The organism is Pseudoalteromonas sp. BSi20480, assembly GCF_000241365.1.
In the GTDB taxonomy this organism is placed as follows: domain Bacteria; phylum Pseudomonadota; class Gammaproteobacteria; order Enterobacterales; family Alteromonadaceae; genus Pseudoalteromonas; species Pseudoalteromonas marina.
Genome location: NZ_BADX01000054.1, coordinates 1 through 57,671, shown reverse-complemented (window position 1 = coordinate 57,671; position 57,671 = coordinate 1). Strand labels below are relative to the sequence as shown.

Sequence of the window (57,671 nt, the reverse complement as noted above, 5' to 3'; positions counted from 1 at the left end):
AATAAGACAACTAAAGCAAGAAGTAAACTCCATGCCATATTTTTAGTCTTTTTGCATATTGTTATTATTGGCTGAATGCTAAAACCTAAAAGCAAAATACCTAATAAGATTACAATTAATAAACTTTCCATAGGCCCTCAAACTAAAGACTTCTTATTGCTTGAGTATGGCAAATATACGTAAAAGGGAAATAAAATTAGGATTAAGAGCTTTAAAATAACTTTTAAGCTCTCATTTTAAGAGCTGAATAGTCAAATGATTACAAATTGGTTTAATGAGTAAAATACATATCTTAAATGTAAACGCATATTCTTAGCTAAATTCACCGCTAATTGCGTACTTTAATACCCAGTTTTTTACCACCCCAGTATTGTTAGCCATTTTTAGAAATTGGCTACGCGCCCATTTTAGTGGGGCTATTTGGTTTGAAAAACCAAAATAGCAGGCATCCATCATACTCATCATTAATAAGTTAGCTTTTCGGCGAGTGCGTTCGTACTCTTGCAGCTTTAACGCGCATCCGACGTCGGTTGCATCATTTAATAGAGTGGCTAAGGCGACCACGTCCTGGAAACCCAAGTTAACGCCCTGCCCAGCCAATGGGTTAATAGTGTGCGCAGCATCGCCTACTAACACCAAACGACCATAAGAATAATTATTAGCATGTTGACGAGTAATTGGAAACACAGCATGACTTTGCACTTCAAAATCGCCTACAAGGCCAGGGAACTTAGCCAAAATATGACTTTTTAATTGTGCTCCATCTAATCCTTTAAATGTGTTTAATGTGTTGGCATCGTCGTACCAAATTAAATTAGCGTAAGGTGCTTGCATAGGTAAAAAAGCCAATGGGCCTGATGGGGTAAATTGCTGCCATGTCTTTATTTGTTGAGGCGCGTCCAACTTAATAAGTACGCCCATACATTGCTGCTGGTACTGCCAACCGGTTACACCAATATTTGCTTTAGTTCGTAATTGCGATTGTCCGCCATCGGCTGCAACCACTAAGCCGGCGGTATAGCGTTGCTCGCCATATACCAAGGTAATCGAATCGGCATTTTGTTCAATTTTACTAACAATCTGTTTTTGCTCGATGACTTCAATATCGTATTGCTCAAACTGCATCCATAAACTGGCTTGTATTAAACTGTTTTCGATTAAGTGGCCCAAATGCGTGGTATTAATGTCGGCGCAATCAAATAACAATTTATCGTCGCCGCGCTCAAAAGCTTCTAACTGTTGGTATGGTGCAATCCGGCCATTTCTTAAAATGGGCATAGCCCCTAAACCATCGAGTAACTTTTCAGAAAAACGATTAATAGCCGATACTCTTATATCAACGTTGTCATTACTCAAAACATGAGGCGGATCAATTAGGTGTTTTTCGATAATGCGCACTGACTTTCCCTGTTGTGCTAACTTTATTGCCATTGCCGCACCAACCATGCCGCCGCCAACCACTATCACATTATTTTGAGTCATGTTTATCATCATTTTGTTAATACGTTAATCTATTTTAATTGTACCGTAACTCGCCGCTATAGTGCGAGAGTATATAACTATCAAGCTATTAAACTCGTCTGAGTTTGATTTGAGATCACAAACATGAAAACTATACTTGGATCTGGGCGGGTATCCAGCTAAAATACGCGTCCTTTAAGTGAGCAAGCTTGCTCCTTAATTCTGTTTCAAGCACATATTTGTGCCATTATCGAATTGAACACGAGGCTAAATTTCAATGAGCAAAAAGCTGCATATCAAAACCTGGGGTTGTCAGATGAACGAATACGACTCTCAGAAAATGGCTGAACTTTTAGATGCCACCAATGGCTACCAGCTAACTGAAGATGCAACAGATGCCGACGTAATCTTACTTAACACCTGTTCAATTCGTGAAAAAGCACAAGAAAAAGTATTTCACCAATTAGGCCGTTGGAAGTTGTTAAAAGACGACAAGCCAGAGCTAATTATTGGTGTAGGCGGTTGTGTTGCCTCTCAAGAAGGTGATTCTATTCGCCAGCGAGCTCCATTTGTAGATGTTATTTTTGGCCCACAAACACTGCACCGTTTACCTGAAATGATTAAACAAGTGCAAGGTAATAAAGGTTCGTCTGTTGTTGATATTTCGTTCCCAGAAATTGAAAAGTTTGACCGCCTACCTGAGCCAAAAGCTGAGGGCCCTTCTGCGTTTGTATCAATAATGGAAGGGTGTTCTAAGTATTGTACCTTTTGTGTTGTACCTTATACTCGTGGCGAAGAAGTTAGCCGCCCAGTTGATGACGTGCTCCTTGAAGTGGCACAACTTGCAGAGCAAGGCGTGCGTGAAGTAAATCTATTAGGGCAAAATGTAAACGCATACCGTGGTGATACTCACGATGGCGACATTTGCTACTTCTCAGATTTAATTCGATTAATTGCTGCAATTGATGGTATTGACCGTATTCGTTATACAACATCGCACCCAGTAGAATTTACACCAGATATTATTGATGCATATGCTGACGTACCAGAGCTTGTAGATCACTTACACTTACCGGTACAAAGTGGCTCTGACCGTATACTAAACCTAATGAAACGCGGCCATACAGCACTTGAATACAAATCAACAATTAGAAAGCTGCGTAAAATTCGCCCTAACTTAAGCATGTCGTCAGATTTCATCATCGGTTTCCCAGGTGAGAGTAAAGCTGATTTTGAAGCCACTATGAACCTTATCAACGATATTGGGTTTGATATGAGCTTTAGCTTTATTTACAGCGCACGCCCTGGTACACCTGCGGCAGATTTACCAGACGACGTAACTGAGCAAGAGAAAAAAGAACGCTTATACCTGTTACAGAACCGTATTACACAAATGGCACAGCACATTAGCCGCCAAATGTTCGATACAGAACAGCGTATTTTGGTTGAAGGTCCATCGAAAAAGAATCCAATGGAATTACGCGGTCGAACCGAAAATAACCGTGTTGTTAACTTTGTTGGACCACATTCGGTGATCGGCCAGTTCGTTGACGTACGTATCACTGAAGCACTGCCTAACTCTTTACGTGGTGACTTAATTCGTACAGAATCAGAAATGAACTTACGACGCGATATCGCTCCATCAGCTATTTTAACCAAAGCAGCAAGCAGTGAGCCAAAACCAGAGACTGTTAACGAGATTGGCGTAGCTACTTTCGTCCCTTAGTCAATATACCTAGCGCCAGTAAATACTGGCGCCGTTCTATAGGAAGCAATTTTGAGTAATCAGTTAAAAACATTAGAGATTTATTTAGAACCTGCCGATAACAAACGCCTATCTTCTTTATGTGGCCCGTTTGACGAAAACATCAAACAAATTGAACGCCGCCTAGCTGTTGAAATTATTCACCGTGACAACTTTTTTAAAGTAACGGGAAAACTACTCAATAGTGCCTCTGCGGTCGAAATCTTAAAAAATCTATATGTTGATACTCAACCTGTACGCGGTGTTATTGGTGAAATAGAACCTGATAATGTTCACTTGGCAATTACAGAATCTAAAGCCCTAGAGCAAGATGCTTCAAGCAGTGCATACGGCAAAGAAATGGTTATAAAAACGCGCCGTGGTGTTATTAAGCCGCGAAACGACAACCAAGGCCTTTACGTTGCCAACATATTAAATCACGACATTACTTTTGGTATAGGCCCTGCTGGTACAGGTAAAACCTACCTAGCAGTAGCTGCCGCAGTTGATGCCCTTGAGCGACAAGAAATCCGTCGTATTTTGTTAACGCGCCCCGCTGTAGAAGCTGGTGAAAAGCTTGGTTTTTTACCTGGTGACTTAAGCCAAAAAATTGACCCATACCTGCGCCCGCTTTACGATGCGCTATTCGAGATGCTCGGTTTTGAAAAAGTCGAAAAGCTAATAGAAAAAAATATCATTGAAGTTGCACCCCTTGCTTATATGCGTGGTCGTACATTAAACGATGCGTTTATTATTTTAGATGAAAGTCAAAATACCACAGCAGAACAAATGAAAATGTTTTTAACCCGTATAGGGTTTAATTCAAAGGCGGTGATCACTGGTGATATAACCCAAGTTGATTTACCGCGCGGTACACGCTCTGGTCTACGCCATGCTATAGAAGTGCTCGATAGCGTAGATGAAATTAGTTTTAACTACTTCAAAGCACACGATGTAGTGCGCCACCCTGTTGTTGCGCGCATTGTTGAAGCATACGAGCGTAACGATGAGAGCGAGCGCTTGAAGCGAATTGAAAAGCAAAAAGCAAAAGACGAGCTAGCTGCTCAACTTAACTCTACTACTAAAGAGTAATACTTTGACAACCGAACTTGATTTACAAATAGCCTGTGAGTTTGACAACCTCCCTAGTGAGGCCCAATTTGCATTATGGGCTGATAAAGCGTTAAGCCAATATCGTGATGAGTCTGAACTCACCATATTAATTAGCGACGAAGCGCAATCACAACAGCTTAATAACGACTACCGGGGTAAAAACAAACCTACTAACGTATTGTCGTTTGAATTTGAAGCGCCACCAGGAATAGAGCTTCCCCTTGTTGGTGACTTAGTTATTTGCCCAGCCATTGTATTGGCTGAAGCAGTGGAGCAAGAGAAGTCATTTCATGACCACTTTGCCCACATGGTCATTCATGGGTGCTTGCATTTACTTGGATTTGACCATATAAAGAGTGAAGACGCTTTGCAAATGGAAAGCATAGAAAAGCAATTACTTGCAGAGCTAAATATAGCAGACCCATACCGGGACGAAATTTAAATTAACGGAGCAATTAGACGCAATGAGCGACGGTAACTCGCAATCTAGCCAGGGTTCTTCTGGCAAAACGTGGCTGGGTAGAATAACCCAAATGCTGCAAGGGGAACCCCAGAATAGAGAAGAGCTGGTCGAAGTGATTGCCGATGCGCAAGAACGAGACGTAATCGATCCAGAAACAAAAGAAATGATTGAAGGTGTGCTTAGTGTATCTGAGCTTAAAGTGCGAGACATAATGATCCCGCGCTCACAAATGGTCACTCTTGAGATCGACAGCCCGCTTGAAGAGCTAATACCCATGATGGTTGACTCAACTCACTCACGCTTCCCTGTGGTGATTGAAGACAAAGATCACGTGGAAGGTTTTTTACTTGCTAAAGATTTGCTGCCGCTTATCTTAAATAAAGACGAGCATTTACCTTCAATACGCGATTACTTACGCCCTGCCATGGTCGTACCTGAGAGCAAACGTGTTGACACTCTGCTTAATGAATTTCGTCAGCAACGCTATCATATGGCTGTCGTTATTGATGAATACGGCGGCGTATCGGGACTCGTTACAATTGAAGATATTCTTGAAACCATTGTTGGGGAAATAGAAGACGAGCACGACGAAGAAGAAGAACAACAAGACATTCGTCAACTTGCAAAACACGTTCATGTTGTTCAGGCCTTAACGCCAGTAGATGACTTTAACGAGCACTTCAGCACAGGATATAGCACAGAAGAAGCCGACACTATTGGTGGCACCGTTTTACATGCATTTGGCCATATGCCTAGCCGTGGTGAAACAATAGACATAGATGGTTACCAATTTAAAGTAACCAATGCCGACAATCGTCGTATCTTGCAACTGCAAGTCACCGTTCCTAAGGCTGATGACACCGACAGTGAAGAAACTGCTAACTAGACTGACCCTATTAGCAAAAGATATAAAATCATGGCTCGCATTTATTGCGGGCCTTATTTTAACTTTTAGCTACTCCCCTTTTGAAATTTGGCCAATTGCATTTATTAGTATTGCAGCTGTCATTTTTTGTATTAATCCAAACAATACCGGAAAAGCCCATGCGAAGAGTGCCGCTAAATATGGTTTTATATTTGGTTTAGGCTGGTTTGGTGCAGGTATTAGTTGGGTACACGTGTCTATAGCTACCTTTGGCGGTATGCCGCTTGTAGCCTCTTTTTCGTTAATGGCACTATTGTGCGGCTACTTAGCGCTTTATCCCGCCTTAGCGCTCTACTTAACAACTCGTTTTGCCACCAGCCCAAATAGCTTTGGTTTGCTGCTTATTAGCTTTTTTGCTCTTAGTGAATATTTACGGGGTGTGGTCCTTACCGGATTTCCGTGGTTAAGTTTTGGGTATACCCAAACCGATGGACCATTAAATATACTGGCCCCATACATTGGTGAATTTGGACTGACCTTAGTATGTATTGCCATTGGCTTTGCACTGTACCGATTAACACAAAAAGACATAAAGACCCCGCTGGTTACGCTCACTGTATTTACTGTTTTATGCATTGGTTCGCGTGCAACAAACACCGTAGAGTACTCAGGTAAGTCAATGTCGACTTTACTAGTACAAGGCAATATAAAGCAGCACCTCCGCTTTGAGCCTAGCGAGTTTTGGACCACCATGAGCAAATACCAAGACATGACTCGCCCACATTGGGATGCTGACTTAATTGTATGGCCAGAAGCAGCGGTTCCTGAAATAGAAGCCCTTGCCGACAGCTACTTAGCTGGGCTAGATAGCGCAGCCTCATTTAATGAAACCGCCCTTATAACGGGCATTGTCGACTACCAAATCGATACTAAAACCATATTTAATACACTTATAGTGCTGGGTAACAAAGAGCGCGGCGACGAGCACGGCCATTATGAATACCTCGGTAAAAATCGCTATCAAAAACACCAGTTACTACCGATTGGAGAATTTGTACCGTTTCAAGATATTCTGCGCCCAATCGCGCCTTTGTTTGATTTACCTATGTCGTCGTTTACGCGTGGCGACAGAATACAAAATAACTTGCGCGCCAATGGCTTTAATCTGCTCCCTGCTATTTGCTTCGAAATAGTATTTGCCGATTTAGTACGTGGCAATTATAAAACTAACTCAGATATATTATTTACTGTCAGTAACGACGCGTGGTTTGGTCAATCAATTGGGCCATTGCAACACATGCAAATTGCCCGCATGCGTGCCCTTGAGTTACAACGCCCGCTGGTACGTGTTACCAACAACGGTGTAAGCGCCGTATACGACCCGCTAAGCAATACACAACAAACCATGCCACAGTTTGAAGCCGCTGTATTAAAGGCCGATGTAAAATTGATACAAGGTAATAGTGTGTATAGCCAATATGGCAATGTGTTTGTATGGGGAATTGTGACGTTATTGGGGATTGGTGGGACTCTAATGCGATTTAAAAACTAAAAGTACTCAATATTTATGGGTCAAATTAGAGAATAAGCTTGTGTGAACAATTCATATTTAATTTTATTTACATTGAGTTACATATTATAAATTTATGTGTTTTAGTCTTATTTCATATTAGTTACTATCAATATACTAATAATAATTAAAATATTTATGAAAAAAGTAATAAGCATAGCAACCTTAGTCATATTATTGTTTGGCTGCGCTAATTCAGCTAAAAGTGACCTATCAAGACTAAAAAGTAATCCCGCCTGCTGTGCCAACTTAAGCGATATTGCATTTACAACACAGCAAATAAACAAGCTGACCTCTTATGATTTAAAGAACCAGCCTATTAGAGTTTTTAATGAAGCCAAAAGCCCATTCATTGCAATTGAAAAACCAAATAATAGTCGCTTCGCTCAAGTTTTTAGTTACGCCAATGGCGCATTTATTCAAACAGCAACGCTTGTTTACCCTGAGTTAATACTGTTAGATAAATCAAAGCAGATTATAAAACACCTTAAACCTTATGAGGCGTGGGAAAATGGTTTACCAACAACATTAGATTTAGCTGGTAACCTATATTACAAAACTCAATTTACTCTACCAGAGGAAGCCAAATACTTAATTTTTTATACTGATAGCAGTTTGAATAATAAAAAAACAACAATCAATTGGCGCTCACAAGTTGGTGGAAGTGAATATAGGCAACTTACCCTTACATCGTTCGCTAAAATTGGTATCAAATTACTTTAATTTTCAGGAGTTTTTATGAGATATATTTTTACCATTATTATCCTTGTCATATTAAGTGGATGTAAATCCTCACCAAACTACATGAATACGGGACAACTAAAAGCAAATTATCAGGTACTTGGATTTGGCGGTTTTTATGTTGAAGAAGATCTCACTTATTTTGAAAAACAATTAAAAAATCATTATAAAGCGCCAATAAAAAAAGCACTTGAAGCGCGTGGTTTTAAAGTAGTAGACGCCAGCGAAGTTTATACGGTATTTAATCAATTATTAGATAACGCTGAGAACTTATACGACCCGCTTACAGGACAAGCAAATGAAAACCTACGTAATGAACTCTGGAAAGAAGCGCTTGCCACTACAAAAACAAACCTCGGTGTAAATGCTTTTGTGTTTGCAGGTGTTGATACTGTACGCGCACATTTTACAAACAGTATTTTATTAGGCCACGTAGCCAAGTGGTATGGCCAAGAAGAGTCTTACCTTGAAGGTGGTGCCGATGGGGGTGATATATTCGTATCGTTATTTCAAAACGAACAAGGTTATGTGCCAGGAAGCAGAGTGTATATCAGAATTAGAGATGAGAAAGACACACTCTTAACTATGGGCTCTGGAGGTATTGAGTTAGTGGCACAATTTAACAGTGATGAAGAAATTATTGTGAAAGATGCCGATAAATTATTTAAAGACCCTGCAAAATTGGATAGTGCTTTACAGTTCGCATTAAAAACAATCGACACTTGGAAGACGAAAAAATGATTAAACACATGGTTGTCATCATCGTTTTACTCAATTTAGTCGGTTGCAAACTATTTCAATACAATAGCGACCCTAAAGTGATAGCGAATGGAATTACAATCGCTAAACCGGCAACACATAGTAACCTAGCCTATATATGGTTACCAACAGCCAATACCGGTAACAAAGCACTCTATAGAGAAGCATTTGATAATAACGTAATTAACTTTTCAAAAAAATATAACTTAACTAACCTAAACCCTAAAGTTCAACCCATGTTTGATAACTTTATTATTGAACAAGGCGGTGCTTTTAACACAAAATCAGGCAAACTCGAATCAGAACGAGTGCAAGCAGCTATACAATTTACGTTTAACAGCATTAAGCAAACGTATCCAAATATTGGCAATTTGCTGGTTATCCACCCAAAAGAAAATTCAATTAAAATAGTAGATGGCACTGCAACTTGGAATGGTGTTGAGCAGCACGTATTGACAAGGTCAAGAGACTCAGTCGAATTCAGGCCTGCAATTAGTATCGCCTTACAATATTATAATGACGTTGAAAAAAATAATTTTCATGAGGTTGGCCTAGATCTACATGCCCCTGACTTAACTGATAACGATAAATATGAGCAAATACTTAAGCATATTTTAACTCCTATTGTCTTGTTAAATACAAAAGTAAAATAGTCTTCGATCGTCCAATAATTAACTAAAACTTTAGCTAGTTATTGGACTTTAATTTATAGTTTTTATCGATTCTCAATTACAACTGATTGTTGAAGTAATTTTCTCAATCCATAATACCAGCTAAGTGCAGCAACGGTACCGTGTGTTTCGTTTTCAAAGTAACGCTGTTTTACTGTTAATTTTTTACTTGGGTGATTCCTTAATTTATCTGCAAACGCCAATCCCCACTGATAATTTGTTTTACCTATATCACCAAATGCTGTTGCGTTATTCGCAAAGGTAAAATACACATCTCCTGACATCTGTTTGTTTTCAAGTTGGTTATTTTTAAAATAACGGTTTAAATAATTATTATCCCAAATGTAGGTAGCATTAATTATTAAGTAATCTGTAAATAATGTGTGATTAGTCAACAGTACGTAACTTGCAAACAAGCCACCAAAAGACTCACCAATTAATACCCGTTTAGTTGATGTGCGGTAATTTTGATTAATCAGTGGAATAAGTTCTTTTTCAAAAAATGCACTGTAGTTTGCGGCATTGCCGATATTTTCAAACCTTTCTAATAATTTTCCGTTAAACGTCCAGTCAACATTGGTTGGGGTAAAGTCGCGCTCTCTTATTGCGTTTTGGCTGTTAGGAATAGCTACAATAATTGCTTGCTGTATTTGCTGCTCTAAACGCTCTGTACTTAACGCTTCCACCAGCCCTGCAACTGCTTTTAAATGTGTGCTATCACCATCAAGTAAGTAAACTACAGGGTATGTTTTATCAGTATTTTGGCTATAACTAGGTGGTAAGTAAACGCTATAAAATCGCCTCTCTTTTAAAATTCGAGACTCAATATGGTTATTCTTTGCTAACACAACCGACTCGGAAGCACTTGCACTGATTGCAAAAAATAAAGTGGTAATCGTCAACATTAAAAACTTCACTAGCGTACCTATTACCTATAACTATTAATTATTTAGCTTTTACGGTTTCTTCTACTGTTTCTAAATTCACAATTTGCTTTACGCTACCTTGAATAACCACAGTCGCTGATATTTTATCTTGAATGGCTTGCCTGTTTGGGTCCCAATACACTTGTAAAAAGCCTAGCAACCCAGTGGCAAAACCCGCGCCATAACCACCGTAGCGACCAAAGCAATCAAGCAAACCAAGTGGTTCGCCATTTAAGGCAACAACACGTATATTGCACACCTTCTTACCGGGAGTTTGGCCACGCCAAAGTAATGAAAATAGCGTAAAATAAACAGCAGCCCACCCAAAACCTAAGCCTAAGTCTTGAATAATACCTTTACCCCACTGCAAAATACTGTTTGTAGTTGTTTGCGCAGGTTTTTCTTCTATTAACTGTGCAGGCTTTATTTCGTTATTTTCACTGAGCACTAATAATTGTAAAAGTGCTCTAGCAAGTTGTGGGCTTTGAAGGTCGTCCATTTCTGCTAACTTGGGTACTTGTCCTATCAAATTATCAAGCGCATTTTGTTGGCAAGACTGCTCACAGCTCTCGTCTACTACTTCAATTAAATAGGCATTTACACGGTGTTTTTCTAACTCAGTAAGCTGTATTTCGTCTTCTATTTTAACACCTTGAATAACTGAGCCGATTTCACTGTTATCGTCTTCTAAGTAGTCTATGCCAATTGAAAGCACAGCAAGAGCGCTTACAAATAAAATACTCGCTGCCATTATTTTTAATATTCTTCGCCATACATTCGACATTTTAGGAAGGTATTGCTGCGCAGTGCCTTTATAAAAAGCCATAGCAGCAACAAACGCAATTAAGGTGGCGCTAAGCTTTGCAGCTACAAATATTAGGGCGACATCTATTACTATTGCTAAAGCTCGTTTAAGAGGTGTTGCTAGAGGTATGCCTAACAGAGCGTTATCAACCTTAAATGCATAAGGGGTAATGACTTCTCTAGTTTCGGTTTTAGATAATTCTAATTGTTCTATTTCTTTTGCTTTCATTTTAATTCTTGTTATTAAAATAGGTAACGCGTTTAACTTACGCGCTTTTTATTTTTTGCTCAAGCTAATTCAAACAAGCGCTATTTACTGTTTGTTGCCTTCATGGTGAAGGTAAAAGGGTGAGCGGGACGCAGAAGCTTTACTCAACTTTTATTTAGCCCACTAAGTTACAAACTTTGCGCAGCGACTAAATAACCCTAGATTTCACATATTTTATCCTTAAAAGCCAGCAAGCCCTGCGCGTTATTAATAAATTAGTTTAGGTTAAGTGAACAATTTATATATGTGATCGTATTAGATAATCAAAGCCTTTAGGAGCAACCCCAATGACCACTAAACAATTAGCCTCTCTTTTTATATTTAATACTTTGCTGCTAAGCGCAGAGGTTAACGCCAATCAGCGTTGGTACGTTGTAAACGATTCGGTCATGGGGGGCGTGTCTAATAGCCAAGTAAGCCATACAAAAGAGGCATTGGTATTTGAAGGTAATGTATCGCTTAAAAATAACGGAGGGTTTGCTTCTATCCGCACTGAGCTCAACACACAGGGCCAAAACGCAAATACTATTAATTTACGTGTTAAAGGTGACGGTCAAACGTATCAACTAAGGCTGCGTACATCCAACTACCTTGATGGACCTGCGTATACACACTCATTTAAAACAATAGAAAATGAATGGACTAACATTAATTTTAACCCAAGCGATTTTACGCTTACTTTTCGTGGTCGTACGCTAACCCAGCAACCAGTGATTGATTTTAGTGATATTAGACAACTTGGTTTTATGATTGCAGGAAAACAGGCGGGAAAATTTAAGCTTGAAATAGCACACATTGAATTTGCAGGTTAGTACGTCATGCTCACTTTTAATCGGTTAAAAGTGAGCATACACGGTAAGTTTACGACTCTATTGCAAGCAGTTCTACTTCAAAAATAAGCAGTGATGCTGGTGGAATACTCCCTACCCGCTTTTCGCCATAAGCCAACTGATGCGGTATATAAAACTGAAATTTATCTCCCGGGCTCATTAACTGTAACCCCTCGGTCCACCCTTTAATAACTTGGTGTAAACCAAAGCTGATAGGTGACTTGCGCTCTACTGAGCTATCAAACACAGTTCCGTCGATGAGTGTACCGTGGTAATGCACATTGACCATACTTGTTGGGCTAGGTGTGTTGCTGTTTTCTCCTTTGTGCAATACTTTATATTGCAGGCCAGATGCAGTTTCTAATACACCATCTACCTTAGCGTTTGCCACTAAATAGTCGCTTTCAATTTGCGCATTAGCAATCGACTGTTGTTTGGCCTTTTTACTGTTTTTAAATATTAAAACGCACAAAATAGCGATCACAACCGCCAAAATAATATTGATCATAATTAGTTTTTCTCGTCTTCTCGTTTTTCGTTTTCTAGCTCGTCATCCGCATCGTCTTCGTTATCGCCATTAACAATATCGGCTATCTCTTTTAGACGCGCAAGTGCGATGCCGTTTACTGAACTTTCAGGGTATACATCGTCGATGAGTTCGCCCGCTTCAATATCCATCAGTAAGTTTAGCGCCTGATCGACCGTCTCTACTGCGTAAATATTAAATTTGCCTTGCTCTACTGCATTGAGTATTTCGTCGTCTAAAACCAAATTAACTTGGTTTGACTTAGGAATAATGACGCCTTGCTCACCCGTTAAGCCGCGCATTTTACACAACTTAAAAAAGCCTTCTATCTTCTCGTTTACACCACCAATAGCTTGTACATCACCATGTTGGTTTATAGAGCCGGTAAGCGCAATTGATTGGCTTATTGGTAAGCTTGTAATAGCCGAAATTAACGCGCAAAGCTCAGCCAACGAGGCACTATCGCCGTCTATGTAGCCATAGCTTTGTTCTATTGCAATGTTTGCGCTGAGCGTAAGGCTAAACTGCTGGGCATATTTATTACCTAAATAACCGGTAAGTAACATCACGCCTTTAGAGTGAATAGCTTTACCCAGTTCTGCTTCGCGCTCTACGTCTATTACGCCATCAGCGCCGGCGTATACCGTGGCAGTAATTCGCGCCGGTGTGCCAAACGACGTATCACCAATGTGCAGTACCGTTAAGCCATTTACTTTACCAATGGCTTGTCCAGTTGTAGCAATTAACGTATGACCTTCTTTGATATCACTAAGCATATTTTCACTAATTTGACCGGTGCGGTATTGCTTACCCTCAATGGCTTCATCAATATGATGCGCATCAATAACCGTTAGCTTATCTTGTTTTGCGTAGTAACTTGCCTCAGCCACCAGCTCTAACACATCAGCAAAACGCGCTGAAAGCTTATTATGATGCTCAGCTTGGCGATAACTAAATTTAAGCAATCTCACCATAGCGGCTTGCGTTGTAGTGCACTTAAGCGTTTTTTCGCAGTACTCTGTTACTTTAGTAATAAACTGATACTGTAACTTATCACTGCTTGGTAAATAGTAATCAAAGTCTGCTAGTACTCTGAATAGCTCTGCGAATTCTTCATCGTATTCACCTATGGTGTAATACAAATCGCGCGAGCCTAATAAAATAATTTTTACATCAAGTGGGATCAATTGCGGGCGAAGCGTAAAGCTCGTGCCTACTGTACTATCTTGATATGGTAAGTCATTTTTAATTTGGTGCATTTTCAGCGATAACTTTAGCCCATCCCACACTTGCGGGTTAGCCATTACTTTTTCAGCATCCATTATCAAATAACCGCCATTTGCACGGTGTAATGCACCGGGCTGAATTGAGCGGTAGCTGGTGATTAGTGTACCTTGTGAAGTGGCATACTCTATTTTGCCAAATAAATTACCAAAGGTAGGGTTAGGCTCGTACACCACAGGGGCTGCATCGTCTTCTTTAAACTCGACTAAAATATTCGGTGCAAAAAAGTCAGTGAGCATGCCTTTACGATCAAAGTCTTCCTTATTTTCTTCGTTTTCGTCTTCATCGTCTAGCCATTCAAGTACAGCATCTATAATTTCTACACGTATGTCTTTTAAATATCTAAGCACGCCAATATGTGTGGCGTATTTATGTTCTAAATCTTTTAACAGTGGTTTGGTTGCTTGCTCAGCGGTCGACTTTTTAAGGTTGCGGAGTTTTTCTTTTGATTCACGTTTCCAACGCGGCAACTCTATCAGAGCTTCAATTAACGCATCTTCTAGTTTTTCTATTTTCTCAAAAAACGCTTCGCGAAGTTCATCTTCTAGTTCTGCAAACTCGCTATCACTCAACTGCTTGCCATCTATAAGTGGCGCAAAGCCCACTGAGCTTTTTTCTTCAACAAGTGCAACACTTTGCTCAAGCGCAGCCACTTCAACGGCGGTAATTGCGCTGTCGTAAGCATCATTAAATTCACGATCAATTGATTTTTTCTTTCGCTGATAAGCAGGGTTATCGAATGCGGCTGGAAACGTGTCGAGCACTTCGTCTAAAAATGAGTCTATGTCGTCACTCAATTGCTTGCTTTGCCCTGCCTGCATAAACAATGCTATTGGCTCGCGATGGTCGTCGTAGTTATTAACATACAACCATTCGTTTGGGGTTACTCGGCCTTTGGCATGTTGTTTTAGTTTGTCCTTTACGAGTGTGTAACGCCCATGTGCGGCTTCGCCCATAACGTAAACGTTATAACCAGGTAATTCCATCCCCAGCGAAAAGTCCAGCGCACTTTGTGCACGTTGTTGCCCAATAAAATTGAGTTGCTCTGGGTAGGGATTATTCATGCACGTCAGTACGTGATTAGCAGAAATACTAGGTGCAAGCGTTGATACAGGTAGTGGCAGCAGTTTTTTCGTCATTCTAACTTCTTTATATACCAGCATAATCGCTGGCTTTTGGGCGTATTAAGTGGCCAGCAGCCACTTAATACATATGCTTAAGGGTGCAGTGCCTTACGACTAAAATAGATTCCATCACACTCAATACACGGTAAAATTTGTGTGGCGTGATAAACATCGTAACTATGAGTGCAATTCTTACATACTAATGTGCCCATGGCTATCCATTCACCTGCGTGATACACCCCATTATGTTTAAAATCTTGGTTTAGGGATTGCCATTCCAGTTGAGTTTTGTCTTCTATATGTGAAAGTTCAAACCATAAAGACTCTTTAAGTTCTTGCCATGCAAGCGAATTATAGTGGGAATCGTTCTCGCTAAGGTGCGCTATGTCGCGTTTTAAGTAGTTGCGGTAAAGCTGATACTTTTCCTCACCTAAATTTTTAAGTGCTTGCTCTGATTCAACAAAACGAGTTACCGCATCTTTTACCTCATGATCTTTGATGTCTTTTAGCCACGCGCTTAAATCACTAAGCCATGCTTTATAATCTGCCATTATGTACTCCTTCAAAATTGCTAATAAACGAGTTGGGTTGACGCAATATTTATGAATCTTTACTCAGGCCACTAGGTAACATTTTATAATGTGATTAGAAAACCCTAAACTGAGCAAATTTCAATCTACACAGGTCAACACGCCTGACGTTTAACATAGATAAGTATAGGTTAACCTGACATGAAGGTTACAATTTAGCAAAACGGTGTTTTTGACGCTGTGAATAGTGCTTTATTTGGGTTATCCTATCGGCAATTTTTTATTAGTTTGCAAGAAGTCTGGAATCGTAGATGCAAGAGCAATATAACCCGCAAGATATAGAGTCAAAAGTACAAAGCTACTGGGAAGAAAACCAAGTATTTAAAGTCACTGAAGATGAGAGCAAAGAAAAATATTACTGTCTTTCTATGTTCCCTTATCCGAGTGGTCGACTGCATATGGGTCATGTGCGTAACTACACCATTGGTGATGTTGTTTCTCGTTTCCAGCGCCTGCAAGGCAAAAACGTAATGCAGCCTATGGGTTGGGATGCGTTTGGTTTACCAGCAGAAAACGCCGCTATTAAAAATAAAACAGCGCCTGCAAAGTGGACTTACGAAAACATTGATTACATGCGTAACCAACTTAAGCAATTAGGTTTTGGTTACGATTGGGATCGTGAAATTGCAACGTGTCACCCAGAGTACTATAAGTGGGAGCAGTGGTTTTTTACTAAGCTTTACGAAAAAGGCTTAGTGTACAAAAAAATGTCGACCGTAAACTGGGATCCGGTTGATCAAACTGTACTTGCTAACGAACAAGTTATTGACGGTCGCGGTTGGCGCTCTGGCGCTGTGGTTGAGCAAAAAGAAATTCCACAGTGGTTTATTAAGATTACCGACTACGCACAAGAGCTTTTAGACGATTTAGACAAATTAGAAGACTGGCCTGAGCAAGTTAAAACCATGCAGCGCAATTGGATTGGCCGCTCTGAAGGTTTAGACATTGAATTTACGCGTACCGATAACAACGAAAAGTTTAGCGTATACACTACACGTCCAGATACCTTCATGGGTGTAACTTATCTCGCCGTTGCCGGTGGCCACCCTATTGCCCAAGAAGCAGCTAAAAACAGCGATGCGATTGCAATGTTTGTTGAAGAATGCAAAAACACCAAAGTAGCCGAAGCAGATATGGCAACAATGGAGAAAAAAGGCATTGCAACAGGCTTTTACGCAACTCACCCATTAACAGGCAAGCAAGTGCCTATTTGGGTGGCTAACTTTGTGCTTATGCATTACGGCTCAGGCGCGGTAATGGCAGTACCTGCCCACGACCAACGTGACTTTGAGTTTGCAAATGCATACGGCCTAGATATTAAACAAGTTATTGCGCCAGCTGAAGGCTCAGACCTTGAAGTAAACCTAGAGCAAGAAGCATTCACCGAAAAAGGTGTATTAGTAAACTCTGGCGAATTTGACGGATTAGACTTTTCAGCAGCGTTTAATGCGATTGCCGACAAACTAGAAGCACTAGGCGTGGGTGAGCGTAAAGTAAACTTCCGTTTACGTGACTGGGGTGTTAGCCGCCAACGTTATTGGGGCTCTCCAATTCCAATGCTGAGCGACGAAAACGGCAACGAATTAGCCGCCACCGAAGAAATGCTGCCAGTACGTTTACCAGAAGATGTAGTTATGAATGGCGTTACTTCGCCAATCAAAGCAGACCCAGAATGGGCAAAAGCAACGGTAAACGGCGTACCTGCTACTCACGAAACTGACACCTTCGATACTTTTATGGAATCGTCTTGGTATTACGCACGTTACTGTAGCCCACGTTACGACGAGGGCATGTTAGACCCAGCAGCCGCTAACTATTGGTTACCTGTAAACCAATACATAGGTGGTATTGAACACGCAATTTTACACTTATTGTACTCACGTTTTTTCCATAAACTATTGCGCGACTTTGGTTTAGTAAATTCAGACGAGCCATTTGACCGTTTACTATGTCAAGGCATGGTATTGGCTGAAACGTTCTATCGTAAAGATGAAAAAGGTGGTGATATTTGGATTTCACCAAGCGATGTTGAAACAGAAACTGACGAAAAAGGTCGAGTTACTAAAGCATGGCACAAGGAAGATGGCGAACCAGTATTTTCTTCAGGCATGAGCAAAATGTCTAAATCTAAAAATAATGGTATAGACCCACAACAAGTAATTGCACAATACGGTGCTGATACAGTGCGTTTATTCATGATGTTTACTGCACCACCAGAACAAACACTCGAATGGTCAGACTCTGGCGTTGAAGGCGCACACCGATTCTTAAAACGTGTATGGAAATATGCAGTAGACGTGAAAGCGGCAGGTTACCAAGCACTTGAAAAGTCTGCGCTTACTAACCCACAAAAAGTACTTCGTCGCGAATTACACAAAGCCATTGCAAAGGTAAGTGATGATGTTGAACGTCGTCAAACGTTTAACACGGCGATTGCTGCCATCATGGAGCTGTCTAATAAGTTAATTAAAGCGCCACTTAACGATGCACAAGACATTGCCATTGCAAATGAGGCACTTGAAGCGTTAATTATTATGCTTGCCCCTATTACGCCGCATTTATCTCATGAGTTGTGGGAAGAACTAGGTAAAGACGGTGATATTTTAGATGCAGCATGGCCAACAGTTGACGAATCAGCCCTGGTTGAAGATGAAAAGCTCATCATCGTTCAAGTAAACGGTAAACTTCGCGCTAAGCTAACTGTGGCAGCAGATGCAACGCAAGAACAAGTAGAAACACTTGCCTTTGCAGAAGCTAACGTAACTAAATTTACTGATGGTAAAACCATTCGTAAGATCATTTACGTGCCAGGTAAACTACTTAACGTGGTTGCTAACTAATATGGCTGTATTTAAGGCCGTTAAAAACGGGCTAGCCTTAGCGCTAGTCTGTTTTTTGTTATCTAGTTGTGGGTTTCACTTAAAGCAAGCGTCAAGCCTGCCTGATAATCTAAAACTCATTACGCTAATTGGTGATGACGAAAAATCAGCTTTATTTGAACAGCTACAAAAAGAGCTGTTAGCAAGTGAAGTTGAACTTACCTCTTCATCTAAAAACGTAGCGCAGCTGTATTTACGTAAAGAAACCATAGAACGCCAAACGTTGTCGTTATTTAAAAATGGCCAGGTTGCTGAATACGAACTTGCCTATGGCGTTTCATATGTTCTAAAACACCCCAATAAAGATGCTATAGAAAAACGCTTTGAGCTTTATAGAAATTATCAAGACGACCCCGATAACGCACTTGCCAAAGCCAAAGAGCTAGAGCTGCTAATTAACGAAATTCGTAAACAAGCAAGTCGTCGTATTGTTAGAGAGCTGTCGCAACTGTAATGCGCTGTTACGCTAATCAATTACCTAACGAGTTAAACAAAGGCTTAAAACCTTTTTACTTAGTTTTTGGTGAAGAGCCTTTTCAAGAAGCACAGTGTGTTCAGCTAATTCGCGATACTGCCAAAGCACAAGGCTTTGATGAAGTAATTAAATTTACTTTAATGCAGGGGTTTGATTGGCAGGAAATAATAGCGCAATATCAAAGCATGTCGTTATTTAGTGCACGCACTATTATTGAGTTTGACCTAAACCAGCAAAAGCCCGGTGTAATTGGTAGTAATACCTTTAAGCGTGTCGTTGAGCTTGTTAACCCCGACACGATACTAATTATTAAAGGTGCAAAAGCGAGCCAAGAAGTACAACGCGGTGCCTGGTTTAAAGCACTCGACAAACAAGGTGTATTTGTACCTTGTTATCCACTGACTGGCTCGCACGTAAAACGATGGCTTGATGAGCAATGTCAACGCTTGGCTCTTAACATGCAAAATGATGCCAAATTAAGCCTTATCAATGCAACAGAAGGTAATTTATTAGCGTGTTTTCAGGAACTTGAAAAGCTCTCTTTACTGCATGGCAACGCACTTATTACCCAGCAATTGGTTATGCAAGGGCTATTAAATCAAGCCAAATTTGATATTTTTGATTTAAGCGATGCCTTATTAAATGGTCATGCCAAGCAAGCTATTAAAGTTTTAAACAAATTAGCCAGTGACAACACTGAAGTTGTGAGTATATTGTGGGCGATTACAAAAGAACTCAACACCTTGATGAATGTGCAATTGGGATTGTTAAATGGTGAGCCAATAGCCAGCTTATTTAAACAAAATGCCATTTGGAAAAATCAGCAAGGGCCGGTGCAAAATGCCGTTAATCGCCTAAATATTACTGTACTTGAGCAAATTAATAGTGACATTGCTTTATTTGATGCAAGCTATAAACAAGGCAACTTAATTGCTCCTTATCAGGCACTTGCACATATTTGTATTAAGTTTTGTCAACCGCTCGATATTCCTATGCCGTGTCACAGCCTTAATTAGTTGCTTAACCTGTTGGACAAAAAAATGATTGCTATTTTTGGTGGCACCTTCGACCCCGTTCATTTAGGCCATATTAATATGGCTCAGCAATGTGTAAGCGCATTTAATTTAAGCACATTGTATTTTATGCCCTGCGCACTACCGGCTCACAAAACAGCACCAGGTATAAGCACAGAACATCGTGTTAATATGCTCAATGCGGCAATTAAACCGTACCCTCATTTTGCACTCGATTTAAGAGAGCTAGATCGTTCAGGCCCATCATACTCATTACTTAGCCTGCAAGAACTACGTAAAGAGTACCCAAGTACACCTATTTTATTTTTGATTGGAATGGATTCATTTAATTCACTAAATAAGTGGTTTGAATGGCAAACAATTACAGAGCTTTGCCATATTGTGGTATATCAACGACCAGCGCAGAGTTGTCAGGTAACAGGTGAGCTTAAGCACTACATGCAACATGCCCTCGTCGATGACCCCGCTCTTATTACAGAGCATTTAGGTGGTAAACTTTACTTTTTACCGGGTAAAATGCTTGATGCAGCTTCTAGTTCTATTCGTGATGATCTTAAAAAAAGTAACAAAAAGAATGAACTATTACCCGATGCCGTGAGTCATTACATACAAATGCATCAGCTATATCAAATTGATGCTTAAAAATGCCTAGCGTGTTAAAATACGCGCCATTAAATTTTTAAATTGAGACAAAACCTTGGATTCAAAACAACTACTCGCCTTTGCAATGGATAAAATTGACGATATGAAAGCGCGTGACATCGTTGACATAGACGTAACTGATAAATCAGACATTACCGATTACATGGTAATTTGTACTGGCACGTCTAAACGCCACGTTCAATCAATCGCCGACCACTTAGCAAAAGAAGCACGTCATGCAGATTCAGAGCCATTAGGCTATGAAGGCGAAAATGACGGCGAATGGGCACTGGTTGATTTAGGCGATGTGGTTGTACACGTGATGCAAACTGAAGCACGTAGCTATTACGATCTAGAAAAACTGTGGGGCTAACCACCCACTTGTTAAAAGCAACGCTTGGAAGTTATTCGTGAAAATACAAATGATTGCTGTTGGTACAAAAATGCCAGCGTGGGTAGAAACGGGATTTGCTGAATACCAGCGCCGTTTTCCCAAGGATATGGCTTTAGAGCTAATTGAAATACCCGCCGGTAAACGTGGCAAAAATGCCGATATAAAGCGTATTTTACATATTGAAGGCGAAAAAACATTAGCCGCTATTCCTAAAGGCAATCGTATTGTTACGCTAGAAGTCACTGGCAAAGCGCTAGATACTCACCAACTTGCTAAAAACATGGAAAAATGGCAACTCGATGGCCGCGATGTAAGTTTACTTATTGGCGGCCCAGAAGGACTTGCTCCAGAATGCATTGCTGCATCGGAGCAAAAGTGGTCGTTATCGAACCTAACATTACCACACCCTTTGGTGCGAATTATTGTTGCAGAAAGCCTATATAGAGGCTGGAGCTTAAATAACAATCATCCCTATCATCGCGAGTAACGCCTTGCTATGCTAAAACAAAGACCCACTATTCGCGATCACTCCGCAGAAGCAAATTTGTTTGCACGGCGTGCATTTGTGGGTTTTGTTTTTGTATTAGGGTTAGTAGCTGTTTTAATTACTAATCTTTACAATATTCAAGTAAAAGACCACCAAGATTATCAAACCCGCTCCAACGACAACCGTATTAAAGTTATTCCTATTGCACCTAATCGCGGTTTAATTTACGACCGAAACGGTGTACTGCTTGCTGAGAACAAACCCGTTTATAATCTCGAGGTGATCCCCGAGGAGGTTGATAACCTTGAAAAATCACTTGAGCAAGTAAGCCAACTAATCACGATTACAGAACAAGAAAAACAAGATTTTTTAAAAGATATAAAAAACACGCGCCGTTTTAAATCGCAAGTACTTAAAGCGCGCCTTGATGAAGCCGATGTTGCTACATTTTCGGTTAACCAGCATAAATTCCCCGGGTTTAGTATCGAAGCCCGTTTAGCACGTTATTACCCATTCGGCGACACGCTTACTCATGCCCTAGGTTATGTTGCAAAGCTAAACCGAAAAGAGCTGAACAAGCTCGAACAAGAAGGCCAAGCCACAAACTATCGTGCAACCCACGATATTGGCAAACTCGGTATTGAAAAATACTACGAGCAACTTTTACATGGTCAAGTCGGTTCGCAACGTGTAGAAGTTAATAACCGTGGTCGTGTTATCCGCACCCTGAGTATGCTTCCCCCACAGCCAGGTAGTGATTTAGTGTTAACGCTCGATATTGGCCTGCAACAAATAGCCCAACATGCACTCAAAGACATGCGCGGTGCGGTTGTCGTAATGGATGCAAAAGATGGCGGAATACTTGCGCTATATTCGAACCCAAGCTACGACCCCAATTTATTTGTACACGGTATTAGCAGTAAAAATTATAAGGCACTTCTTAACCCAGATCGCCCACTCATTAATAGGGCTACCCAAGGCCGATACGCACCAGCATCCACCATTAAACCGCATATGGCTATTTTAGCACTTGAAGAAAACATGGTGACGGAAGGGACAACCATGTGGGACCCGGGCTTTTTCCAAATTCAAAACGTAGAGCACAAATGGCGCGACTGGAAACGTTGGGGCCATGGCCATGTGGATGTATACAAAGCCATTGAAGAGTCGTGCGATACGTACTTTTACGATACCGCGTACCGATTAGGCATTACAAAAATTAGTAATTTTATGGCGCGCTTTGGTTTTGGCGACCTATCGGGTATAGATATACACGAAGAAACCACCGCGATATTGCCTTCAAAAGAATGGAAAGAAAACAGATTTAAAGAGTCATGGTGGCGTGGCGATACAATTTCTGTAGGCATTGGCCAAGGATATTGGACCGCAACACCGATTCAAATTGCTAATGCAACTAACATACTTGTTAACAAAGGGGTTAACCACCCTCCTCACTTAGCGCAAGTGGCTAAAAAAGAGGACGATGTGACGCAAATAAATAATGAAGAAAAGCCACCTGTAGTACTGAACAATCCTGACAATTGGCGTATAGCCATTGATGCTATGCACAATACCGTAACTAAAGTCACAGGCACCGCCCACAAAGCGTTTAAGGGCGTAAACTACGACCCTGCAGGTAAAACGGGCACGGCACAAGTTGTGAGCATTGCACAAGGTGAAAAGTACGATGCAGAATCACTTAAAGAGCGACAACGCGATAATGCCATTTATGTGGGGTTTGCCCCTTACAATAATCCTCAAATAGTTGTGTCTATTGTTGTTGAAAATAATGGTGGTGGCAGCACGGTTGGCGCACCTATTGCCAGACAGTTAATGGATTATTACTTTGCAGCTAACCCTGTTGAACTGGCAAGGAATAACACCCTATGACCGCCCTGCATGACAAGCGCTCTATTTGGATGCGCATGCATTTAGATTTGCCTTTACTTATTGCCATTTTACTTATGATGGCTGGAAGCATTACGGTTGTGTACAGCGCAAGTGGCCAAGAGTCAGCGATGATGGTAAGACACATGACGCGGATGGGTGTGGCCATCATTGCCATGGTAGTACTTGCACAAATTCCTCCCGCGACACTGAAAAGACTCACTATACCGATGTACTGCGTTGGGTTATTAATGCTGGTTGGTGTGTTGTTATTTGGTGTGAGCTCTAAAGGCGCGCAACGTTGGCTTGATTTAGGGTTAACTCGCTTTCAACCCTCAGAATTAATGAAGCTAGCAGTACCTATGATGGTAGCTTGGTATATTGGCCGTAAACATTTACCACCACGACCACTACACTTAATTTTTGGCTTTGCGATAGTGATGCTGCCTACATTATTAATTAAAGAGCAACCAGACTTAGGAACATCAATACTGATTGCAAGCTCTGGCATATTTGTACTTTTTTTATCAGGGTTGAGCTGGCGATTAATTAGCTTTTTAAGTGCTGCGGTTGCCTTAGCAGCATGGCCATTTTGGCAGTACGGTATGCATGCTTATCAACGACAACGCGTACTAACATTTTTAGATCCGGAGAGCGACCCTCTTGGCTCGGGTTATCATATTATTCAATCTAAAATAGCCATTGGTTCTGGCGGTGTCGAAGGTAAAGGCTGGTTGCAAGGTACACAGTCACAACTTGAGTTTTTACCTGAACGGCATACCGATTTTATTTTTTCGGTATTAAGTGAGGAGTTTGGCTTATTTGGTGTCTGCGTTTTACTTAGCTTGTACTTGTTTATAATTGGCCGCAGCTTATATATTGCAGTAAATGCACAAGACGCATTTGGAAAGCTGTTAGCTGGCGCACTGACTTTAACTTTTTTGTTTATATATTTGTAAATATTGGCATGGTATCAGGACTACTACCTGTTGTTGGTGTGCCCTTACCCCTGATAAGTTATGGTGGCACATCGATGATTACGCTAATGGCCGGCTTTGGTATTATTATGTCGATTGCGACAGACAAAAGGATGCTTTTAAAATAATGCAATGTTACGCTCAGACTCTAATAATCATCTTAATCGCTATCACTGTCAGTGCCTGTAGTAGTGGTTCGAGTGGGCGTTACCATATGCGCCATGATTCAGCCCCTCTTAGAGCACCCACAGCGCTTGAAATGCAGGATGCTATTGTTACTGAGGTGCAAAAAAGTGCTAGTGCTTCTCGCCCCTACGAGGTGCTAGGTAAACGGTATACCCCAATGCTTGACGAAACGGGTTACAAAGAAGAAGGCATTGCATCGTGGTACGGCAGAAAGTTTCACGGATACCACACTTCAAATGGTGAAATATACGATATGTTTGCCATGACCGCCGCGCATAAAACATTACCTTTACCTAGTTTTGTTCGTGTTACAAACACGCAAAATGGTAAGTCAGTAATTGTACGCGTAAACGACCGTGGGCCTTTTCATGATGACAGAATTATTGACCTGTCATATGCGGCTGCATACAAGCTCGGCTACTATACTCACGGTACAGCAAAGGTTAAGCTTGAGGCGGTTACGCTTTCGAATTCTGCTGCGAATAAAACGTATATTCAAGTAGCTGCAGGCAGTACATTGGCAAATATTGAAGCCCTTGCACAACGCTTACGCCAACAATATAAATTACCAACAAACATTGTGAAAAAAGACACTATTTACAGATTACATTTGGGGCCAATACAAAACGCCCAACATGCAGAAAAAGTATTAAAAAAATTAAAACAAAATCAATTTCAAAACGCGTTCTTGCTTTACACTCAGTAAGACAAATACCCAAACCAGCCTAACGACACTCGCATCTCGGGGGTGTTTGGGTATAGAATGGCGTAACGCGAATTTTTAACTTTAACCATTAATGAGTATGATGAAATCAATTAAACATAAAATCCTCAAAGGTGTATGTGGCTTAGTTTGTTCAGCCGCCGTATTTTCAGCCAGCGCCCAAATTATTCCGGCTCCACCTCAAGTTAATGCAAAGGGTTATTTTTTAGTAGACTTTACAACAGGTAAAGTTATTGCTGAAGGCGAAGCCGATACTAAACTTGCGCCAGCAAGCTTAACTAAAATGATGACCAGTTATGTAATTGGTACAGAAATTAAAGTTGGTAACATAGCCCCTACCGACATGGTTACAATTAGCGAAAAAGCATGGGCAAAAAACTTCCCAGAGTCTTCAAAAATGTTTATCGAAGTGGGTAAGCAAATTAGTGTTGATGAGCTCAATCATGGCATTATTATTCAATCAGGTAATGACGCCTGTGTTGCTATGTCTGAGCACATAGCAGGCAGTGAAAGTGCTTTTGCCGACTTAATGAATGCTCACGCTGCTAAATTAGGTATGACTAACAGCCACTTTATTAATAGCCATGGTCTTGATACTGATGAGCACTATACAACACCACGTGATATGGCCACGCTAAGCGCCGCACTTATCAGAGATGTACCTGAAGAGTATGCTATTTATAAAGAAAAATCATACACCTACAATGGTATTAAGCAATACAACCGTAACTCACTATTATGGGATGAAAGCTTAGACGTAGATGGTATAAAAACAGGCCACACATCTGAAGCTGGCTACAGCTTAGTTACATCAGCCACTAAAAATGGTATGCGTTTAATTGCTGTTGTTATGGGCACCTCAAGCGAGCGTGCACGTAAAGTAGAAAGCAAAAAACTACTTAACTACGGCTTTCGCTTTTTTGAAACAATTACACCTTACAAAGCGGGCGACAGCTTTGCAGAGCAGCGCATTTGGATGGGTAACAAAGAAAATGTATCGTTAGGTATTCTAGAAGACACACCTATCACTATTCCACGTGGTCAGCATAAAAACCTAAAAGCTAACTTTGAGCTAGACAACACCCTTGAAGCGCCATTAGCTAAAGGCACTAAAGTAGGCACTTTATTCTTGCAATTAGAGGGGGAAGACATTGCGCAATACCCACTAGTGACACTTGAAGAAGTGGAAGAAGGCAGCTTCTTTAGTAAAATTTATGACTACTTACGTTTACAGATCATGCAATAACTTGTAAATGACTAAGTATATATAATTTAAGCGCCTCCATGTGGGGCGTTTTTTTTTGCTTGAAAAATGCTAGAATGCGCCCCATATATGCATCACTGCTAAACGCCTATCTGTATTAAGCTTCGTGCTTTACATAGAGTTCACACTTTTGTATGAGGAGTCACTAACGTGGTTCAACCAGTTAAAAATACTAAATTTGATGAGTACCTAGAGTACCCTTGCCCATTTACATTTAAAATTATGGGTTTAGCCAACGTTAATTTAACAGATCAAATATTAGCAAAATTACAACCTATTGCTCCGGGCGACTACGCACCAAAAGTAAAACCAAGCAGTAAAGGTAATTATGAGTCTGTTACGCTAGTAGCTACGGTTACAAGTGGTAAACACATTGAAGAAATTTACAACGTGATCAGTAATATCGATGACGTACGCCATATGCTTTAAGCCATAGTTGGGATTTGATGTGAGCGAAAACACTTTAATCGTACGCCAATTAGGTCGCCAGCGTTACATGCCTATTTGGCAAAAAATGCAAGACTTTACCGATACACGTGATGAAAACACCCCTGATGAAATTTGGCTTGTAGAGCACGAAAGTGTATTTACTCAAGGCCAAGCAGGAAAAGACGAGCATTTACTTGCCCCTGGCGACATTGAAGTAATTAAAGTTGATCGCGGTGGCCAAGTTACCTACCACGGCCCTGGCCAACAAATGATGTACGTATTATTTAACCTACGTCGTTTAAAGATAGGTGTGCGTGAACTTGTTACTTGGCTCGAAGAGTGCATTATAGAGTCGCTTGCTGAATACAATATTGAAGCATACGCTAAAGCCGACGCCCCGGGTGTTTACGTTAACGACAGCAAAATTGCATCATTAGGTTTAAGAGTTCGCCGCGGCTGCTCATTTCATGGCTTAGCATTAAATGTTAACATGGACCTAAGTCCATTTTTACGCATCAACCCGTGTGGTTATGCCGGTATGAATATGGTGCAAACAAAAGAATTAGAGGGTCCTCAAAACCTACAAAGCGCAGGTGAAGGACTCGTAAAACACATGATTAAAAAGCTTAATGCAGCACAGGTTAAGCATACTGAAGGGTTTGAAAACGAATGAATAAACCAGTCAAAATGGAACCAGGTGTAAAACTACGCGACGCAGAAAAAATGGCGTTGATCCCCGTTAAAGTTTTACCAACAGAAAAAACTGAAATGTTGCGTAAGCCAGAGTGGCTTAAAATTCGCTTACCAAAGTCAACAGAGCGTATTGACGGTATTAAACAAGCCATGCGTAAGCACGGCTTACACTCAGTATGTGAAGAGGCATCGTGCCCAAACCTATCAGAGTGTTTTAACCACGGTACAGCAACCTTTATGATTTTAGGTGCTATTTGTACGCGTCGTTGCCCATTTTGTGATGTTGCTCATGGTCGCCCATTAAAACCTGATGCAGCAGAGCCTGAAAAACTTGCACTAACTATTAAAGACATGAAGCTTAGCTACGTTGTAATTACCTCGGTTGACCGTGATGATCTTCGTGATGGCGGCGCACAGCACTTTGCCGATTGTATCCGTGAAATTCGTAAGCATAACCCAACCATTACCATCGAAATTTTAGTACCCGATTTCCGTGGCCGTATGGACCGTGCTCTTGAAATTTTAATTGAAACGCCACCTGATGTGTTTAATCACAACCTAGAAACAGCACCGCGTTTATACAAACTTGCGCGCCCAGGTGCCGATTACAAATGGTCGTTAGAATTACTTCGTCGTTTTAAAGAAGCACACCCAGAAGTAAAAACTAAGTCTGGCTTAATGGTTGGTCTAGGTGAAGAGATTAGCGAAATAGAAGAAGTACTTCGTGATCTACGTGCTCATAACGTTGACATGCTAACAGTTGGTCAATATTTACAACCTTCTAAGCATCACTTGCCAGTTAAACGTTACGTGCCGCCTGCAGAGTTTGACGCGTTGAAAGAATACGCTGATGAAATTGGCTTTACACATGCAGCCTCTGGCCCATTCGTTCGTTCAAGCTACCACGCTGACCAACAAGCTGCGGGTAAAGAAGTAAAATAATTACTTTTAAAATGCATTAAAAAAGCCCTTGGTAATTAAATTACTAAGGGCTTTTTTGTGGATTTTATAATTGTATTATGTCGATTACTTTATTAAAGAACCTTTCTTAATCACAAAATCAGCAAATCGTACCTGCTCTTCTTCAGCGCGAAGGCTATCGGTCTCTACTATTGAGCGGTAAATTCCCCATTTAGGGCGTGCAAAGTCATCATCTCTTACGCCTCGCCACATATCTATATTTTGCTCGTTTATATTCAATAGCTCTTCATTGTCGCTTAAGCGGGTAAGGGTCATCTCAAATTGCCCCTCCTCGCTAAATGTGGCTTGAACAAAAACCTGTATCCACTCATCGGTTATAAGTGACCAATCTGTTTCTAAAAGGTTTTTATCAAGCCCTGTACTGTTACCGTTTTCATCAAAACCTGCGCTATACCTTAATTGTAACTGGTTCCCTGTACTGTTTTTTTGAGCACCAGAGAGCGTAATGATAGGTTGATCGTCGTTGCCATTGGTATTGTCGTTGGTATCGTTACGGGCTTTTATTTGGAAAAAGTGACTGAATTTACTCGTTAACTCAAGCTCACTACTTACTTTAAACTTCCAGTTGTATTGTACGGTTTCATTTTCAAAAGCAAGCGTTGCCGGGGGTGATTTATCATAGGACTTAATTTCGTTACGCTGACGATCACTCGGGCCTTTGTCTTTATCTTGGTCTTCATCGCGATGAGCTAAAAATACAAAGTGATTACCTACAATATCGTCTGTATCTTCCACTATATGTATAACACCTTCATGATTACCGCTATACATATCAGGCGATTCAATTGAGCCTTCACTAAATACATTTTCTATTAACGTATAAGCGCTGAGGCCTAAATTAACGCCATCAGCATTTAGGGTTGTTTCATCGCTTACTACAAAATTATCTGGCTGTACTACGCCAACAACGGTAATGCTTATTGTCGCTTTAGTGCCATCCGCAGAGCTAATTACTATTTCATCAAGTAATGTGTCACCTATATCTAATGCGGTCACGTTTGTGTCAGCGAGGTCCAGGGTGTAAGACCAACTACCATTGCTTGAAAGATTAAATATACCATAACGTGTTTGACTGCTCGTCTGAGTAATAAACACCGCCTCACCAGCTTGCTCATCTGTTATAGAAAGCTCACCCACGACTGCACTTTGACGATTGCTTTCTATATTTGCTGATATTTCCCTTCTGATAATTGCGGCAGATTGTACCGACAGCTCAGTGCTGACTAACTCATTTTTCGAACTCGAACTCCCACAGCCCAATAATGAAAAACTTAAAAAGCACACTGTATAGATATTTAATACACTCAAACGAAATATCGACATAACAAACCAGCCCAACACATTAATGGTAAGTAAACTTTTAAAAATATAACTTACCAATTATTAATTTTAATAACTAGTTATTTATTACCAATAACTCATTATTCGCTTTCAGGGCTAGTTAAGTGTTTTAAACTAACAGCAATAACAATGCTAAAAATATAATTAGGTTAAAACCAAGTTACTTGAGATAATCTACCCGATACCATTATTTAGGTTAAATATGAAATTATTAGTTCGTAACTTATCTCGCACTACATCAGAGCAAGATCTTCGTACATTGTTTTCAGCGCACGGCAAAGTGACTACCTGTAACTTAGTACTCGATAAAGAAACTGGCCAATCTAAAGGATTTGCCTTTGTAGAAATGCCAAACGATATTGAAAGCAAAAGCGCTATTAAAGCACTTAATCAATTAACCGTTGATAAAAGTAAGATTCGCGTAAAATACGCAGATGAAAAATAGCTGTTAGCTAAACACTTTTTTAAACCAGCTAAATGCTGGTTTTTTATTGTTGGTGTTATTTTTTATCAATCTGATCTTCCCTAAAATTGATGGCTTTAAACTACTTTAACTATATGTTTAAATTTCAATCCATTAATTTATATAAATTTATTAAAGCTACTTCCAACCTTGACGCCATTTTTCTGTGTTTTTGAGATCGCGCCAACTAATGGGGTATTGGTTTTTAGAAAACACAGACTCAGTAACACACGCTATCACGTTAGCATCTTCATCGTACTCTACCTCCACAATTACAAAATGCTTTTCTTTATTAATGGCAGGCGTTGCAGTCCATTTGCTATTGAGTAATTTTTTTGGGTTTATGTTATTCATAAAATTTAAAGTTTCTTGTCAATTTGTAAGGCTTAATACGCACAATCATGTTCTCAAGCTCAATTAATCACTCTTAAATAAAAGCGTTAACGACTTCTCTAGTAACAAAAAACCGAATAAATTTCTTTATTCGGTTTAAGAACCATCATTGCTATGGCACTACCTAGATAGTGTAATAATTAATAAAGCTTAATCATCTTCAATATTGTCTAGGCCTTTGGTTCCCTCTTTTGGCTTGAGTTTGTGATGAATAGCCGACTTAATTAACATATAGCCACTTATTGGGGCAGTAATTAATAGAAATATAGTGATCAATATTTCCTTAACGCTTAAACCCGTTTCAGAGTTTGCAAAAAATACCATGGCGGCAATTAATATACTTGCCATACCTAAAGTGGTGGCCTTTGTTGGGCCATGTAAACGCATAAAAAAATCGGGCAGTTTTAATAAGCCTAACGAACCAATTAAAATAAACGTGCCGCCAAATAACAATAAAATTGATACAACCCACTCACTAATCATCTTGCCACCCTATTCAATTATATCGCCACGTAGTAAATACTTACACACCGCAACAGTGCTTACAAACCCTAACATGGCTATCAACAATGCAGCCTCAAAATACAAGCCTGTTCCCATACTTATGCTGTATAAAACAATAAGTGCAATAACATTAATATACATAGTATCAAGGGCTAAAACTCTATCAGGAATCGAAGGCCCTATAATAAGGCGCCACAAATTAAGTAATAAAGAGAGCCCTATCATGGCAAAAACGATAAGTAATACGGTATCTAACATTGAAATATCTCCTTTAGTGGAGCTTCGTAACGCTTTTTAATATGCTTGATAAGCTCGGCTTCGTTATCAAGGTCAAGTACATGTATGAGCAAATAACGCTGTGTCATTTTCTCGCCCTGTGCTAACGATTCAGGAATAGGGTACACCTCCGCACTTACAGTACCGGGTGTTAACGACACACTGCTTGCTAAAATTGTAATCGGCATATCATGTGTTAAGTCTAAGGGGACTTTAATAAATGCGGGGCGTAATTTTTTGGAAGGCCCAACAATTAATAACGCAACCTGTAAGTTAGCTACAATAATATCGTAAAGTACAATTAAAAATTGTTTTAGAGCTAGCCCTGGCTTTAATATAAGCGGCTGAGGATCTCTAAACGAGAAGCTTAAAATAGGAATAAAAATAGCAAAAAATGTTGCCAGTACAATATGACCAACCGACACACTATTATTGAGCAACAACCATACTATAAACAAAAATAAGCTACGAAATGGTGTTGGTAACCAACGAAAACGGGCTTGCAGTCTCATTACATGCCTCCTTTTAGTACAGCATTTATGCCACCGCTAATATCATGTAATTGCGTAGCAGCACCTATCATGTATTCGCTAATCGGCCCGCCAAAAATAACTAATAATGGCGAACATGCGAGTAACCCTATAATTACCGTAACTTGTAATGGGTTTGCATCAGCGCAGTCTGGGCTTTCGCTGCGTTTATCTTTTCTTTCCCAAAACAAGCTTGTACCCGCACGAGAAAGTGCAACTAGCAATGCAAAGCTTGTTATTAAATAAACGGGCCAAAATACTAAGGCCTGCTCACTATTTAAAGTTGATTTTAGTATCCATATTTTACCAACAAAGCCAGATAACGGCGGCATACCTACTACTGTTAAAGCGGCAACAACAAAACATGCCCCAAGTAAAAGCGGCTGTTTAACTGCACGCCCACCAACAAGCCTGTCGGCAACTTTTCCACGTTGCTTAGCAATTAAGTCGGCTAATAAAAATAACGCGGCACTCACTAATGTTGAATGCACTAAGTAATATAATAATGCAGCCGTTGCATTTACATTTTGTAAAGCCACTAGCGCAACTAATGTACCTACCGACACTAACACTAAATTAGCAGTTAACTTACGCAAGTCTTGCGCGGCTATTGCGCCCATAGCTCCGACGATAATAGTGGCAATTGCTAATCCCCAAAGCCAAGGTTGTACCATGTGCTCAAGTGCACCCGCCTGTTCACCAAATATAACGGTGTAAACACGCAGCATGGCATATACGCCCACCTTAGTCATAATAGCAAATAAGGCTGCAACAACAGGTTTAGCGCTTGCATAGGTATTTGGAAGCCATAAATGTAGGGGCAATAATGCGCCTTTTAAAGCAAATACAATAAGTAGTAATAAACCACCGGCTTTAGCAATAAATACATCGTCACCATTAAGCTGTGATACCTTTTGCGCCATATCAGCTATATTCAATGTACCTAATACGCCATATAAAATACCTAAACCTATTAAAAATACACTTGAGCCCACTAAATTTAAAATGACATACTGTAGCGCTGCACGTGTGTTTTGTTTGTCGCCACCGTGCATAAGTAATGCATACGATGCAATAAGTAAAACTTCAAAAAATACAAACAGGTTAAACAAATCACCCGTTAAAAAAGCACCGTTAACACCCAATACTAAAAAATGAACTAGGGGGTGATAAAAGCTCCCTTTTTCATCATCGCCCGCACTGCCATATAAAATGGCCCCAAGTCCTAAAAACGAGGTTAGCGCTACGAGTAATGTTGATAAATTGTCGGCCACAAGTACTATCCCAAAAGGGGCCGACCAATCACCAATTGCATAAACACTGATACCCGTATTGTAAATATGCATTAATAAAAACACACTAACGGCAAACGTAATAAGCGCCATAGCATTTGATGCGTAACGGCGAATTTTTACACTTTTACCACACGGTGGAAGTAACAAAATAACCGCTGCAAGCATAGGTAATAAAATAGGTAAGGATGCTAAATGTTGAATCATTTTTGCTCCTTAACTACAGCAGCTGATTTAACTGGGCTTCCATCAACATGATCGCTCCCTAAATCAGCACGTCCACGAATAGCCAAAATAACCACAAATGCTGTCATTGCAAAACCAATTACAATTGCGGTTAAAACCAAGGCTTGAGGAAGTGGATCGGCGTAATCTGCTCCGGTACCAAGTACCACTGCTTTATTTATAGTTAAACGCCCCGATGAAAATAAAAATAAGTTTACTGCATACGAAATCATGGTAAGACCCAGTACTACAGGAAACGTCCGTGCTCTCAACAGTAAAAATACACCGCAGCTAACTAATACACCAACGCACGATGCGTATAATAGCTCCATTAAATATTCACCTCTTTTTTAGGGGCATCGGAAGTCATATTACCCAAACTAGCTAAAATCATTAATGTTGCACCTACTACGGTGAGGTACACGCCAAGGTCAAACACAATTGCACTAGCAAGTTCTGTTTTACCTACAAACGGAATATCAAAGTAATCAAACCACGTGGTTAAAAATGGCCTACCGAAGAACCAGCTGCCTACACCAGTAAACATTGCGATACCTATCCCCGAGGCAATAATTTTACGGTAGTTGATGTCAAAACGCTCGGTGATCCAGTTAGAGCCATGTGCCATGTACTGCAATATGAAAGCAATTGACGTAACCAAACCAGCAATAAAACCACCACCTGGTAAGTTGTGACCACGCAAGAATATATACGCTGATACTAACAACGCCAACGGCAATAAGCTTTGTGAAATACTTGCAAGTAATATTGGGTAACGCTCACGCGCCCATGGACGTCCTTCGCTATCACTGGCAGGCATAAATAATGGGATACGTGAAAGCACTTTAAATATCCCTAATGCGGCTATACCCAGTACCGTTATTTCACCTAGGGTGTCAAATCCCCTAAAGTCGACCAAAATAACGTTAACCACGTTTGTACCGCCACCACCTGTTTTGGCATTAGCGACAAAGTAGTCAGAAATAGAATTTAACGGACGCGTTAATATCGCATAACAAATACTCGCAACCACTACACCAATAGTAGAGGCAATTCCTAAGTCGCGCAGTACTCGCAACGAGCTAGACTCTTTAGGCGTATGTTGAGGTAAAAAGAACAACGCAAGCATAAGCAATATAATAGTGGCCACCTCAACAGTAAGCTGAGTTAACGCTAAATCTGGCGCAGAAAAACGAGTGAATAAAACCGACACCATCAAGCCTACTATAGACAGCATCAACAGTGCGACCATTCTCGATCTGTGCCAAATAACGGTGGCTATTGCGCCAATTATTAATAAACCAGCACCAATCGCATTATGCACATCAACAGGTGTGCGCGGCATACTGCCAGCTAATTGTTGCATTTCAAATAATGGCCAACCGGCACAAAGTAATACGACACCCAGCATAATAACCAAATAGCGCTGTAAAGAACCATTTTCAGTGCTGTTAATCTTACTCTGACACCATGCAACTACACTCAGCACTGCACGTTCAAAGGTTTTTTTAGCATTTAATGTGGGCAGTGAAGCCTGAAATTGAAATAAATATTTGCGATTCACGTAAATAAACAAACCACCTACAACGGCCATTGCACTCATCAGTAACGGTAGATTAAAACCATGCCAAATTGTTAACTTGTACTCTGGCATCGCCTCCCCTAACACCGCTAATGACGCCGCAGATAAAATACTATCAACAGTAAAGCTTGGGAAAATACCCACCAAAATACATAGCACAACCAGTATTTCTATTGGCACACGCATATAACGTGGCGGTTCATGCGGTGTTCTAGGTAAGTCTATTGGGTCGCCGTTAAAAAATACATCGTGAATAAAGCGTGCTGAATAGGCGACTGCAAATGCACCTGCCACCGTTGCAAGTACAGGTATTAACCATGACATAGATCCAAGTACTTGCTGATGTAGTGTTTCGGCAAAAAACATTTCTTTAGATAAGAAACCATTGAGTAGAGGTACGCCCGCCATAGCTGCAGCAGCAACCATTGCAAGAGTTGCGGTATAAGGCATAAACCGCCACATACCATTAAGTTTACGCATATCACGCGTGCCTGTTTCATGGTCAATAATACCAGTAGCCATAAATAACGACGCTTTAAATGTTGCGTGGTTAATTATATGGAATATGGCTGCAACCGTTGCAAGCTCGGTATCAAGGCCAAGCAATAGCGTGATCAAACCTAAATGGCTAATTGTCGAATACGCAAGTAACCCCTTTAAATCGTGCTTAAATAACGCTATGTAAGCACCAAATAACAATGTAGCTAAACCAGTTAAACCAACTAATAAAAACCACATTTCGGTTCCAGCTAAAGCTGGATAAAAGCGCGCAAGTAAAAAGATACCGGCTTTAACCATCGTTGCTGAGTGCAAGTAAGCGCTAACGGGCGTAGGGGCCGCCATTGCATGAGGTAACCAAAAATGAAACGGAAACTGAGCCGATTTAGTAAATGCACCCAGCAATACTAAAACAAGTGCTAACTCGTATAAATCATGGGATTGAATAATGGCTTTACTTGCCAAAATAACATCTAAGTCATAACTGCCAACAATATCACCTAGTAACATTAACCCGCCAAGTAGTGCTAAACCACCCGCACCCGTTACGGCTAAAGCCATTCGCGCGCCCTTACGCGCTTCAGATTTATGCCACCAATAACTTATCAATAAAAAAGAACTGATACTGGTCAATTCCCAAAATAGCCATAGCTGTATAACGTTATTAGACATAACAATGCCTAGCATTGCAGTCATAAATAACATTAAGTAGCTATAAAGCTTAGCCATTGAGTCATTGGCGCTGAGATAATAACGTGTATATACAATAACAAGCAAACCAATGCCTAATATCATAAACATAAACAAGAGGCTTAAACCGTCTATACGAAGCGATAAATCTAGACCAATAGAGGGGATCCACGCTAAGGAATAGCGGATAGTTTCACCGGCAAGAACCGCTGGTGCATGGTATAAAGTAATCCCCAAAGCGGTTAACGGTGCAAGCACAGTAGCAAATGTACTTTGATTGCGAGAAAGTTTGCCTGTGAATGCAGAAATAACACTGCCAATCAAGGATAACAAGGGTATCCAGAGCAAAGTCATAATGTAGGGCCTTTTATAATCATAAGTTTATCAGGGCGCCACTTTTATACATTAAGTGATGCTTTTACTGCCTGTTTTTAAACGACATTAATGGTAATAGTTATACTCAATAACAGATATTTTGTCTATAAAAAGCGAAGCATGTTGAGTTAATTTTAAGTGAGAAAATAGGGACTTAAAAACCAATGGTTATAGACATATTAACGCTTAATTTTATCTATATGTGCTAACCAAAGGGCCCTGTATTGATCAGAGAGCTTTATCTGTTGATATTCTAGAATTGACCAGTCTTTACTTGGTTTGTAGGCTACACCGCCACTCTGGCAGCTTTTACTTCTATGCCAACCTTTTGGTGATTTTTCATCTTTTTGTGCAATATACAAGTTAGGAGCAACTAAGCCTCTCATTTTACACAACCAAGCCTGCTTAGCTTTGGGTAAAACATACTCATCTTCAAAGCCATTAAAGTGCATTAGCTCATGCAAAAAAATCCCATAATTGGCGTCTGAATTTAATTGCATAATGCCGCGGCTAACATTAGCACTTCCATATTTGGGCATCATTACAACAAAATCGAATTTTCTTAAAAATTGTTTATTTATTAAAGAAGATTGCCAATCACAATTAGCCGCTTTGCTCATGCTATTGTTGCACTTTAAAGCACCACCCACATACACTGGCTTACTAAAGCAAAAAGCGTCCTGTCTTGGCTCCGGATTTTTATTATAAGTTTTGATTAATGCCGATAACTTATAAAGTCCACTTCGATGATCGCTCATCGTTAAAACATTAAACTGGCATTTTTTATTTACGGCAATAGTAGAATTTAACGATAAAAAGTCCAATGAGTGCAAAAATGGTTCGGGGATCTGTGTGTGAATAACACCATTGTGTAAGTTAAGGTGATTTAATACAAAACCAGGCTCTAGGTAGCCTAACGTGTTTAATAGTTTAAGATCGTCCCATTGCTTAGTAACAAGTAATTGCTGGGATAACTTGGCCAGCTGAAAATTACTTATTTTTGGTAAACTCAGTCGCCAAAATAACTTCGCTGCTTCAGCTTGGTCTTTTTTGATCAGGTGTAAAGAATACTCGTATTGAGCAGAAGGTATGTGATGCCTAGCAAGTAGGCCAAGAGTATTTTTAGGCAGTTTATTTATATTTGCTAAAAAGTAGCGAGGAAACTGCCAATATAATTGTAGCGGTTCGGCTTTGGCATTTAATACCTGCCAAAAGCCAATACCACCATAGCTGTTGCTCGACCCTGCAACCAACAAGCTAAAAAGTAATGCTAATGTTGTTTTTAACACACTAACTTGCGTCTGCTTCCATTAAAAGTTCAAGCTCTAAGCGAGCATATTTGTATTCTATAAACTCATGTACATTAGTAGATAGTGCCAATCTAAAATAATCAGCGGCAACATAGGTATCACCCGCTGCTTGGTGTAGCTTTGCTAAGTAAAAATAAGCTTCGCACAAACGCTGGGCATATTCTTGCTCTGACTTAACGCCATCGCTTACACCAGATAAAAATGTATGCTCACTCATATCACCCGCAAAAAGTGAGATTAACTGATATGCCCATTGCGAGTCATCAAGCGCTTTAGAGTTAGTTTTTAGCTCAGCAACTGCTGAATCTTTGTCTAATTTAGCTTGTGCTAAATACACCCACAAAACGCGATACGGGTCGTTAGGAGAACGCGCTAAAAATTGACTGAAGTCTGTTTTTGCAATACTGGGCCTATCGCCATAATAAAGCGCAATACCGCGGTTCAAGTAAGCGTATTCGTGTTCTTCATCTAGCTCTAACGCAGAATCAAAAAGCTCATATGCTTTTTCATATTGCTGCATTAATGTGTGTTGAATACCTAAAAAATTATACACCTCAGCTAAGTCAGGCTTAAGTTTTACCGCACGGTTAAAGTCAATGCGCGATAAAGTGGTCATGCCTAAACTATCAAACAGCACTCCGCGATCGTAATATAACTTTGCTTGTTGCTCTGGCGTTAAATCAGCTCTATTAAGTAATTCTGAATAACGTGCGATAGCTATTTCACTGCGAAAATCAGACGCTAAGGGCGCAGTGAAAGGCACGTTTACTACAGGTGCTGATTCTGATTGGGTTGTTGTTTGGCAAGCGCTTAAAGACAAAATAGCAAAAGACGCCAAAGCAATGTGTTTGAAAATCATTAAAATCCTTAATACCAAGGTTGGTAGCCTTATGACTGACGACGAATGATTTGGTTCATAGTTGCACATACACTGTTGTGTATCATCGTAAGTAATTTAGCTTCCTTGAATAATCTTTGTTTAAATTCAAGTCCCTCATTAAAGCATAAAAAAAGGGGCTAAACAGCCCCCTTTTATATTATCCAGAAAATATCTGGATTAAGTATTAGCAATTAAGCATCAGTTGACGCATCTGCCGCTGGTGCAGCTGATTCCATTGCTTCTTTAATACTAAGACGTACACGACCTTGACGGTCTACTTCTAGTACTTTAACTTTAACTTCTTGACCTTCGCTAAGGTGATCTGCAACGTTATTAACGCGCTCTGTGCTAATTTGAGAAATATGCACTAAACCATCTTTACCAGGAAGAATATTTACAAACGCACCGAAATCTACAATACGTACAACTTTACCTTCGTAGATAGTACCTACTTCAAGTTCTGCTGTTAATTGCTCAATACGGCTGATTGCATTTGCAGCGCTTTCACCGTCAGTAGCGGCAATTTTAATTGTACCGTCATCACCGATTTCAATTGTTGTGCCTGTTTCTTCAGTAAGTTGACGAATAGTAGCGCCACCTTTACCAATAACTTCAGCAATTTTCTTCTGTGGAATTTTCATTGTGTAAATGCGCGGAGCAAACATTGAAAGCTCTTCAGAAGGAGCAGAAATCGCTTCGTCCATCACTTTTAATATGTGTAAACGTGCTGCTTTTGCTTGTTTAAGCGCAATTTGCATGATTTCTTGTGTGATACCTTCAATCTTGATATCCATTTGCAATGCAGTAATACCGTTAGTAGTACCTGCTACTTTAAAGTCCATGTCACCTAAGTGATCTTCGTCACCTAAGATGTCAGAAAGAACAACGAATTTCTCGTCTTCTTTAACTAGACCCATCGCAATACCTGCAACAGAAGCTTTAATTGGAACACCCGCGTTCATAAGTGCTAGTGATGTACCACACACAGATGCCATTGAAGATGAACCGTTTGATTCAGTGATTTCTGATACAACACGGATTGAATATGGGAAGTCAGTCAATGTTGGCATTACTGCTTGGATACCACGCTTAGCTAGGTTACCGTGGCCAATTTCACGACGCTTAGGAGAACCAACAAAACCAGTTTCACCTACACAGAATGGAGGGAAGTTGTAGTTAAGCATAAAGTGGTTTTTGTGCGTGCCCGTTAAATCGTCGATTAACTGTGAATCACGTTCTGTACCAAGCGTTGCTGTTACTAATGCTTGTGTTTCACCACGTGTGAAGATAGCAGAACCGTGAGTACGCGGTAATACGCCAGTCATTACGTCTAGTGCACGGATCATATCTGGTTCACGACCATCGATACGTTTTTCGCCTGCAGCGATACGGCCACGAACAATTTTCTTCTCAAGTGAACCGAATACTTTACCCACTTCTTGCTTATCAAGCGTTTCGCCTTCAGCAAGCTCACTTGAAAGTGCTTCGATAACTGCATCTTTAGCTACGCCAAGTGCTTCTTTACGCGCTACTTTATCAGTAATACGGTAAGCTTCGCCTACTTTATCAGCAGCAAGTTCAGCTACTTTCTCTTCAAGCGATACGTTTTTCTCAGGTGCAGTCCAATCCCAAGTAGGCTTGCCTGCTTCTGCTTTAAATTCGTTAATAGCATTGATGATAGACTGTGATTGCTCATGACCGTATACAACCGCGCCTAGCATTACGTCTTCAGCAAGTACGTCTGCTTCTGATTCAACCATAAGTACTGCGTTATCAGTACCAGCAACAACTAAATCAAGTTGGCTCTCTTCAAGTTCTTTTAACGTTGGGTTAAGAACGTATTCACCACCAATGTAACCAACACGAGCTGCACCAATTGGACCACTGAACGGGATGCCAGAGATAGCAAGTGCTGCTGATGTACCAATCATCGCAACCATATCAGGTTGGATTTCAGGGTTTACAGATACAACAGTTGCAATAACTTGTACTTCGTTTACGAAACCATTTGGAAAAAGTGGACGAATTGGACGGTCAATAAGACGTGCAATTAGTGTTTCGCCATCGTTAGGACGACCTTCACGCTTAAGGAAACCACCTGGGATACGACCTGCAGCGTACATACGCTCTTGGTAGTTAACTGTTAGTGGGAAGAAGTCTTGACCTGGCTGTGCTTCACGCTTACCAACAACCGTTACTAGTACTGACGTATCGCCAATGCTTGCTAGTACTGCGCCGTCTGCTTGACGTGCGATTGCACCTGTTTCTAGGGTTACAGTGTGTTGACCTAGTTGAAATTCTTTTATAATTGCTTGCACTTAAAATATCCTTTAAATCTAAATAAGTGTTCCATCAAAGTACCAATTACAGTACATAATTGTATTCAGTTGGAAATCAATTAAGTACTACAATTGGCAATGATGTTAATAACCGTAGATAAACCTTTTTATCTACGCGCACAGTATATACCAAAGCCACGTAAAAATGCGAGTCCAGCAAACAGTTTTAGTTTGTGTGTTTGGCATCTGACTGGCTCGAATTAATGAGAGCGACTACAGATAGCTTTAAAGGTGACTTTGCGATGTAATTTGTTAAATTTCAGGCACAAAAAAAGGAGCTAAAAAGCTCCTTTTCTCGTAATCAAGTTCTTAGCGACGTAGGCCAAGTTCTTTGATTAGTGCAGTATAACGCGAGATATCTTTACCTTTAAGGTAATCAAGCAATTTACGGCGAGTGCTTACTTTACGAAGCAGACCACGACGTGAGTGGAAGTCATGCTTGTGATCAGCAAAGTGACCTTGAAGCTTGTTGATATCAAAAGTAAGTAGTGCTACTTGTACTTCAGGTGAACCAGTGTCGCCTTCAGCACGTGCGAATTTAGCAATGATATCGATTTTTTCTTGATTGCTTAGTGACATAGTAACTCCAAAAATTAAATTTAAAAGGTGTCTTAGCCGATCACTAATTCAGCCAAAACGATTAAGCGGGCGTATTCTACCAAGTATAATAATAACTACAAGTTAAACTTTACTCCGCCTGCTGGTTTGATAGACCGCGTTTTGATTTTAAATGGCCATCAGGGTTTTTCTCGCCTGTGCCTATAAACACACCATCGGCTAATACCTTTATTGCACCATCAGGTAATTCTTTACCAAGAACTACAGCTTGCCCGTGGCTAAATGAAACACCCTGCTCTTTAGTGATTTCCACAACCGGTAAATCAACTAGAGCGGTGTCCATTGGCAAAAGCAGTTCGTCAAGGTAGGTTGACGGAACGGTTTCTTCGTCTTTTGCTTTAGCTAATAACGATTCTAACTGCTCTATCGATACCATTTTATCTGCGGGGTAATGGCCAACAGCCGAGCGGTGAAGCATGATCACATGGGCACCACAGCCTAAGTTTTCACCTAAGTCATCAACAATAGTACGAATGTAAGTCCCTTTAGAAACGTGAGCTGTCATTTGTACTTCATTATTCGCTTCATCAAACTCATCAAGCGTTAAGCTAAATACATTTATTTTTCTGCATTTTCGAGGAACTTCAATCCCTTCACGCGCATATTTATACAAAGGTTTCCCTTCGTACTTAAGCGCAGAATACATCGATGGATACTGATCAGATTCACCTAAAAACGCTGAAATTTCTTGCTTTAATTGATCAACAGTTACGTTTACATCTCGTGTCTGAACTATTTCACCATCAGAGTCAGATGTTGTTGTTCTTTCACCTAACTTAGCACGCACAACATAGGTTTTATCGGTATCAAGTAAAAACTGAGTAAACTTAGTCGCTTCACCAAAACAGATTGGCAGCATACCGGTAGCAAGCGGGTCGAGTGCACCTGTGTGCCCCGCCTTTTGGGCAAAATAGATACCTTTTGCTTGCTGTAATGCCTTGTTTGACGAAATACCTTTGGGTTTATCTAACAACAAAATCCCGTCTATTGCACGGCCTTTACTGCGTCTTGCCATCGCTATATGCCTTCTTAGCTATCTTTATCATCTGCTTGTTTAATGTTGTCATCTGAGTTCGACGCATCATCAACACTACTATCGTCTTCATTGACGTGTTTTGCGTTATCTTCTCTGATGATTGTGTCCACTAAGTTAGAGATACGCATCCCTTCCATTAATGAATTATCAACCACAAACTTTAGCTCTGGCATAATACGAGCACGAATACGCTTGCCTAAAAGCGAACGAATATAGCCCGTAGCTTCGTTAAGTACTTTTGCGCTTTGCTTTGCTGCATCTTCATCTTTTGTGTTAAACACAGTGATGAAAATTTTTGCATAAGATAAATCGCGCGATACTTCTACCGCAGACACTGTCACCATGCCTAAGCGCGGATCTTTAATTTCGCGTTGTAAAATCACAGCAATTTCTTTTTGGATTTGCTGGCCAACACGATCAGTGCGAGAAAATTCTCTCATGAAACTTGTCCTAAAAATGTAACTTATTGAAATTTAATAATAAGCTAATTAAGTGATAGATACACAAATGGGGGCTAAGCCCCCATTTATTTGTTTAGTGAGCTAACAGTTATAAAGTACGTTGTACTTCAACTGTTTCAAATACTTCGATTTGGTCACCAACACGTACGTCATTGTAGTTCTTAACACCGATACCACATTCCATACCATTACGCACTTCTTGCACATCGTCTTTAAAGCGACGAAGCGATTCAAGTTCGCCTTCGTATATAACCACGTTATCACGTAGTACACGGATAGGCGCGCTGCGCTTAATAACACCTTCAGTCACCATACAACCTGCAATTGCGCCAATTTTTGGTGATTTGAATACGTCACGAACCTGAGCAAGACCAATAATTTCTTGCTTAAATTCTGGTGCAAGCATACCTGACATCGCTTGCTTAACTTCTTCGATTAAGGCGTAAATAACGCTGTAGTAGCGTAAGTCTAGGTTCTCAGAATCAATCACTTTACGTGCAGATGCATCAGCACGAACGTTAAAGCCAACAACAATCGCGTTAGACGCCGCAGCAAGCGTTGCATCTGTTTCTGTGATTCCGCCAACGCCAGAACCCACAATCTTCACTTTTACTTCGTCAGTAGAAAGCTTAGTTAGTGAATCAGAAATCGCTTCGATAGAACCTTGAACGTCTGCTTTAAGTACCACGTTAACTTCAGAAACGTCACCTTCAGCCATGTTAGTAAACATGTTTTCAAGTTTCGCTTTTTGCTGGCGTGCTAATTTAACATCACGGAATTTACCTTGACGGTATAATGCAACTTCACGCGCTTTACGCTCGTCTTTAACTACCGTTGCTTCATCACCGGCTGCAGGGATACCAGATAGGCCTAAAATCTCTACTGGAATAGAAGGACCTGCAGACTTGATATCTTTACCGTTTTCATCGCGCATAGCACGAACACGGCCGTACTCAAGACCACATAATACAATGTCACCTTGGTTAAGTGTACCTGACTGAACAAGGATAGACGCTACTGGACCACGGCCTTTATCAAGACGTGATTCAATTACAACACCTGCAGCCATACCTTGACTTGGTGCAGTTAGTTCTAATAGCTCAGATTGCATAAGTACTGCTTCAAGTAGTTCATCAATACCCAAGCCTGTTTTAGCTGAGATATGAACGTACTGCGTGTCGCCGCCCCATTCTTCTGGGATAACGTCAAGCTGTGCTAGCTCGTTCTTAACGCGATCTGGATCTGCGCCTTCTTTATCCATTTTGTTCACAGCAATGATTAAAGGAACACCCGCTGCGCGAGCATGCTGTACCGCTTCTTTAGTCTGTGGCATTACACCATCATCGGCTGCAACTACTAGGATTACAATATCAGTTGCTTTAGCACCACGAGCACGCATTGATGTAAACGCGGCGTGACCCGGAGTATCTAAAAATGTGATCATGTTGCCATTTGTTTCAACATGGTATGCACCAATATGCTGCGTAATACCACCGGCTTCGCCTGAAGCAACTTTTGCTGAACGAATGTAATCAAGCGTTGATGTTTTACCATGGTCAACGTGACCCATAACAGTAACAACTGGCGCACGAGGCTCTGACTTACCATCTTCATGGCGGTCGTTAAGTACTGTTTGCTCTAATTCGTTTTCTTTAACGATGATAACTTTATGGCCCATTTCTTCTGCTACAAGTTGCGCAGTTTCTTGGTCAATAACTTGGTTAATTGTAACCATGTCACCCATTTTCATCATTGTTTTTACAACTTCAGCGCCTTTAACAGCCATGCGTGATGCAAGCTCAGCAACTGTAATTGTTTCGCTAATACGTACTTCATTTTTTACATCAGCTGTTGGTTTTTGGAAACCATGCTGTAATGATGCAGGTGCTTTTAGCTTACCTTTTTTACCCTTAGACGCTGCAAACTTATCTTTTGCTGGCGCTTTTTTCTTTTTCTTAGCACGGCGAGAGCCTTGCTCTTCACGAGCATCAGCTACATCTTCTGCTTCACGTGCGTAAGTTGAAGTCGTAAGGTGGTGATCTGCTGTTTCTTCACGCTTCTTACGCTCTTCCTCTTCTTTCTTCCAACGAGCCGAGTTTTCTTCAGCTAGTTTTCTTGCTTCTTCTGCCTGACGTTTCGCTTCTTCTTCAGCTTTCTTCAATGCGGCCTCTTCTGCTTCTTTTTGCAGACGCTCAGCTTCGATGCGATCTTTCTCAGACTTAGCACTTTGCTCTGGGGTCATCTGCTTTTGTTTCGCTTTACGTTCAGCGTCTGCTTTACGTTTAGCTTCTTCTTTGGCTTTACGATCAGCGTCTTCTTTCGCTTTACGTTCTGCCTCTTGTTTTGCCTTTAACTCAGCTGCAGCTTGTTCAGCTTTTTGCTGCTCTTCAAGACGGGCTTTTTCTTCAGCGGCTAAGCGTTGTTGCTCTTGCTCTTGTTCCATCGCGCTTTTCTTCACGTATGTACGTGTTTTGCGAACTTCAACCTGAACCGCCTTCGCTTTACCTGTAGAGCCAGTCACATTTAATGTGCTTTTGCTCTTACGCTGTAAAGTCATGCGTGCAGGGCCTTCAGAGCCCGTGCCGCCATGTGATTTGCTTAAATGATCAAGTAACGTTGCTTTTTCAGCTTCAGTTACATTATCAGTTGCCTGCTTAGTGATACCCGCTTGCGAAAATTGCTGTAGCAATTTATCAACAGTTGTACCTATATCGCCGGCTAGTTTTTCAACATTTACTTCTGCCATAGTGTGTAATACCTCCGTTAATAAATTACTCGTCTGCAAACCAACAAATGTTTCGTGCAGCCATAATCAGCTCACCTGCTTGTTCAGATGAAAGCTCTGTGATATCGACTAGCTCGTCAATACCTTGCTCAGCCAAGTCTTCAAGTGTTACAACACCTTTACTTGCCATTACAAATGCTAGATGACGCTCTAAGCCTTCAAGCGCAAGTAAGTCTTCAGCTGGCTCTGCGCCTTCTAAGCTTTCTTCCGTTTTAAGTGCTTTAGTTGTTAATGCATCTTTAGCGCGTGAACGTAAAACATCCACCGTTTCTTCGTCAAGACCGTCAATTTCTAAAAACTCAGAGGCTGGCACGTACGCCACTTCTTCAAGTGTTGAGAAACCTTCGTTGATAAGTAAGGTTGCAAACTCATCATCGATATCTAAATTTTCAGTAAATAAGTTAAGTAACTTATCTGATTCTGCTTCATTTTTAGTACGCATTTCGTCAACAGTCATAACGTTTAGTTCCCAACCAGTTAACTGGCTTGCTAAACGAACATTTTGACCATTACGACCAATCGCTTGTGCTAGATTATCGGCTTCTACAGCAATATCCATCGAATGAGTGTCTTCATCTACTACTATTGAAGCAACCTCAGCTGGCGACATTGCATTGATAACAAATTGTGCAGGGTTGTCATCGTAAAGAACAATATCAACACGCTCACCACCAAGTTCAGACGAAACAGCTTGAACACGAGCTCCACGCATACCAACACATGCCCCAATTGGATCAATGCGCTTGTCGTTTGACTTAACAGCAATTTTAGCGCGCGAACCAGGATCACGTGCAGCAGCGCGAAGTTCAATCATTTCTTCGCCAATTTCTGGCACCTCAATGCGGAATAATTCCATCAGCATTTCTGGCTTAGAACGCGTTACAAATAACTGTGCGCCGCGTGCTTCTGGCTTAACTTCGTATAAAAGACCACGAATACGGTCGCCTGGACGGAAGTTTTCGCGTGGTAGCATGTCATCACGGTAAATAACTGCTTCAGCGTTGTTGCCTAAATCAAGTACAATTGAATCACGCGTTGCTTTTTTCACAACACCTGTTACTAACTCACCCACTTGGTCTTTATATGCGTCAACAACTAAAGCGCGCTCAGCTTCACGTACTTTTTGTACGATTACTTGTTTAGCCATTTGTGTTGTGATGCGGTCAAATTTGATTGAATCAATTTGCTCTTCAACAAAATCACCTAGCTGTAAGTCAGGCTCTTCAACCTGCGCAGCTTCTAATGTTATTTCGCTGTAAGGATTTTCTAATGAACCATCCTCTAATACTTCAGCAATCTGCCAGCGGCGGAACGTATCGTAATCACCTGTTTTACGGTCAATTGATACACGTACTTCAATTTCACCATCGTGTTTTTTCTTTGTCGCAGTCGCTAATGCGAACTCTAATGCTTCAAAAATCTTTTCTTTTGGAACCGCTTTCTCATTGGAAACGGCTTCAGCAACCAATAATATCTCTTTTGCCATGGGTAATGCCTCGCTTGCCCTATTCCTTCGCACTCGAATTTAAAACTTTGCGATTAAATTCGCACGTTCTATATTACTAAGCATGATCAAATGCTCTACACCATCACTAGATAGTGTGATCATATCGCTGCTAACTGCTATTAAGTCGCCTTTAAAATTTCGACGACCGTCTTGTGGAAGTTTAGTACGCACGCGTACTTCCTCTCCTTGCGCCTGCTCGTAGTGATCTTGTTTGAATAATGGACGATCAACACCAGGAGACGACACTTCCAAATCATATTCATTTGTAATTGGGTCTTCGACATCTAAAATCGCACTAATTTGGCGACTAGCGTCCGCACAGTTATCAACTGAGATCCCATCCTCATGAGCAATATATACTCTTAAGGTAGAATGGCGACCCGCTTGTACAAATTCAAGACCATGTAACTCAAAGCCTAACATTTCTACCGCAGGCGTTAACATGGTTACTAAATCTTGTTCAAGTTTTGTCACGAAAATCCTCCATACAAACAAAAAAAGGGCTTATAGCCCTAAAATACTGAGTTTAAATTTTAATTTAATGACAACCGCCATAAATTAAGAAAGGTGCAGATACAACAACGCCCCGAACCAAGCGGGGCGTCACACCAATAAAGCATAAAACTGTGTGGCCTAGGGCCGAGCTTGGTTGCGAGTCAGTAACTGACCAAATTAAACTACATTAGCTTAAACGCAAAACGCGCATTACATAGAATGCGCGATATAAAATAATAAGTTTTCACTTATTAGTAGAATTGGTTGCGGGAGCCGGATTTGAACCGACGACCTTCGGGTTATGAGCCCGACGAGCTACCAGGCTGCTCCATCCCGCGCCAATAGATATCAAACCTTGATTTAACATCGCTGTTAGCTGTTTTAAAACAGACTAAACAATGGCCGCTATTATATGGATGTTGGGGATAATTAGCAACCATAATAACCAATAACTTTAGAAATACAGTTCAAATCAGATGTAAGGAAATAAAACATTATACCTATTATGGGTATAAAACTATTTTAAACGGCTAACCATTTGCTGTTTAAGCCTAGTGAAATCACAATAATGGAATTAATAACTACTCTCACTTTTATTTAAAAAAACAATAGAACTCAAAAAGTTATCAATTAATTAATACTTTTATATCAAAAAACGTGTAATTTTTGTTACGCGAGCTATAATAATAAAAATAATAAAAATAAGTTTTTAATCTTCTGTGAGGCTCTGATGAATTCACATAAATCTGTTTTATTAAAAAGTATTGGCATCATAAAACCAAACTTTCATGCATTTACCGCGCGTTTTCATAGAAAGCTTGTAGAGTCAGATATTTCGATGAACACGCTAACAGCTGAACAGTTTAACGAAAAAAGTTATATTTTATATTGTACCTTAGAGCGCATAATCAAAAATATTGATAATCCATCATCGGTTGCGCCATTTCTGAGCCATCACTTACAGTTTTTAAAAAAATTAAATATTCAGCAGAGTGATATTAAACCTCTGACTGATATATTTTATGTAACATTAGTTGAACATTTAGGTCGGTTTTTTAATGAAGAAAGTCATTTAGCATGGCGCAAAGTGCTTACTTACTTTGAACGCTATACGAATGATACGCTGTTTAACGTTTCTAACGTAGTTTGCTTAACCCAACTTTCTAAACAAAAGCAAAGCAATAATAATTAAGGCGCTTTTAATTGAGCCTACTCATATCAAATTTGATGCTTGATGAGTGTTTATACACTCATTAGCGAATATTTAAATAAAGCTCAAATTATACAATTTGTTATTAAAATTACAGCGATCGATTAAGCAGACACCCTCGTACAAATTTCAATTTTGGTTTAATCATGGCGACTTACAAAACCCTAAGACTCATTTTAGGCGATCAACTCAATCCTTCTCATTCTTGGTTTAAAAGTAAAGAGGACGGTGTTCTCTACCTTATCGCAGAATTAAAACAAGAAACCAATTACGTTAAACACCATGTGCAAAAGCTTTGTGCTTTTTTTAATGCGATGGAAAACTTTGCAACTGCGTTAAAATCTGCAGGTTTCAATGTATTGCACTTAACCCTAGACGACACACACGAAGATAAACACCTACCCGCACTACTAAATCGTGTTGCTAAGGAATATAACTGCTCCTGCATAGAATACTTATACCCAGACGAATTTAGGTTAAAATCGCAATTAGCTGATTTTGAACAATCATCCGAAATAAATGTATCAGCATATGACTCAGAGCATTTTTTACTGCCCTTTAACGATATTAAAGATCGATTCAAGAAAGATAAGCATGTGACCATGGAGCACTTTTATCGTGCTATGCGTAAACGATATGATTTATTAATGGAGGACGATAAACCAGCTGGCGGTAAATGGAACTACGACAGTAATAACCGCAATAAATTCTCTAAGCAAGACTTAAAATCTATCCCAGAGCCTAAATTATTTAAAAACGATGTAAGTCATATCCTCGCTCGTTTAAAAAAACACAACATCGCTTACTTTGGAGAAATTAAAGAAGGAAAACTTGAATGGTCTACGTCACGTAAGCAAGCCAAAGAATCTCTTGAATACTTTTGTGAGCATTTACTTGTCAATTTTGGTAAGTTTCAGGATGCAATGACAGACCAAAGTAAAGACAATACTAGTCTTTACCATAGCAGGCTCTCTTTTGCCCTAAACACTAAACTTCTTCACCCCTTGTATGTAATCAAACGTGTAATATCTGAATTCGAGCAACGGCCTGACGAAATATCTCTTTCACAAGTTGAAGGGTTTACCAGACAAATACTCGGTTGGCGAGAATACGTTCGTGCTGTTTATTGGGTAAACATGCCCGACTACGCGACTAAAAATCAACTAAAAGCCAATAATAAGCTCCCTCAATATTTTTGGGATGGTAATACAAAAATGAACTGTTTGAGCCACTCATTAAAGCAAAGCTTAGATACTGCCTACGCTCATCATATACAGCGCTTGATGATCATTGGTAACTTTTGTTTACTCAGCGGAATAAACCCTGACGAAGTTGATAACTGGTACTTAGGTGTCTATATAGATGCCATTGAGTGGGTTGAAATGCCTAACACACGTGGAATGAGCCAATTTGCAGACGATGGAATTATTGCCACTAAACCCTATACTGCAAGTGGTAATTACGTCAATAAAATGAGCGACTATTGCAAAAATTGTCAATACGACGTGAAACAAAAAGTGGGGGATAAAGCTTGCCCACTGAACAGTTTATATTGGCGTTTTATGCAAACACACCGCGAAAAACTAGAGAAAAACCCACGAATAGGCATGGTTTATAGAAATTGGGATAAGCAAAGCGATGATTTACGCGAAGACACACTTAATCAAGCTACACACTACATAAATAACATTGAGTCTTTATGACACAAAAAAGCCGCCTCAAAAGAGGCGGCTAAATAATCAGGGAAAAAAATGTTGTTAATAACCAGATTAGCTATCTTCTAGTAAGCGTCCTTGGCCAATCTCAATTTTGCGTGGTTTTAATGCTTCAGGTATTTCGCGCTTAAGCTCTATAGTAAGTAAGCCGTTTGCTAAGTCGGCGCCAAGGACTTTAACATGGTCACCTAGCTGGAACTTTCGCTCGAAATTGCGTTCTGCAATTCCTTGATGAATAAACTTACGTTCTTTGTTTTCATCTTTATTAGCTTTTATACCCGCTACTTTTAATGTGTTATTTTCTGACTCAATGCTTAGCTCGTTGTCGCTAAATCCGGCAACAGCCATAGTGATTTGGTATCTGTCTTGATCGAGTGCTTCAATGTTGTAAGGAGGAAAGCTCGGCTGTTTGTCTGTATTCGCCGCAGCATCCATTAAAGACGCTAAATGATCAAATCCAATGAATGAACGATAAAGTGGTGATAAGTCTACTGTACGCATAATAATATCCTCATATTTAAGCGATATTTTGTCTGCACTTTTCATTTGAACAAGCGCTAACAAATATAAATTAATAATATAAATTTCAATTGTTTAAGTTTAGTTTAGGACCCATCAGGCGTCCTACTAAACTATATATGGACGGTAAAAATGTTTTCAAGTAAATAAATTAAAATATTTAAAAAAATTCCTCATTTTATAAACTAGTGAAATTAGTAACCCATTTTGAGGCATTAAAAAGTCAAATGCTTTTAATTCCTCAAAATGGTTGTCCAGTATTGTAGATTAGCGCTAAGTATTCATCGCTAATTAGTGTGTTAATGTGCCACGAATTGGATAATCGTTTTCGCGAATAAATTCAATGCCAGCCAACAAATCATTTAAATCAGGGCGTGAAAAAGGTGCATTTGATTTATCTAGTATCTGAATTTGATCATGCTCGTTAATTACAAAAATAGCAGGTTCAGCAAATGGGTGAGCGGTTTCTTTTTCACTGCGTGGTTCACTAATATACAGGCCTAAATCAGTCATTTGAGCTAATGATAACCCACTATAAAGAGGAAAATTAACGTGTAAATCGTTTAGATGCTCTGTAAATTGTGCGTGACTGTCACCACTAACAGCGGCAATCTCTACCCCTGCATCTTTAAATTTATCATTCATTTTAGCAAGTGCATTAAGTTGTTTAGTACATAATGGACAATGCTTTCCGCGATAGATTACTATCATTTTCCAGGGTAAATCTGTCTGTCGAGCCGACACGTCAGCAAGGTTGTTCTCATTATCTTTAACTTTAAGTGAAGGCATTTTCATTGCTGGTTGTAAATAATTGCTCATGATCTTGATCTCCTTTGCAGTTAAAAAACATATTCTATATGTTCGTCTCAAATATAGAGCTTAGGGTTAAAGTTATAAATTCAACCATTAAAATGTAATCAGGAAATTTCTAACGTAATCAGCAAACCTTATTAGCTAAAGGCCTGATTTGTGTAAAGCAGTGAAACTTTAACATAGGCTTTATTAGCAACTGGGCTTGATACACAAGCAAACGCTAAAGCTCTGCCTATCAAATAACAGTGGCTGCTTAGCCATTTATGTTAGGGTTGGCTTTTAATTATAAATAGGTCAGATAAAATCAATGGCATTAATACGTAGCACGTTAATAAATTTAAGTTTAGCAATACTCGTGTTTTACTTAGCAAGTGCCTACCAAACGCGTAATTTACTTGAAACAAGCCACACTCCTGCCCCTTATTTTAACTTGCCTATTTTAAATAAAAATAACGAAAGATTTAGTATTGCAGAGCTTGAAGGGAGAACAACCATTGTGTATTTCTTTGCTCCTTGGTGCACAATATGCCGCTACAGCATGCCCAACTTACAAAGCACCTTAATAAACTCAGACATTAATGTAATCGGTATTGCCCTTGATTATAAAAATGAGCAACAAGTTACTCAATTTATTGATGACTTAAACCTCAGTATGCCCATACTTCTTGGTAATCAATATACCCAATCAAATTATAAAGTAAGCGCTTTTCCAACTTACTACGTAATAAATGCAAATTTACAGATAACAGCACACGCAATGGGCTATTCAACCCAATTAGGAATAGCGGCAAGGACGTGGTGAATTATGCCGTCCATGACTCGGTCAAATTAATGTTCATCGCAATAATAGAATGGCACAATCACTTTTTTGCGCTTTATTATATTTTTTAATCATTTAAACTAAATTCAATCAAATAAAGGAGAGCACTATGCTTACAGTAATTTTTGGCCGTGAAGGCTGCCCATTTTGTGTTCGTGCCAAAGATGTTGCAGAGCAACTTGCCAACGAGCGCGATGATTTTAAATTTCGTTACATCGACATCATAAAAGAAGGCATAAGCAAAGCCGATTTAGAAAAGTCAGCAGGTAAACCTTGCCCTACTGTCCCGCAAATTTTTGTTGATCAAAACCACATTGGCGGTTTTACCGAATTTGAAGCTTATGCAAAAGAAAACCTAGGCTTGTACAAGTAGTCGTGTATTAAATTTGTTAACCAGTTCAATAATCCCACAACTGGGCTGGTTAAATTTCAACCAACATCAAGCACATACAAATTAGTTTTAATTTATACAAGCATTTGCCTCGCTAATCCTATATAATGCGCGCCTCTTTAAATTCGTTGAGGCGTATTAATGTCAGAACCAGTCACGTTTGAATCTCTAAATCTTTCTCCTGCAATTTTGAAGGCAGTTGAAGAGTTGGGTTACAAGACACCATCTGAAATCCAAGCTCAATGTATACCGTTATTGCTAGAAAGAAAGGACGTACTGGGACTAGCACAAACGGGTACAGGTAAAACCGCAGCATTTGCACTGCCGTTACTAAACAATATTGACCCGTCTGTGAAACAGCCACAGATCCTTGTACTCACACCTACACGTGAGCTTGCGATCCAAGTTGCTGAGGCATTTGAACAATATGCAAAAGGTACTCGTGGTGTTGAAGTATTAGCACTATACGGTGGCCAAAGCTACAGCATTCAATTAAGCGCACTTCGTCGTGGCGCTCAAATCATTGTTGCTACTCCGGGTCGATTAATCGATCATATTAATCGTGGCACTATCAAGTTTGATGCTCTTCAAGCACTTGTACTTGATGAAGCCGATGAAATGTTACGTATGGGCTTTATCGATGATGTTGAAAACATCATGGAAAAAACACCGCGCGAAAAGCAAACATGTCTTTTCTCTGCGACCATGCCTAAGCAAATTCAAAACATCAGCAGCAAATATATGAATAACCCTGAACAGGTTCATATTTCTGCGCGTAACTCGACAGTATCTTCTGTTGAGCAAGTGTTTTGGAACGCAAGCGTACATAAAAACAAAGCGATTGTTCGCTTTTTAGAAGCTGAGCAATACGAAGGTGCTATTGTTTTCGTACGTACACGTAACGATACCGTTCAACTTGCTGAATTATTAGAGCGCGAAGGTTTCTCGGCAGCTCCGCTTAATGGTGACATGAACCAGCAAGCACGTGAACGCACTGTTGACCGCTTAAAAAGTGGCATGCTGAACGTTGTTATTGCAACAGACGTAGCAGCTCGTGGTCTTGATGTAGACCGTTTAAGCTTAGTTATCAACTACGACATTCCACAAGATTCTGAAGCCTACGTTCACCGTATTGGTCGTACAGGTCGTGCAGGTCGTACTGGTAAAGCAATTTTATTTGTTAAGCATAACGAACGTTACTTACTTAAAAATATCATTCGTCATACCAAGTCTGAAATTGCTCAGGTTGAATTACCAACAGCTAAAGTTGTTGAAGAAAAACGTATCGCTGCGTTACAAGCAAAATTAAGTATTGCGCTTGAAAACAAAGACATTACGTTCTTTAACGAAGTGGCTACTAACATGGCTGAAAAGCTTGACCTTCCTCTTGAAAACTTAGCGGGTGCTTTACTGTGTTTGGCACAGCAACAGTCGCCAATTAAAGTTGAAGAAGTTAAGATTCAACCACGTGAGCGTAATGAACGCAATTCACGCAATGAGCGTGGTGATCGCGGACGTCGTAACGAACGTGGTGGTGAACGTTCTGAACGTAAACCGCGCGAGCGTAACAGCCGTGATGCAGGCCCTATGGATACTTACCGTATCGAAGTAGGCCGTGAGCATGGTGTTCAGGTTAAGAACATTGTTGGCGCAATTGCTAACGAAGCTGATATCTCAAGCAAGTTTATTGGTGACATTCGTTTACACGATCAACACAGCACTGTGCAGTTACCACAAAACATGCCTAAAGATGTACTGGATCATTTCCAAAAAGTGTTTATTTGTAAACGCCCAATGGGTATGACAATTACACAAGATCAAGGCCCAGCTGAACCACGTGGCGAACGCCCATCTGGTGATAGAAAACGTAACGATGGCCCACGCGGTGATAAGCGTAGCGGACCTCGTAAAGAACGTCGCCCAGTTAGCTTTACCGCTAAGTAAGCAACAGTTCTTTAATAAAAAAACCTTGGTACGAAAGTGCCAAGGTTTTTTTGTGTCTGAAATTTAAGTAATGGTTCAAGCTGTTCTGCGTACCTCACAACCTCAAGCCATGATTATCTTCTAAGCACGGCGACTATAAACTTCTGTGTAAATCATTCAATTAAAACTAAAAAGCCCCACTACTTTATTAATAGTGAGGCTTTTACTGTATTGTACCGAATGCTCTATGTTAAGGCGCTACTGCTGGATACACGTAACTTGCATCTAACCCTAGCGGAATACCCAATGCCCAATAACCGAGTAGAAACAAGCTCCAGCCAATTAAAAATGCAACCGAGTATGGCAGCATCATCGCTATTAGCGTACCAATTCCCGTACTTTTAACGTACTTTTGACAATAAACCACAACTAATGGGAAGTAAGGCATAAGCGGTGTAATAATATTAGAGCTAGAATCACCAACACGATAAGCCGCTTGCGTTAAATCAGGTGAAATACCCAGTTGCATTAACATAGGCACAAATACCGGCCCTAGTAATGCCCACTTGGCCGAGCTAGAGCCCACAAATAAATTAACGAATGCGGTTAAAAATATAATACCTACCACCGTTACCGAACTTGGAAGAGCCATGGCTTTTAATAACTGCGCCCCTTCGATTGCAAGTAATGCCCCTAAGTTAGATTTGCTAAAGGCAGCAATAAATAACGCACAAAAGAATGCCATAACAATGTAGTAAGCCATACCGCCCATTGCCTTGCTCATGGCATCTATCATATCTTTAGAGCTTTTAAATGTACCTACTGTAAAGCCATATACTGCGCCTGGGATCCAAAATAACAAAAAGATCAACGGCACTATAGATTGCATTAAAGGTGAACGGAAGTTAGTTAAGGAGCCATCGCTACTGCGCATGGCTGAATCTGCCGGAGCAGAGACATACGCAAGTAAAGCAATGCCTGCAATCATTACGCTGCTTGCTATGAAGAATGCGCGCTTTTCATCGCTACGCGCATCTTCAAAAACAGGTAAATCTTCACTGTTTCCATCAAGTGCCGTATTTTGTAAACGAGGTTCAATAATCTTATCGGTAATATACCAACCCAGTAATACAATAAACATGCTTGATGCTGAGGCAAACGCCCAATTATTTAATGGATTTATCGACATATCAGGATTAATAATATGAGCAGCACTTTGTGTAAAGCTTTGTAGTAGTGGGTCTATTCCAGATGGAATAAAGTTGGCGCCAAAACCACCACTTACACCGGCAAATGCCGCTGCAATACCCGCTAGTGGGTGCCTTCCTGCTGCATAAAAGATTACGCCAGCTAACGGTATCACAAGCACGTAACCTGCGTCCGTCGCTGTATGGCTTACAATAGCCACTAAAATAATAGACGGTGTTAACAGCTTTTTAGGCGTTACTTTTAACATCAGCTTAAGGCCAGTATTAATAAAGCCTGAGTGCTCAGCTACACCAACACCTAACATAGCAACAAGTACTACGCCTAAAGGAGCAAAGCCGGTAAATGTTTTTACCATTGAAGATAAAAAAGTGGCCAACGAGTCGCTTGCAAGCATGTTGTTTATTATAATTGCTTCGCCTGTACGCGGATCAATTGCATCAAAACTTACGCCAGAAAACCACCACGACAAACCCCATATTAATAACATAGCAAACAAAAATATAATTGCTGGATCAGGTAGCTTATTACCAACCCGCTCAACTACATTCAAGAAGCGCGCAACAACTCCTGAAGGTAAAGCATCTTGATTATTACTCATTGTATTTCGCTCATTAAAATTTATTTAAGTAACAATATCGCATTAATACGCAACAGTAAATTAACGTAAAAAGCTATTTTAG

The 57,671-nt window shown here is 40.2% G+C and carries 53 protein-coding genes, 1 tRNA gene and 2 pseudogenes (1 of these 56 running past the window's edge); 28 read left to right on the top strand and 28 right to left on the bottom strand.

The genetic code is table 11. From position 1 onward, the window contains the following. Both P20480_RS17835 and P20480_RS12760 read right to left on the bottom strand, forming a co-directional pair. Positions 1–131: pseudogene (locus P20480_RS17835) on the bottom strand (bifunctional diguanylate cyclase/phosphodiesterase); its annotated part reaches 218 nt to the left of the window's first position; the annotation flags it as partial. A 181-nt stretch (positions 132–312) separates the two neighbouring features. Then, a complete protein-coding gene (locus P20480_RS12760; protein ID WP_138922280.1) occupies positions 313–1,482 on the bottom strand; it encodes an FAD-dependent monooxygenase in 1,170 nt (389 codons plus the stop codon). Positions 1,483–1,738: 256 nt separating this feature from the next. Between P20480_RS12760 and miaB the strand changes: the two genes are divergently transcribed. The 8 genes from miaB (at position 1,739) to P20480_RS12800 (ending at position 9,369) form a co-directional block, all read left to right on the top strand. Next, a complete protein-coding gene (gene miaB / locus P20480_RS12765) occupies positions 1,739–3,187 on the top strand; it encodes a tRNA (N6-isopentenyl adenosine(37)-C2)-methylthiotransferase MiaB (RefSeq protein ID WP_010556002.1) in 1,449 nt (482 codons plus the stop codon). A gap of 51 nt (positions 3,188–3,238) precedes the next feature. Continuing rightward, entirely contained in the window at positions 3,239–4,297 is a 1,059-nt protein-coding gene (locus tag P20480_RS12770; RefSeq protein WP_006793414.1) for a PhoH family protein, read from the top strand. Positions 4,298–4,301: 4 nt separating this feature from the next. Continuing rightward, positions 4,302–4,760 carry an rRNA maturation RNase YbeY gene (gene ybeY / locus P20480_RS12775; RefSeq protein WP_008128182.1) on the top strand — a complete coding sequence of 153 codons (459 nt, stop codon included), beginning with the start codon at positions 4,302–4,304 and terminating at the stop codon, positions 4,758–4,760. 22 nt (positions 4,761–4,782) lie between these two features. Continuing rightward, entirely contained in the window at positions 4,783–5,667 is an 885-nt protein-coding gene (gene corC / locus P20480_RS12780) for a CNNM family magnesium/cobalt transport protein CorC (RefSeq protein WP_006793412.1), read from the top strand. Next, positions 5,648–7,198, top strand: coding sequence for an apolipoprotein N-acyltransferase (lnt, locus tag P20480_RS12785; protein ID WP_008128178.1), 1,551 nt, complete (start codon positions 5,648–5,650; stop codon positions 7,196–7,198). Before corC ends, lnt begins: the two co-directional genes overlap by 20 nt. Before the next feature lie 156 nt (positions 7,199–7,354). Then, entirely contained in the window at positions 7,355–7,939 is a 585-nt protein-coding gene (locus tag P20480_RS12790; protein WP_008128174.1) for a hypothetical protein, read from the top strand. A 15-nt stretch (positions 7,940–7,954) separates the two neighbouring features. Beyond that, positions 7,955–8,698 (top strand): hypothetical protein, encoded by a 744-nt coding sequence (locus P20480_RS12795; RefSeq protein ID WP_235420593.1) that lies wholly within the window; start codon positions 7,955–7,957, stop codon positions 8,696–8,698. Next, the gene (locus P20480_RS12800) at positions 8,695–9,369 is read left to right on the top strand and encodes a hypothetical protein (RefSeq protein WP_008128169.1); all 675 of its coding nucleotides are present in this window, start codon (positions 8,695–8,697) and stop codon (positions 9,367–9,369) included. The genes P20480_RS12795 and P20480_RS12800 overlap by 4 nt, the downstream gene beginning before the upstream one ends. Before the next feature lie 62 nt (positions 9,370–9,431). Here the strand turns inward: P20480_RS12800 and P20480_RS12805 are convergent, their stop codons facing one another. Both P20480_RS12805 and P20480_RS12810 read right to left on the bottom strand, forming a co-directional pair. Next, the gene (locus P20480_RS12805; RefSeq protein ID WP_086007394.1) at positions 9,432–10,292 is read right to left on the bottom strand and encodes an alpha/beta hydrolase; all 861 of its coding nucleotides are present in this window, start codon (positions 10,290–10,292) and stop codon (positions 9,432–9,434) included. A gap of 40 nt (positions 10,293–10,332) precedes the next feature. After that, positions 10,333–11,346 carry an RDD family protein gene (locus P20480_RS12810; RefSeq protein ID WP_008128163.1) on the bottom strand — a complete coding sequence of 338 codons (1,014 nt, stop codon included), beginning with the start codon at positions 11,344–11,346 and terminating at the stop codon, positions 10,333–10,335. 326 nt (positions 11,347–11,672) lie between these two features. Between P20480_RS12810 and P20480_RS12815 the strand changes: the two genes are divergently transcribed. Beyond that, positions 11,673–12,197 carry a CIA30 family protein gene (locus P20480_RS12815; RefSeq protein ID WP_008128161.1) on the top strand — a complete coding sequence of 175 codons (525 nt, stop codon included), beginning with the start codon at positions 11,673–11,675 and terminating at the stop codon, positions 12,195–12,197. A gap of 49 nt (positions 12,198–12,246) precedes the next feature. Here the strand turns inward: P20480_RS12815 and P20480_RS12820 are convergent, their stop codons facing one another. From P20480_RS12820 to P20480_RS12830, 3 genes are all read right to left on the bottom strand, one after another. Continuing rightward, positions 12,247–12,723 carry a BamJ family beta-barrel-assembly machinery protein gene (locus tag P20480_RS12820; RefSeq protein WP_008128159.1) on the bottom strand — a complete coding sequence of 159 codons (477 nt, stop codon included), beginning with the start codon at positions 12,721–12,723 and terminating at the stop codon, positions 12,247–12,249. A 2-nt stretch (positions 12,724–12,725) separates the two neighbouring features. Further along, a complete protein-coding gene (locus P20480_RS12825) occupies positions 12,726–15,164 on the bottom strand; it encodes a Lon protease family protein (RefSeq protein ID WP_008128158.1) in 2,439 nt (812 codons plus the stop codon). A gap of 77 nt (positions 15,165–15,241) precedes the next feature. Further along, complete coding sequence (locus tag P20480_RS12830; RefSeq protein WP_006793402.1) at positions 15,242–15,700, bottom strand: zinc ribbon-containing protein; 459 nt, start codon at positions 15,698–15,700, stop codon at positions 15,242–15,244. 290 nt (positions 15,701–15,990) lie between these two features. On the opposite strand from P20480_RS12830, the gene leuS reads away from it, so the two are divergent. The 13 genes and pseudogenes from leuS to lipA all read left to right on the top strand — a co-directional run bounded on the left by leuS (position 15,991) and on the right by lipA (position 28,752). Next, positions 15,991–18,579, top strand: coding sequence for a leucine--tRNA ligase (leuS, locus tag P20480_RS12835; RefSeq protein ID WP_008128157.1), 2,589 nt, complete (start codon positions 15,991–15,993; stop codon positions 18,577–18,579). 1 nt (position 18,580) lies between these two features. Further along, the gene (locus tag P20480_RS12840) at positions 18,581–19,072 is read left to right on the top strand and encodes an LPS-assembly lipoprotein LptE (RefSeq protein ID WP_008128156.1); all 492 of its coding nucleotides are present in this window, start codon (positions 18,581–18,583) and stop codon (positions 19,070–19,072) included. Continuing rightward, positions 19,072–20,109, top strand: coding sequence for a DNA polymerase III subunit delta (holA, locus tag P20480_RS12845; protein WP_008128152.1), 1,038 nt, complete (start codon positions 19,072–19,074; stop codon positions 20,107–20,109). Before P20480_RS12840 ends, holA begins: the two co-directional genes overlap by 1 nt. 24 nt (positions 20,110–20,133) lie before the next feature. After that, positions 20,134–20,769 (top strand): nicotinate-nucleotide adenylyltransferase, encoded by a 636-nt coding sequence (gene nadD / locus P20480_RS12850; protein ID WP_008128145.1) that lies wholly within the window; start codon positions 20,134–20,136, stop codon positions 20,767–20,769. Positions 20,770–20,824: 55 nt separating this feature from the next. After that, on the top strand, positions 20,825–21,142 hold the full coding sequence (gene rsfS, locus P20480_RS12855; protein WP_006793397.1) for a ribosome silencing factor: 318 nt from the start codon (positions 20,825–20,827) through the stop codon (positions 21,140–21,142). Positions 21,143–21,179: 37 nt separating this feature from the next. Further along, positions 21,180–21,650 (top strand): 23S rRNA (pseudouridine(1915)-N(3))-methyltransferase RlmH, encoded by a 471-nt coding sequence (gene rlmH, locus P20480_RS12860; protein ID WP_002958522.1) that lies wholly within the window; start codon positions 21,180–21,182, stop codon positions 21,648–21,650. A 9-nt stretch (positions 21,651–21,659) separates the two neighbouring features. Further along, entirely contained in the window at positions 21,660–23,540 is a 1,881-nt protein-coding gene (gene mrdA / locus P20480_RS12865; protein ID WP_033025212.1) for a penicillin-binding protein 2, read from the top strand. Further along, positions 23,537–24,642, top strand: a pseudogene (gene rodA / locus P20480_RS12870) (rod shape-determining protein RodA). The gene mrdA and the pseudogene rodA overlap by 4 nt, the downstream one beginning before the upstream one ends. After that, complete coding sequence (locus tag P20480_RS12875) at positions 24,642–25,406, top strand: septal ring lytic transglycosylase RlpA family protein (RefSeq protein ID WP_033025211.1); 765 nt, start codon at positions 24,642–24,644, stop codon at positions 25,404–25,406. Before rodA ends, P20480_RS12875 begins: the two are co-directional and overlap by 1 nt. Before the next feature lie 100 nt (positions 25,407–25,506). Then, positions 25,507–26,670 carry a serine hydrolase gene (locus P20480_RS12880; RefSeq protein WP_008128128.1) on the top strand — a complete coding sequence of 388 codons (1,164 nt, stop codon included), beginning with the start codon at positions 25,507–25,509 and terminating at the stop codon, positions 26,668–26,670. Between the two features lie 168 nt (positions 26,671–26,838). Beyond that, on the top strand, positions 26,839–27,117 hold the full coding sequence (gene ybeD, locus P20480_RS12885; protein ID WP_006793392.1) for a DUF493 family protein YbeD: 279 nt from the start codon (positions 26,839–26,841) through the stop codon (positions 27,115–27,117). A 19-nt stretch (positions 27,118–27,136) separates the two neighbouring features. After that, positions 27,137–27,790 carry a lipoyl(octanoyl) transferase LipB gene (lipB, locus tag P20480_RS12890; protein ID WP_006793391.1) on the top strand — a complete coding sequence of 218 codons (654 nt, stop codon included), beginning with the start codon at positions 27,137–27,139 and terminating at the stop codon, positions 27,788–27,790. Further along, positions 27,787–28,752: a lipoyl synthase gene (lipA, locus tag P20480_RS12895; protein ID WP_004585911.1), complete on the top strand. Its 966-nt coding sequence runs from the start codon at positions 27,787–27,789 to the stop codon at positions 28,750–28,752. The genes lipB and lipA overlap by 4 nt, the downstream gene beginning before the upstream one ends. Before the next feature lie 84 nt (positions 28,753–28,836). Here lipA and P20480_RS12900 read toward each other — a convergent pair whose 3' ends face one another. Further along, positions 28,837–30,114, bottom strand: a complete 1,278-nt coding sequence (locus P20480_RS12900) for a VCBS domain-containing protein (RefSeq protein WP_033025217.1) — start codon at positions 30,112–30,114, stop codon at positions 28,837–28,839. Between the two features lie 220 nt (positions 30,115–30,334). Here P20480_RS12900 and P20480_RS12905 point away from each other — a divergent pair, with 220 nt between their 5' ends. Further along, the gene (locus P20480_RS12905) at positions 30,335–30,577 is read left to right on the top strand and encodes an RNA recognition motif domain-containing protein (protein WP_006793389.1); all 243 of its coding nucleotides are present in this window, start codon (positions 30,335–30,337) and stop codon (positions 30,575–30,577) included. Between the two features lie 156 nt (positions 30,578–30,733). Here P20480_RS12905 and P20480_RS12910 read toward each other — a convergent pair whose 3' ends face one another. The 17 genes from P20480_RS12910 to P20480_RS12990 form a co-directional block, all read right to left on the bottom strand. Beyond that, positions 30,734–30,949, bottom strand: coding sequence for a TIGR02450 family Trp-rich protein (locus P20480_RS12910; RefSeq protein ID WP_008128120.1), 216 nt, complete (start codon positions 30,947–30,949; stop codon positions 30,734–30,736). A 189-nt stretch (positions 30,950–31,138) separates the two neighbouring features. Beyond that, entirely contained in the window at positions 31,139–31,471 is a 333-nt protein-coding gene (locus P20480_RS12915) for a Na+/H+ antiporter subunit G (RefSeq protein WP_006793387.1), read from the bottom strand. Between the two features lie 9 nt (positions 31,472–31,480). Then, a complete protein-coding gene (locus tag P20480_RS12920) occupies positions 31,481–31,750 on the bottom strand; it encodes a K+/H+ antiporter subunit F (protein WP_006793386.1) in 270 nt (89 codons plus the stop codon). Next, positions 31,744–32,280, bottom strand: a complete 537-nt coding sequence (locus P20480_RS12925; RefSeq protein WP_008128114.1) for a Na+/H+ antiporter subunit E — start codon at positions 32,278–32,280, stop codon at positions 31,744–31,746. The genes P20480_RS12920 and P20480_RS12925 overlap by 7 nt, the downstream gene beginning before the upstream one ends. Then, positions 32,280–33,797, bottom strand: coding sequence for a monovalent cation/H+ antiporter subunit D (locus P20480_RS12930; RefSeq protein WP_008128112.1), 1,518 nt, complete (start codon positions 33,795–33,797; stop codon positions 32,280–32,282). The genes P20480_RS12925 and P20480_RS12930 overlap by 1 nt, the downstream gene beginning before the upstream one ends. Beyond that, positions 33,794–34,147, bottom strand: coding sequence for a Na+/H+ antiporter subunit C (locus P20480_RS12935; RefSeq protein WP_008128110.1), 354 nt, complete (start codon positions 34,145–34,147; stop codon positions 33,794–33,796). The genes P20480_RS12930 and P20480_RS12935 overlap by 4 nt, the downstream gene beginning before the upstream one ends. Continuing rightward, positions 34,147–36,939, bottom strand: coding sequence for a monovalent cation/H+ antiporter subunit A (locus tag P20480_RS12940; protein ID WP_033025209.1), 2,793 nt, complete (start codon positions 36,937–36,939; stop codon positions 34,147–34,149). Before P20480_RS12940 ends, P20480_RS12935 begins: the two co-directional genes overlap by 1 nt. 200 nt (positions 36,940–37,139) lie before the next feature. Next, the gene (locus P20480_RS12945) at positions 37,140–38,249 is read right to left on the bottom strand and encodes a hypothetical protein (protein ID WP_008128104.1); all 1,110 of its coding nucleotides are present in this window, start codon (positions 38,247–38,249) and stop codon (positions 37,140–37,142) included. A 1-nt stretch (position 38,250) separates the two neighbouring features. Further along, positions 38,251–39,129 (bottom strand): lipoprotein NlpI, encoded by an 879-nt coding sequence (gene nlpI, locus P20480_RS12950; RefSeq protein WP_010555983.1) that lies wholly within the window; start codon positions 39,127–39,129, stop codon positions 38,251–38,253. A 212-nt stretch (positions 39,130–39,341) separates the two neighbouring features. Then, entirely contained in the window at positions 39,342–41,468 is a 2,127-nt protein-coding gene (gene pnp / locus P20480_RS12955; RefSeq protein ID WP_008128098.1) for a polyribonucleotide nucleotidyltransferase, read from the bottom strand. 330 nt (positions 41,469–41,798) lie between these two features. Next, positions 41,799–42,068: a 30S ribosomal protein S15 gene (rpsO, locus tag P20480_RS12960; RefSeq protein WP_006793376.1), complete on the bottom strand. Its 270-nt coding sequence runs from the start codon at positions 42,066–42,068 to the stop codon at positions 41,799–41,801. A 109-nt stretch (positions 42,069–42,177) separates the two neighbouring features. Continuing rightward, positions 42,178–43,122 carry a tRNA pseudouridine(55) synthase TruB gene (truB, locus tag P20480_RS12965; protein WP_006793375.1) on the bottom strand — a complete coding sequence of 315 codons (945 nt, stop codon included), beginning with the start codon at positions 43,120–43,122 and terminating at the stop codon, positions 42,178–42,180. 14 nt (positions 43,123–43,136) lie between these two features. Then, on the bottom strand, positions 43,137–43,583 hold the full coding sequence (gene rbfA / locus P20480_RS12970; protein ID WP_008128093.1) for a 30S ribosome-binding factor RbfA: 447 nt from the start codon (positions 43,581–43,583) through the stop codon (positions 43,137–43,139). A gap of 109 nt (positions 43,584–43,692) precedes the next feature. Next, positions 43,693–46,350, bottom strand: a complete 2,658-nt coding sequence (gene infB, locus P20480_RS12975; RefSeq protein WP_006793373.1) for a translation initiation factor IF-2 — start codon at positions 46,348–46,350, stop codon at positions 43,693–43,695. Positions 46,351–46,375: 25 nt separating this feature from the next. Beyond that, entirely contained in the window at positions 46,376–47,875 is a 1,500-nt protein-coding gene (nusA, locus tag P20480_RS12980; protein WP_008128091.1) for a transcription termination factor NusA, read from the bottom strand. 39 nt (positions 47,876–47,914) lie between these two features. Next, positions 47,915–48,370, bottom strand: coding sequence for a ribosome maturation factor RimP (gene rimP / locus P20480_RS12985; protein WP_006793371.1), 456 nt, complete (start codon positions 48,368–48,370; stop codon positions 47,915–47,917). 282 nt (positions 48,371–48,652) lie between these two features. Then, positions 48,653–48,729 (bottom strand) — tRNA-Met (locus tag P20480_RS12990). Positions 48,730–49,121: 392 nt separating this feature from the next. On the opposite strand from P20480_RS12990, the gene P20480_RS12995 reads away from it, so the two are divergent. Continuing rightward, on the top strand, positions 49,122–49,583 hold the full coding sequence (locus P20480_RS12995) for a globin (protein WP_008128088.1): 462 nt from the start codon (positions 49,122–49,124) through the stop codon (positions 49,581–49,583). Between the two features lie 164 nt (positions 49,584–49,747). After that, a complete protein-coding gene (locus P20480_RS13000; protein ID WP_008128086.1) occupies positions 49,748–51,304 on the top strand; it encodes a cryptochrome/photolyase family protein in 1,557 nt (518 codons plus the stop codon). A gap of 66 nt (positions 51,305–51,370) precedes the next feature. Here P20480_RS13000 and P20480_RS13005 read toward each other — a convergent pair whose 3' ends face one another. Both P20480_RS13005 and P20480_RS13010 read right to left on the bottom strand, forming a co-directional pair. After that, a complete protein-coding gene (locus P20480_RS13005) occupies positions 51,371–51,817 on the bottom strand; it encodes an Hsp20 family protein (protein WP_010555978.1) in 447 nt (148 codons plus the stop codon). Between the two features lie 309 nt (positions 51,818–52,126). After that, positions 52,127–52,654, bottom strand: a complete 528-nt coding sequence (locus P20480_RS13010; RefSeq protein WP_008128082.1) for a redoxin family protein — start codon at positions 52,652–52,654, stop codon at positions 52,127–52,129. A gap of 301 nt (positions 52,655–52,955) precedes the next feature. Here P20480_RS13010 and P20480_RS13015 point away from each other — a divergent pair, with 301 nt between their 5' ends. From P20480_RS13015 to P20480_RS13025, 3 genes are all read left to right on the top strand, one after another. Further along, positions 52,956–53,450, top strand: coding sequence for a TlpA family protein disulfide reductase (locus P20480_RS13015; protein WP_006793366.1), 495 nt, complete (start codon positions 52,956–52,958; stop codon positions 53,448–53,450). Between the two features lie 127 nt (positions 53,451–53,577). Next, positions 53,578–53,841: a GrxA family glutaredoxin gene (locus P20480_RS13020; RefSeq protein ID WP_006793365.1), complete on the top strand. Its 264-nt coding sequence runs from the start codon at positions 53,578–53,580 to the stop codon at positions 53,839–53,841. A gap of 159 nt (positions 53,842–54,000) precedes the next feature. Next, positions 54,001–55,803 carry a DEAD/DEAH box helicase gene (locus P20480_RS13025; protein WP_008128078.1) on the top strand — a complete coding sequence of 601 codons (1,803 nt, stop codon included), beginning with the start codon at positions 54,001–54,003 and terminating at the stop codon, positions 55,801–55,803. A gap of 229 nt (positions 55,804–56,032) precedes the next feature. Here P20480_RS13025 and P20480_RS13030 read toward each other — a convergent pair whose 3' ends face one another. Then, the gene (locus P20480_RS13030; RefSeq protein WP_008128076.1) at positions 56,033–57,589 is read right to left on the bottom strand and encodes an AbgT family transporter; all 1,557 of its coding nucleotides are present in this window, start codon (positions 57,587–57,589) and stop codon (positions 56,033–56,035) included. Between the last annotated feature and the right edge of the window lie 82 nt (positions 57,590–57,671).

Bases quoted from the DNA above. Each gene is read 5' to 3' on its own strand.
- truB (WP_006793375.1), bottom strand. From the start codon at position 43,122: ATGGCAAGACGCAGTAAAGGCCGTGCAATAGACGGGATTTTGTTGTTA.
- P20480_RS12840 (WP_008128156.1), top strand. From the start codon at position 18,581: ATGGCTGTATTTAAGGCCGTTAAAAACGGGCTAGCCTTAGCGCTAGTC.
- P20480_RS12935 (WP_008128110.1), bottom strand. From the start codon at position 34,147: ATGGAGCTATTATACGCATCGTGCGTTGGTGTATTAGTTAGCTGCGGT.
- rbfA (WP_008128093.1), bottom strand. From the start codon at position 43,583: ATGAGAGAATTTTCTCGCACTGATCGTGTTGGCCAGCAAATCCAAAAA.
- holA (WP_008128152.1), top strand. From the start codon at position 19,072: ATGCGCTGTTACGCTAATCAATTACCTAACGAGTTAAACAAAGGCTTA.
- P20480_RS12905 (WP_006793389.1), top strand. From the start codon at position 30,335: ATGAAATTATTAGTTCGTAACTTATCTCGCACTACATCAGAGCAAGAT.
- P20480_RS13005 (WP_010555978.1), bottom strand. From the start codon at position 51,817: ATGCGTACAGTAGACTTATCACCACTTTATCGTTCATTCATTGGATTT.
- lipA (WP_004585911.1), top strand. From the start codon at position 27,787: ATGAATAAACCAGTCAAAATGGAACCAGGTGTAAAACTACGCGACGCA.
- P20480_RS12920 (WP_006793386.1), bottom strand. From the start codon at position 31,750: ATGTTAGATACCGTATTACTTATCGTTTTTGCCATGATAGGGCTCTCT.
- P20480_RS12825 (WP_008128158.1), bottom strand. From the start codon at position 15,164: ATGACGAAAAAACTGCTGCCACTACCTGTATCAACGCTTGCACCTAGT.
- P20480_RS12810 (WP_008128163.1), bottom strand. From the start codon at position 11,346: ATGAAAGCAAAAGAAATAGAACAATTAGAATTATCTAAAACCGAAACT.
- nadD (WP_008128145.1), top strand. From the start codon at position 20,134: ATGATTGCTATTTTTGGTGGCACCTTCGACCCCGTTCATTTAGGCCAT.
- P20480_RS12830 (WP_006793402.1), bottom strand. From the start codon at position 15,700: ATGGCAGATTATAAAGCATGGCTTAGTGATTTAAGCGCGTGGCTAAAA.
- mrdA (WP_033025212.1), top strand. From the start codon at position 21,660: ATGCTAAAACAAAGACCCACTATTCGCGATCACTCCGCAGAAGCAAAT.
- P20480_RS12800 (WP_008128169.1), top strand. From the start codon at position 8,695: ATGATTAAACACATGGTTGTCATCATCGTTTTACTCAATTTAGTCGGT.
- P20480_RS12795 (WP_235420593.1), top strand. From the start codon at position 7,955: ATGAGATATATTTTTACCATTATTATCCTTGTCATATTAAGTGGATGT.
- P20480_RS12925 (WP_008128114.1), bottom strand. From the start codon at position 32,280: ATGAGACTGCAAGCCCGTTTTCGTTGGTTACCAACACCATTTCGTAGC.
- P20480_RS13020 (WP_006793365.1), top strand. From the start codon at position 53,578: ATGCTTACAGTAATTTTTGGCCGTGAAGGCTGCCCATTTTGTGTTCGT.
- P20480_RS12910 (WP_008128120.1), bottom strand. From the start codon at position 30,949: ATGAATAACATAAACCCAAAAAAATTACTCAATAGCAAATGGACTGCA.
- P20480_RS12760 (WP_138922280.1), bottom strand. From the start codon at position 1,482: ATGACTCAAAATAATGTGATAGTGGTTGGCGGCGGCATGGTTGGTGCG.
- P20480_RS12805 (WP_086007394.1), bottom strand. From the start codon at position 10,292: ATGTTGACGATTACCACTTTATTTTTTGCAATCAGTGCAAGTGCTTCC.
- P20480_RS13030 (WP_008128076.1), bottom strand. From the start codon at position 57,589: ATGAGTAATAATCAAGATGCTTTACCTTCAGGAGTTGTTGCGCGCTTC.
- P20480_RS12790 (WP_008128174.1), top strand. From the start codon at position 7,355: ATGAAAAAAGTAATAAGCATAGCAACCTTAGTCATATTATTGTTTGGC.
- P20480_RS12995 (WP_008128088.1), top strand. From the start codon at position 49,122: ATGAATTCACATAAATCTGTTTTATTAAAAAGTATTGGCATCATAAAA.
- P20480_RS12940 (WP_033025209.1), bottom strand. From the start codon at position 36,939: ATGACTTTGCTCTGGATACCCTTGTTATCCTTGATTGGCAGTGTTATT.
- P20480_RS12875 (WP_033025211.1), top strand. From the start codon at position 24,642: ATGCAATGTTACGCTCAGACTCTAATAATCATCTTAATCGCTATCACT.
- P20480_RS12880 (WP_008128128.1), top strand. From the start codon at position 25,507: ATGAAATCAATTAAACATAAAATCCTCAAAGGTGTATGTGGCTTAGTT.
- P20480_RS12815 (WP_008128161.1), top strand. From the start codon at position 11,673: ATGACCACTAAACAATTAGCCTCTCTTTTTATATTTAATACTTTGCTG.
- P20480_RS12900 (WP_033025217.1), bottom strand. From the start codon at position 30,114: ATGTCGATATTTCGTTTGAGTGTATTAAATATCTATACAGTGTGCTTT.
- corC (WP_006793412.1), top strand. From the start codon at position 4,783: ATGAGCGACGGTAACTCGCAATCTAGCCAGGGTTCTTCTGGCAAAACG.
- P20480_RS13000 (WP_008128086.1), top strand. From the start codon at position 49,748: ATGGCGACTTACAAAACCCTAAGACTCATTTTAGGCGATCAACTCAAT.
- P20480_RS13010 (WP_008128082.1), bottom strand. From the start codon at position 52,654: ATGAGCAATTATTTACAACCAGCAATGAAAATGCCTTCACTTAAAGTT.
- P20480_RS13025 (WP_008128078.1), top strand. From the start codon at position 54,001: ATGTCAGAACCAGTCACGTTTGAATCTCTAAATCTTTCTCCTGCAATT.
- infB (WP_006793373.1), bottom strand. From the start codon at position 46,350: ATGGCAGAAGTAAATGTTGAAAAACTAGCCGGCGATATAGGTACAACT.
- leuS (WP_008128157.1), top strand. From the start codon at position 15,991: ATGCAAGAGCAATATAACCCGCAAGATATAGAGTCAAAAGTACAAAGC.
- nlpI (WP_010555983.1), bottom strand. From the start codon at position 39,129: ATGATTTTCAAACACATTGCTTTGGCGTCTTTTGCTATTTTGTCTTTA.
- P20480_RS12930 (WP_008128112.1), bottom strand. From the start codon at position 33,797: ATGATTCAACATTTAGCATCCTTACCTATTTTATTACCTATGCTTGCA.
- rpsO (WP_006793376.1), bottom strand. From the start codon at position 42,068: ATGTCACTAAGCAATCAAGAAAAAATCGATATCATTGCTAAATTCGCA.
- P20480_RS12820 (WP_008128159.1), bottom strand. From the start codon at position 12,723: ATGATCAATATTATTTTGGCGGTTGTGATCGCTATTTTGTGCGTTTTA.
- P20480_RS13015 (WP_006793366.1), top strand. From the start codon at position 52,956: ATGGCATTAATACGTAGCACGTTAATAAATTTAAGTTTAGCAATACTC.
- nusA (WP_008128091.1), bottom strand. From the start codon at position 47,875: ATGGCAAAAGAGATATTATTGGTTGCTGAAGCCGTTTCCAATGAGAAA.
- P20480_RS12915 (WP_006793387.1), bottom strand. From the start codon at position 31,471: ATGATTAGTGAGTGGGTTGTATCAATTTTATTGTTATTTGGCGGCACG.
- miaB (WP_010556002.1), top strand. From the start codon at position 1,739: ATGAGCAAAAAGCTGCATATCAAAACCTGGGGTTGTCAGATGAACGAA.